Here is a 55647-nt window from a genome sequence, read left to right on the forward strand (position 1 = left end):
GCTTGTGCTCTTCCACGTCGCCTTTCAAACCGGATTTTGCGCTCTTGTTTCCCGCAATTTCATAAAGACAATCCCCTTCGAGCTGATCGAGACAGCCAGGCTCGATGGCGTCGGTGAAATCCAGATTTTCACGCGGATCATCCTCCCTTTGATAAAGCCGGCTTTGGCGGCAATGCTGATCCTGGTGTTCACTTTCGTCTGGAACGATTTCTTTTGGGCAACCGCCCTTACGCAAAGCAATGACACCCGTCCGATCACTGCGGCAATACAGTCCTTGAACGGTCAGTTCGTCAGCCGGCATCACCTTGTATCCGCAGCATCCCTGTTGGCAGCGATGCCTCCGGTGCTTCTGTTTTTCCTCATGCAGAAACAATTCATCGCCGGCATGACACTTGGCGCAAGCAAGGGCTGACGGGTGCGCCCCCTTTTGCGCTGCCCTGCCAAATCCCGGTGGCGCATCGCACTGCGGCTGCTATGCTCTGTTCCCGCAAATCAGTTCAGACTTTTGACGACGATTACGGCCAGTTAGGCGGGGAGAAACGGGCACACCATGACGCTTGAAAGTACAACGCTGCGAAAATTCCTGCTTCAGTTGCAAAAACAGGATGCCCTTGATCAGGACCTTGTCCTGTTGATCGAAGATGTCGCAACGTCCTGCCGCATCATCTCACATCAGATCCGCAACGGACCCTTTCTCGACATCCTCGGCGCGACGGAAACGTCCAATATCCAGGGCGAAACGCAGAAGCAGCTCGATGTCATCGCAAACGATGTCTTTCTCAGCCATTGCTCGAACTGCACGCGCGTTGCCGGCCTTGTGTCGGAAGAACTGGACGATGTCGTCTGGTTGAAAGACCATCCCAAAGCGGGTGACTACCTATTCTATTTCGATCCGCTCGACGGCTCTTCGAACCTCAATGTAAACCTCTCCGTGGGCTCCATCTTTTCGGTAGTGGAGCTCGAGGAGGATATTGAGACGCTTTCGAACGATGTGGTTCTGGTTAAGGGTACGAAACAGATTTTTGCCGGCTATTCGCTCTACGGTCCGTCGACATCGCTGGTGTTTTCAACCGGGCAAGGCGTCAACGGTTTCACGCACAAGATGGGCACCGGAGAGTTTCTCCTGACCTTTCCGAACATGCAGTTGCCGGAAACAACAGATGAATTCGCCATCAATGCGTCCCGCTGGCGTCAGTGGGATCCCGTCATCAGCCACTATGTGCAGGAATGTATCGATGGCGAAGACGGTCCGAGACAGAAAACCTTCAACATGAGATGGACTGCCTCGATGGTCGCCGAAGTACACAGGATCCTGACGCGCGGCGGTATTTTCCTATACCCTGCGGACAAGGAAAACGCGTCGCGGGGTGGAAAACTCAGGCTTCTTTACGAGGCAAACCCGATGAGCTTCATCGTCGAGCAGGCCAACGGGCGCGCCTCCACAGGAAGAGAGCGCATCCTTAGCGTTCAGCCGCAATCTCATCATCAAAGGATTGGCGTCATCCTCGGGTGTTCAGAGGAAGTCGAGCGAATCGAAGCCCACTATCGGGAGATGGGATAACAAAACCGATTGTTCCAAATTCAAGTTCGGCGTGTCGCCGATAAACCTTTTGTACACACGAAAACACCGGCCTCTCGACCGGTGTTTTTTCATTGAGCGTTACACAGACGATCAGTGCAAGGATGCCATTTCGAGTTCAGCCTCGAAGGCATTGGCAACAGCAGCTTCCCGGCTGTCTGCGAGCAGGATCGGCGTGCCATCCGCATTCTGAAGCGCGTAAAGCGTAACGTTGTCGTGCAGAGGCGGAACGTCCGGAAACATTTCCTTCAGATCACCTGCCTTGATCGGCTTGATATAGGCAACATCACCCGTACCAAGTTCCGTCAATTCGTCCGCCGACATGAATTCGGACAAAAGTGTAAGGTCTGCCCAGTCCGGGCTGTTGGGATCGTGCATCAGTCTTTCTCCGTTCTCTTTGCCAACGAGGGTCTATTCGCCGCTGGAGATTTCTATTTTTCTTATCACGCGTTCCGGTTCGGGGCGTGCCAGATCGATGGACAGCAAACCGTCTTTCAGATCGGCACCGAGGATCTCAATACCCTCTGCCAGAACGAATGCCCGCTGGAACTGCCGCGCGGCGATGCCGCGGTGCAAATACTCACGGGACTTGTCGTCCACCTGCCTGCCGCGTATCACCAACTGGCTTTCTTCCACCGAAACATCGAGTTGTTCTCTGGTGAAGCCGGCAACCGCCAGAGTGATCCGGATGACATCTCCCTGGCCTTCCACTTTCGGCAGACGTTCGATGTTATACGGCGGATAACCGTCATTGGCGGCCTTGGATACGCGATCGAGCACCCGCTCGATATCGTCGAACCCGAGCATAAACGGGCTGGAAAACGCTGACATGCGTGACATCCTCAAAGTCCTTGTTGAAGCGACCTTGCGCCCAGACCCATCAAGGCATCCGGACCGGAACCCGAAGGTTCCGTTCACGATTAAATATGGAGCCTAGTTAATTTTGATTCAAGGCAAGTGCGATTTTCACAAGTAAATCCCGTCAACAACATGGTGATCTTAGAATTCCGCTCGAAGATGCGGGTCTCTTTTCAATAACTTGGCGAGTGCCGCCAGTGCCTGGCGAACCGCAGGTTCGTGCCTTTCATCCTGGTGCATAACCAGCCATCTTTCCGTCTGTAGGTCGTCAATCGGCTCTGTCATCCGCTGAAGATCTCGAAAGGCTTCGCCGACAAACAACGGCAACAGCATTCGACCAGCGCCCTGACGCACGAGCGAAAGCGCATGGACCGCCTTGTTGACGGTTACCGTGATCTCGTCGCCGTGATGTTCCCTGATCCAGCTCCCCGTTGGAAAATGCGCCTCGTCCTCAACCACGCCGATCCAGCCGAAATCCGCTTCTTTAGTGGCCGATTTTGCCTGATAGACAGCGTATCTGACCGTACCGATTTTCCGGCCTGCCAGCCATTCCTGCTTCGGCCGCCGGCTTCTGACACCAATATCGATCTGGCGGCGGGCAACATCGCGATTGTGCGGGTCGGCCAGGAACTCGGGTACCCAGCTCGCCTCCGGTGACCAGAATTCACCGATATTGTCCATGAGCAGGCGCGCGGTCCAGTCGCCTGCGGAGATGCGGACACGGCGTTTGGTTCTACCGCTTTCCCGCCACCTTGAAATCGACTGCGCCACCTCGTCCATGCCCTCGAGCTGCAATACAAGCTCCCGGCCGGCCTGGGTCAGCACGTAGCCGCGCGCCTCGCGCTCGACCAGCCTGACATTCAGGCTCTTTTCCAGTGAAGAAACACGTCTTCCAAGGGTCGCCGCACTAACGCCGGTTTTTTCCGCTGCGCCCGCCAGCCCGCTTGCCTTTGCAACGGCAAGAAACAGCCGTAAATCTTCCCAATCCATAGTTTGTTTCATTTTTGAAACCTCAATTTCAATTCAAAAACATACAGATATCGCTCACTCGTGCGAAATTCTGCATCAATCCTGACATTGAAATCAAATATGAGAGGAAATTGCAGATGCCAGTCCCCTATTCTCTCTCGAACCTTCGCAAGCCTGATTGCGACGACCCGCTTGTATGGAACGATCCGCGCCGGGAGCTTTATCCTTACCACCAGGACCTCTGGCCGGAAGAGGTGCCAGAGCATGTCCGCTATGAAAGAGAGGCACTTGAACTTCGCCGGCAAAAACAGATCGCGCTGCTTCGCGCCTTCGTCCGGTTTCGCTGGATTCCGGTTTTATTGTCCTTCTTATTGAAACCGCGCCTGCCCCGCCCGATCCTTGAAGATCCAATGAAACCGGAACGGCAGCCCGATTGCCCTGATTGCTGCAAATAATGCCTGTGCAAATGCAGCCTTGCCGCGGAGGCCGCATTCTTTCGGATGCGGCCCGTATGGCAGTGTTATTTGCTTCCCATCAGATGGCTGCCGTGCGGGTTGTCGATGACCATTTTCCAGGACCCGTCCGGCTGGCGCCGCAGTACCGCGATCGACAGACCGTCACCGGTTACCGGATTTCCCTCAGGGTCCCGGCCGTTCATCCGCCAGGGAGCGATATGTATGGCCAAGTCGCCTTCAACGATCACCTCGTGTCCGGAATATGAGAACTTCGGAGAGACAGCCGCGAACTGTTCAAAGATTTGCCGTGCAGCGATGCCGTCCGACACGGCCTCGCCCGGCTGAAACATGATGGTCTGGTTGTTCTCGTAGGTTTTCATGACCTTGTCCAGATCGCCCGCTTCGAACGATCGCGTCATTGTCTGAACGAGTGCCAGAACGTCTTTTTCATCCTGTGTCATGTCTCCGGTTCCTTCTGCATGTATTGGAGTGGAAAGAGTTGAAAGGGCGATGGCAATTGCGATTGCCCCCATGCGGATTGGACGCTTCATCTCGTGTCTCCTTCGGTTTGTCAGGCAAAGCGGTGCCAGCCCCGCCTGTTGCCAAGCTGGTTGGAAAGTCAGATGTCTGGCGGAACGGGACTAAAGCGCGTGTGAAAGAATGCGGGTCAGCCGGCCGCGGATGTCTTCCGGGCACATCTGGCCGGGAACGGCCTGCTGCAGCTTGAACGATTTCAGGTCATCAACGACTGAGGCGATCTGCCGTTTCGCGGTGGCATAGTCGAGAGGCGATCCGGCAGAATTCGGGTAAGACCCGCTGCGAACCCTTCCCGATTTGATCGCGGCCGGTAGGCGTCGCGGACAACTGCACTTGGCCTGATTGCTGACCAACCCGCAGTGCTGACTGGTAAAGGCAATCACCTCGTTGCGAGCCCTCGACAAACGTTTCCTGTAAGTCGCCGGCGTCAGCTCCAGAATTTGTGATGCTTCGGTATGGCCCAATTCGAAAACATCACCAAGGACATAGGCCAGTCGCAGGTCCAGGGTCAGACACAGCAGCATCGCCATCGTGCAGGAGGTGCGTAGCTCATTGAGCAGCAGCGCCTGATCGGGTGCGGCGGGCGGATCGGCGACAAGCCCGGTTTCCAGATCGGCAGCGAACATTTCAAATGTCAGACCCAGGTCCCGGTCGCGCAGTTTCCTGGCATTGAGAATATGGCGAACGGCAATCTGGTAGGCCCAGGTTGACAGGGCGCTCTCGCCGCGAAACGTCGACAGCTTGGTCAGAATCTGGATCAGGATTTCCTGGGTCGCCTCGCCTGCGTCGTCCGGATTGACCAGGACCCGCATTGCCAGGGCATAGATCCTGTCCTGAAGCCCCGCCAGCACGTCCTCAAGGGCCTGCCGGTCACCGGCCTGGGCTGCTGTCACCGTCTCAAGGGAAACGTCACCGCTTGTCATCGCATGGTCCTGTTAGCTGTTGCTCTATAGTGTTAGAGGGGATGAGCGGGAAATGTGTGACATATTTTTTTGATTACGTGGCGGCTTGCACGATAGGGCATGAAACGTCACTCTGCGCTCCCGTCCTCCACGTGCTGTTCAGACACGAGTTTCAAATGACCCGCGACGAATTCGACGCCTTTTGCAGTGAATTGACTGCCACCACCCATGTCATCCAGTGGGGCAATGCCTCCGTCTGGAAAGTCGGCGGCAAGATTTTCGCGATCTGCTCCCGCTGGGGCGATGGCGATCATCAGCGCATCGGCTTCAAGTGTTCGGACCTTTCCTATTCGCTGCTGATCCAGCAGGAGGGCATGATCCCCGCGCCTTATCTTGCCCGGGCAAAGTGGGTGCAGATGGAACAGGAAGGCGCTCTTTCCGACGAGGACCTGAAGGCCTATATCGTCGCCGCGCACAAGATTATCGCGGGCAAACTCACCAAAAAAGTCCGGAAAGAGCTTGGCCTTGGCGCGTGAATTTCAAGGAAAGTGGCGCTCGCTGTCACTCCTGATGATTGCCGAGGTTGCCGGCATGAGCCTGTGGTTCATGTCTGCTGCCATTCTGCCGGACCTCACGCGGGAATTTCAGATTTCCGAAATGCGCCAGGCGGCCCTATCAAGCGCCGTCCAGATCGGGTTCGTGGTCGGTGCGCTTGCGTCTGCATTGCTCGGTCTTGCGGACCGGATCGATCCGCGCAAGCTCTTTGCCTTTTGCGCCATCGCCGCGGCGCTTTTCAACGCCAGCCTTCTGGTTGTCGAGCCGGGCGGAAGCCTTTCCATATTTGCGCGCTTCGCAACGGGCGCATTGCTTGCCGGTGTCTATCCGGTCGGCATGAAGATCGCCGTCGGCTGGGGACAGAAGGATCGGGGTTTTCTGGTCGGTACGCTTGTCGGCGCTCTCACCCTTGGTTCTGCCGCGCCGCACTTGCTGGCACTGCTGGGTGGTGCAGACTGGCGCTGGAGCCTGATCGTTGCCTCCATCGCATCCGCTGCCGGCGGGGCCCTCTGCCTCTTTGCAGCGCTCGGACCGTTTCATGCCAAGGCCCCGCGCATGAAAGTCGAGGCGATCTTTACTGCCTGGACCGATCGGAAAATCCGCTACGCTTATGCCGGATATCTCGGGCACATGTGGGAGCTCTATGCCATGTGGGCCTGGATCGGCGTTGCGCTGACGCTTTCTTTTTCCGCTCATCTTCCGGAAAGCGAGGCCGTATCCCTGTCGCGCCTGATCGCCTTTCTGACGATTGCTGCCGGGGGCGTTGCCAGCGTCATCGCCGGCATCGTTGCCGACCGGGTTGGCAAGGCAAACATCGCAATCCTCGCCATGGTCGTCAGCGGATCTGCCGCCATCGCATCAGCCATCACATTCGGCGGTCCGGTGTGGCTGACGATCCTGTGCGTTTTGATCTGGGGCGCGGCGATCCTGCCGGATTCTGCCCAGTTCTCCGCGCTCGTTGCCGACTACGCCCCGCCCGAACAGGCCGGCAGCCTGATGAGCTTCCAGACCGCCCTCGGCTTTGCGCTGACGTTTTTCACTGTCCAGCTCACACCGCTTGGCGCGGAGCTGATCGGCTGGCCCGGCATGTTCGCCCTGATGGCGATTGGTCCTGCCTTCGGGATCGCGGGGATGTTGCGGCTGAAGCGGATCAGTTGAAGTGAAAAAAACGAACCACAAAGCGGCAGCAGTGCTTTATGTTATTCTAGTCGCCGCATACTTTATTTTCATCAATCAAGAAATTGAATCCAGATATACTGCTAAATTGGGTTTTTGTTTATTGTTGATACCCCTTTACTATTTTTTTGTTTACTTCAATAATAAAAGAAAACGAGGCAATCACTCTTATATTTCAGAGACTATTGCCTGTGCTGTTGGCTGGCTCGTTTATTTTTTGCTGTTAAACCTGTTTCCAACGCAAAGATTTTTAACGTTTGCCTTCGGTTTTCAAGTTTTGTTTTCCGCTTATTTGAGCCTGGTTTTTCTTGCGAAGATTATGCTCAAGATCACGGGCGAAGATGATCGGTTCTAAGTCTCTTATGTGGCGAGTTTCAGCCATTAGATGTCCTTTTAAAAGGTGTTTCCGCAGCTAACGGTTCTAAGAATGTTTCAGCTGATTGAAATTAGCTAGTGTCGAGTGAAACCAGTCACGCAACCTCATCCTGAGGAAGCGCGAGAGCGCTGTCTCGAAGGATGGGCGGCAGGCTCAGTGCCGCGTGGTCCATCCTTCGAGACGGCCCGTCCGGGCCTCCTCAGGATGAGGTTCTTTCCCTACAGTCGGGCGGCAGCGGCGCAGTGAAATAGGCCGGGCCACTCCAAGGTTGTCATCCCGGTTTGCCGCACAAGCGGCAAGACCGGGATCCAGTGATCCGTATTGGCAGCAAATGAAATAGACGATCAGACAAGCGGTTACTGGATCCCTGCCTGCGCAGGGATGACAAGGGAAAGACAGAGCCCTATCGCGTGAGATCTCAGAGCTTTTGCCTCTCACTTGTTCAGGGAGACAATTGAGAGAATGACGACGCCGGATAGGTAGCCCAAACGTGCTGCCAAACCCGGAAGCAACCGGCGAAATCACCCTCATCCTGAGGAAGCGCGAGAGCGCTGTCTCGAAGGATGGGCGGCAGGCTCAGTGCTGTGTGGTCCATCCTTCGAGACGGCCCGTCCGGGCCTCCTCAGGATGAGGTTCTTTTCCCTGCGGTCGGGCGGCAGCGGCGCAGTGAAATAGGACGGGCCATTCCAAGGTTGTCGTCCCGGTTTGCCGCACAAGCGGCAAGACCGGGATCCAGTGATCCGTATTGGCGGCAAATGAAAAAGACGATCAGACAAGCGGTTACTGGATCCCAGCCTGCGCAGGGATGACAAGGAAATAGACAGAGCCCTATCGCGTGAGATCTCAGAGCTTTTGCCTCTCACTTGTTCAGGGAGACAATTGAGAGAATGACGACGCCGGATAGGTAGCCCAAACGTGCTGCCAAACCCGGAAGCAACCGGCGAAATCGCCCTCATCCTGAGGAAGCGCGAGAGCGCTGTCTCGAAGGATGGGCGGCAGGCTCAGTGCCGCGTGGTCCATCCTTCGAGACGGCCCGTCCGGGCCTCCTCAGGATGAGGTTCTTTCCCTACAGTCGGGCGGCAGCGGCGCAGTGAAATATGACGGGCCACTCCAAGGTTGTCGTCCCGATTTGCCGCACAAGCGGCAAGACCGGGATCCAGTGATCCGTATTGGCGGCAACTGAAAAAGACGATCAGACAAGCGGTAACAGGATCCTTGCCCGCGCAGGGATGACAAGGGAAAGGAAGAGATCCCGGATCACGTTCCGGGTATCAGGGACGACAATTATTGAGCTTATGTGGCTTCAGGTCGCCAGCACACTTCCGTCAATCAGTCCTGCGAACGCGGAATTCCGGCGAACGTCGGCTTAGCGAATGTCCATGAGGCTATGGCGCACCGATCCCGGATCTCCGCTTTGCTGCGTCCGGGATGACGTTGGATGGGGTATCTTGGATCAAACGCTATTATCGATGTCTACTGCTTCCTGTGACTTGGCCTTCGTCACCCCGGACGAACTTGAGTGAGATCCGGGGCCGGGGAGCAACGGCGCGTGCATCTGTGTTCAGTAGAGCTTTTGCCGCCTTGGTCACAGCTCACGCTGCGCTCGACAAGGACGACGTGCAGGGCGAATTCTCAGACTTCATGAGGCCGGCGGCTGTCTTTTGCGTTGTCATCCCTGCGCAGGCAGGGATCCAGTACCCTCTAGCCTGACCGTCTTTGTCATTTGCCATCCACACGGATTACTGGTTCCCGGTCTTGCCGCGTGCGCGGCAAACCGGGACGACAACCTGCAAGGTTCCCATCATATCCCACCGCATCACCACGGCTCTGCTTTTGGAAGTCCGGTCTCGTCTCGAGGCAGTGACAGCGCTGTCTCGAAGGACGGGCGGCAGTCTCAGTGTTGCGTGGCCCACCCTTCGAGACAGACCTTCCAGTCCTCCTCAGGATGAGGTTTTTTTCCCAATAGTCTGGCGGCAGCGGCGCAGTAAAATAGGACGGGCACGGCGAGATCCGGGATCTTGAAAAACAAACCCAGGATCGATGAGAAAACGGGTCCCGGATCTGCGCGTTCGCTTGTCCGGGACGACGAGACGGTTTTCAGTTTAGGTCCCGTCCATCACCAGCTCGAATTGCGAAAACCCGAAATCCTTGCCGTTGATCCTGAGGCCGATGGCTTGCGTCCCGCCATAGTAGACGCGGGTGGTGATCGGCCGGATCGCGTGATCACGGGACAAAGATACCGTCTCGCCCGGCTCAAGTTTCACTTTCGTCCACTTGAAGACCTTCGGCGCCAGCGTCCCGTTCGCCTTCATGAAGTGGACGAGATAGTCGATCACGAGATCCTGTGCTGTCCGGCCTGACGAACGCAGCTCAATGCCGAATGACACAGCGCCGCCGTAGGTTACCCTGGGCGTTTTGATGTTCGGACCACTCACCGTGATTTCAGGTGGCTTGAGGCCGAAGGCGGTCAGCGTTGCGGCATGTCCCTGTTTGATGAGCGAGCGGCAGGCGTGACGCACCAGCTTTTGCCGGTTCCTGTCAGCGCCCTGCAGCCAGCGTGTGGCGATATCCGCGACAAGGTCCGGATGGTCCTTGGCAATATCATTCAGATGATTGGCGACGGAACGGCGGACATATTCCTCCGGATCGTCCTTCAAGGCTTCCAGAAGCGGCAGGGTCGGAGACGGGTCTTCAACGAGCTTGTTCAGCCGCATGCCCCAGGGCAGGCGCGGGCGGGTGCCTTCGGACACGAGGCGGCGGACATGGACGCTATCATCCTTGACCCATGGCGTCATGATGGTCAGCGCGCGCTCCTGGTCCTTGTCGAGGAATGGGCGCACCTCGAACTCCGCCGTCGCGCGCTTGGTCATATCCTTCAGGAGCGCGAAGGATTTTTCAAAGTCGTCCAGGCCGTGATCGGTCACGACCATGCCGAGCGGCATCATGCCCCAACCCCGGATTCCTTCGCAGTTGCTTGCCCGGTCGACACCCTCGTTTTCAAGCGGGTGGAGGATCGATCTCAGAACGTGAAACTTCGCGTCGAGTGTATCAGGCAGGATCTTGCCGGTCTCGTCGGCAATAAGCCGGGCCCGCTGTTTCAGTTCGAGCTTGTCCAGTTCGGCCAGGATGGCAGCTTCATAGGACGCGCGGTCGAACCCTTGAAGATGCCGTTCGATGTGCAATCCGAGACATTTTACCAGGTCCGGTGAAATCTTGTTTTTGAATGGTTCCATCGTCGGTCCTTGCAGGTGGCGGTTTGTTCGCACCCTCTTTGCCAGAAGTGAAGATCCCGTCCCAGCCTCTTCCTGCCACTCTCCTGACAAGCACCGTCAGGATGAAACCAAAAGGCCACCCCGGTTGCCCGGAGCGGCCTTTTCGAGACGGACAACACCCTCGTTCGCCGTCCGTCCCAAGCCTGATGATTTTCCGTAGATCCGGCGGCCAACTGGTCACCTTTTCCTACTTTCACGCCGATCACTGCCGTAAACGAATACCGTCTTTAGCGAAAACCATCTCGTCTTTCGCCTCCCAGGCGAGACCGCAGCTTTCGCCCTCGGAGGGGATCGGCAGAGCGCCTTCCTGGCGCACTGTAACGTCTTCACCATCAAGAAGTTTCAGGTGAATCAGCGTCTCTGCACCGAGTGGTTCGGAATAGACGACCTTGCCGGCATAGTCGGTTTCGCTTTGAGCCACAGTTCGGATGTGTTCGGGGCGAATGCCGACTTTTGCACCACCTTCAACGCGCCGCCCGAGTCGGCCTGCATCCAGGAAATTAGTTGACGGCGATCCAATGAAACCGGCAACAAATTCCGTTGCGGGATCCGCATAGACTTCCAAAGGCTTACCGATCTGATCAGCCACCCCGCCGTTCATCACGATCATCCGGTCGGCAAGCGTCATTGCCTCGACCTGATCATGGGTCACGTAAAGCGATGTCACACCAAGATCGCGCTGGAGCGCCTTGATCTCGAGACGCATCTGGACGCGTAATTTGGCATCCAGATTGGAGAGTGGCTCGTCAAACAGGAAGACAGCCGGTTTGCGAACAATCGCTCGGCCCATGGCAACACGCTGGCGCTGTCCACCGGACAATTCGCGTGGCTTTCGCGTGAGATAAGGCACCAACTGCAGGATCTCCGCTGCATTCGCCACGCGCTTTGCAATTTCATCCTTCGGCACCTTCGCGATCTTCAGGCCATAGGCCATGTTGTCAAAGACGCTCATATGCGGATAAAGCGCATAGTTCTGAAACACCATTGCGATATCGCGGTCCATCGGCTCAACCGAGTTGACGTTGCGGCCACCGATCAGAATGTCACCGGAGGTGACGGTCTCAAGGCCGGCAACCATCCGCAGCAAGGTTGATTTCCCGCACCCTGAAGGTCCGACAATCACGATGAATTCTCCATCGGCGATATCGATGTCAACACCATGGATGACCTCTGTATTGCCGTAGGACTTCCGGAGGTTTTCAAGGGTAACAGTCGCCATTTACTTTTCACTTTCCACTAGACCGCGCACGAACAGCCTCTGCATTCCGATCACCACAAGCACCGGAGGTATCATAGCCAGGATCGACGTTGCCATGATGACCGGCCAATCGGCGGTGTCGTCACCGGAAGGGAACATCTGCTTGATGCCCATCACGATCGTGTTCATGGAGGGGTCGGTGGTGATGAGGAGCGGCCAGAGATACTGGTTCCATCCATAGATGAAGAGAATAACGAAGAGCGCGGCGATATTCGTCCGGCTCATCGGCAGAAGGATGTCGAAGAAGAACCGCATCGGCTTAGCACCGTCCACGCGTGCGGCTTCAGCAAGCTCGTCCGGAACTGTCATGAAAAACTGCCGAAACAGGAAAGTCGCGGTCGCGGACGCAATCAAAGGGAGGATAAGACCCGAATAACTGTTCAGCATTCCGAAATTGGCGATCACTTCGTAGGTCGGCACGATCCGCACTTCGACCGGTAGCATGAGCGTCAGGAAGATCAGCCAGAAGAACAAGTGCCGTCCCGGAAAGCGGAAATAGACGATCGCAAAAGCCGATAGCAGCGAGATCGCAATCTTCCCGAGTGCGATTCCAAGTGCCATGACCATCGAATTCACGAGCATAATGCCGACAGGAGCGTTAACGCCCGAGGTCAATGCCCGGGCGTAATTCTCGAAGAATTTGTCTCCCGGCAGGAGTGGCATCGGTGGCCGGACGATTGCCTGCTGATCGACTGTCGAGGCAACGAACGCCAGCCAGATCGGGAAGAAGATGAAAGCGACGCCGACAATCATGCCCAAATGCGTGAGCCAAAGGCCGCTGCTGCGCTTTTCGACCATGCCGTTTTGTTGCGCCATCAGTAGTGGACCCTGCGTTCGATGTATTTGAACTGAACCACGGTCAGGATCGAAACGATGAGCAGAAGGATCACGGATTGTGCTGCCGAGGATCCAAGATCCTGACCGACAAACCCGTCGGAATAAACCTTGTAAACAAGGATCGTGGTAGCCTGTTGCGGCCCACCGCTGGTAATCGTGTGAATGACGCCGAAGGTCTCGAAAAAAGCGTAGATGATGTTGACCACCAAGAGAAAAAATGTTGTCGGCGACAGGAGCGGGAAAACAATCGTGCGAAAGCGCGTCCAGAAACGCGCGCCATCAATTGCGGCCGCCTCGATCACCGATTTCGGGATTGCCTGAAGACCGGCAAGGAAGAAGAGGAAGTTGTAGCTGATGCGTCCCCAGGCACTGGCAACCACAACAAGACCCATCGCCTCGCTGTCATTCAACACGTGGTTCCAGTCGTAGCCAAGAAGCCCCAGATACCAGGTCACCACACCGACTCGCGTGTTGAACATAAAGAGCCAGAGGACTCCGGCGACCGCGGGCGCAACAGCATAAGGCCAGATGAGCAACGTCCTGTATGTGCCCGACCCCTTGATCAACCGGTCGGCCAGAACTGCCAGATAGAGAGCAACCCCCATCGAGACGACAGTGACCAGGGTCGAAAAGATCGCCGTCGTCACAAAGGACGCCCGGTAAAAGGAATCCTTCAGCAGGAACTCAAAATTGCCGAGCCCCACCCATTTCATGGACAGTCCGAACGGGTCCGGAATGAAAAGCGACTGCCAGATCGCCTGGCCCGCTGGATAGAAAAAGAAGACTGCCGTTATGACAATCTGTGGGGCAATGAGCAGCAGCGGCAGCCACATGCCTTTGAAAGTGACGCGTTTTTCCATGGCAAGACCGTGTGCCACCCCAGAAACCGGGGCGGCACGTCGTCATGATGTCACTGTGCGGACTGTTCAAAGCGTCGCAGCAGGGCGTTGCCGCGTTCCACTGCAGAGTCGAGCGCTTCCTGTGCGGATTTGTCGCCCGACCACACGCCTTCGAGTTCTTCATCAATGATGCCGCGGATCTGGTCAAACGAACCAAGCCGAAGTCCTTTGGAGTTCGCTGTCGGTTCTTTCGCGGTCATTTGAATGACGGCGATGTCCGTTCCGGGGTTCTGCTCATAAAAACCCTGTGAGCGGGTCAGGTCACCGGCCTCAGCCGTGATCGGAAGATATCCGGTGTCCTGGTGCCACTTGGCCTGGATCTCAGAGCTGGAGAGGAAGTCCATGAAAGCTGCTACGCCTTCGTACTCATCAGCTTCATGGCCCTCGAGCACCCAAAGAGAAGCACCGCCGATGATCGTGTTTTGCGGCTCACTGGCCACCGCAGACCAGTAAGGCAGTGGACGCACTTCGAAATCAAACTCGGCTTCCGATTTGATACCGGCATAACCTGCAGAAGATTCTGTAAAAAGAGCGCATTCACCTGCACGGAAGTTTGCGCCACCTTCGTTCCGGCGGCCCGCATAGATGAATTTGCCGTCCTTCGCCCAATCACCCATTGCCGAGATATGAGCAACTTGCGCCGGACTGTTGAACGCCAGCTCGGTATCGGTCCCGGCAAAGCCGTTGTCCTTGGTGGCAAATGGCGTGTCGTGGTAGGCGGATAAGTTCTCGAGGTGGATCCAACTCTGCCAGGCGGTCGTCATCGGGCACTCGACACCGGCTGCTTTCAGCTGATCGAGGACTTCACTGACCTGCTCCCAGGTCGACATATCGGTATCAGGATCAATACCTGCCTCAGAAAGCTTGTCGCGGTTGACCCAGAGGACCGGCGTCGAGGAGTTGAAAGGAAGCGAAAGCATGTTCCCGTCGGGGGAGGTGTAGTAGCCCTTGACCGAGCCGATATATTTCGACTGATCGAAGCCATCACCCATGACCTCGTAGACCGGTTTGATTGCGCCCTTAGCGCCCATCATGGTCGCCGTGCCGACCTCGAACACCATCAGAATGTGGGGCTGCTCACCGGCACGGAAAGCGGCAATGCCAGCGTTCAGTGTCTCGGAGTAATTGCCCTTGTGGCTGGCAACGATTTTATAGTCGGACTGAGACCCGTTGAAGGTGTCTACCTGCTCGGCAACCAATTCTCCCAACCGGCCTGTAAAGGCATGCCAGAAATCGATCTCGGTTTGCGCAAATGCGGTGGAAGTACCCAGAAGGGCAGCCGCTGCAACGAGGCTGGCGACGGTCTTACGATAAGCCATATTCATTTGCTCCCATGTCAAAGGGCATTATGCCCCGGTCAGCAGTTGGTTTTTCCGGTACCGAAATGGCTTCGCCGGCACCTGAAACGATAACGCCTGCGTTTCGTATTGTTTTCATATGAACGTTGTATGACGCTCATATGAACATTTAAACACGCCTTAACTGCGTCCGCAAACAGGAACGAATTTATTGTTTCACGCGCCCGTCAGATCCTAGGAAATCGGCGCTTCTTTTTACATCGCTTCAACGGACAAATAGCTGTAACAACTGCTGGCCAAGAACCTTGCAACCAGCATCTCCCCCCCTTGCCGGCGCCTGAACTCACGAAAGATTAGTCGGCTCACATGAAAGTTCGGCGGCGTTCATATGAAAGAATAGTGACAGGTCGCGGGTGGTTTTCCAAGGGCACCGGCAGTATCTTTTTGCATCGAGCGAGCGCCAAAATTCGACGATTTTCCGGCCTTCAATAACGCTCTTGTTGCTCTATGTTGGAAAACACTGTTCTTTGAAGCAGATCCTTATTTCAGCAGAGAAACCCTATTTCGTTCCATGTCCTTGCCTTTTTCTTCCGTTTATCCGCTCAAGAGGGCCCGCGCCCATGAAGTGTGCGGTGAAGGCGGGTTGGTGTTCGCTGCGATCACCGCGGGCCTGGCCTCCGGCTCGGTTGTCTGGGTTTCGGAACGCTGGCGGCCCGTGGTCAATCCGGAAGGTCTTGCGCCCTATTGCGACCCTGGAAAACTACTGCTGACCCGTGCAGATACACCGCTGAATGTTCTTGCCAGTGCGGAAACGGCACTGCGCTCCGGAGCAGTCGGCCTTGTCGTTGCCGAACTCAACGCTCCGATCGGCCTGACGGAGGGCAGGCGGCTGCAGCTGGCCGCGGAAACCGGCGGAACCACCGCTCTGCTCCTGATCCCGGAGGGCGGCGGCAGCAATGCCACAGAGACCCGATGGCACTGCACGGGCATGCCGGCATTTGAGACTGCCCGTCAAAACAGCCCCGTCTCGAGCGGCCCCACCTCGAACAGCCCTCGTCAAAACGACCATGACTCGACTCCCTGGCGGTGGTCGCTTATAAAGAACAAAATAGGAACATTGTCAGATTGGGTAGTGCGTTGGGATGCAGCGGCGCATCGTGTCATTGTGGTTTCCGAGACTGGCGGCTGAGCGTTCGCTCCGCGCCAACCCCATTGACGCGCCCTTTGCCCTGACCCTTTTCGACCGCAATTCGGAACGCGTCTATGATCTGTGCCCGCGCGCGGAAGCTGCCGGGCTCAACCGGGGCATGACGCTGGTTCATGCCAGAAGCTTCTGCCCGGGTCTTCTCACCCGGCCTGCCGACCCGAAGGCCGACCAGCGGTTCCTGCGTCTTCTGGCCCGGTGGGCAACCCGCTATTGCCCCTGGGTCGGGTTCGACGGGCTCAACGGCCTCTTTCTCGACATCACCGGTTCGGCGCATCTTCTGGGCGGGGAAGAACCGCTTCTCGATGATATCCGCGCCCGGCTTGCCCGGGCCGGTCTCAGCGCCCGGCTGGGCCTGGCATCAACGCCGGGCGCGGCCTGGGCGCTCGCCCGCTTTGCCGAAGGCATCGCCCAGCCGGGCGAGATCCTTGCCCGCATCGGCCCCCTGCCGCTGCCGGCGCTGCGTCTTGCCGACCAGACCTGCACCAGCCTGGAGCGGCTCGGCATTGCCACCGTTTCCGACCTTTACAATCTGCCACGGGCAAATGTTGCAAGACGCTACGACCCGGAAGTCCTGCGCCGCCTCGATCAGGCGCTTGGCGCCATTCCCGAGCAGATCTCGCCCCTGAAGGAAGATCTCAGCTTCGCCGTACGCATGACGCTGCCCGAGCCGATCGGGCTCCTCGACGACGTGATGGCCGGGGCGGAGCGGCTGATCGGCCATCTGTGCGAGCAGCTGGATACGGCCCAGAAGGGCGCGCGCAGCCTGAAACTGACCTTCCGGCGGGTAGACCAGGAAAACCAGGCGGTCGAGTTGCGCCTGGCCCGGCCGATGCGCGACGGCGACCGGATCCTCGCTCTTTTCGAGCGTGGGGTCAGTGCGGTCGATTCAGGCTACGGCATCGACATGATCCGCCTGGAAGCCACTCAGGTGGAAGAGCTCGGCCCCCGCCAGCTGACCCCGTCGCAGGCGCTGGAAAAGGACAGCCTTGCCGATCTCATCACCCAGCTCGGCAACCGGATCGGACTTGAGAACATCCTGCGCTTTGCTCCGGTCGACAGCCATATCCCGGAGCGCAGTTTCAAGCTGGTGCCGGCGGCCTACAGCATGCCGGTCCGTGCCTGGCCCGCCCGGCGCACGCGCCCGTTGCGCCTGTTCCCCCCCGAGCCGATCACCGGTTCGGGCGCCACGCCGCCCGGCCGCTTCCGCTGGCGCGGCCGGGCGTTGACGACACTCAAGGCCGAAGGGCCGGAGCGGATCACGCCTGCGTGGTGGGAGGGCGACGACGACTGGACACGGGGCCTGCGCGACTACTGGCGCGTTGCCACCGGCCAGGGCCAACGGCTTTGGCTGTTCCATACACCGCAGAACCCGGGCTGGTATGTGCAAGGGGAGTTCGGCTGATGACCTCTTCCGCTGACCTCACCCCACCTTCCCGCCGTCATCCCGGCCAAGCGCAGCGCGCGCCGGGATCAGGGAGGCACGGGCGCTCCGGTTTTTCCTCTATGCCGGCCGGCAGCCCCCGGTTCTCCGATCCCGGATCTCCGCTGCGCTGCGTCCGGGATGACGAGGGAGAGATGGAGGCGCTTCGGATAATGCCTGCCCAGACGCCCGGCCGAACCTGGAAGCTGTTCCGCAAAACCGGCCTCATCCTGAGGAAGCGCGCAGCGCTGTCTCGAAGGATGGGCGGCATATTCAGAGCCGGGTGGCCCATCCTTCGAGACGAACCGGAAGGTTCTCCTCAGGATGAGGTCTCGGGGGCAGAAGGCGGCATGTCCGTGGCACAGCCTTCCTTCGTCATCCCGGCCAAGCACAGCGCGCGCCGGGATCGAGAAGGCACCGGCGCTCTGGTTCGTCCTCTGCCCCGACCGGTAGCTCCCGGTTCCCCGGTCCCGGATCTCCGCTGCGCTGCGTCCGGGATGACGAAAAGAGAGCGAGGGGCATTCGGATAATGCCTGCCCAGACGCCCGGTCGAACCTGGAAGCTGTTCCGCAAAACCGGCCTCATCCTGAGGAAGCGCGCAGCGCTGTCTCGAAGGATGGGCGGCATATTCAGAGCCGGGTGGCCCATCCTTCGAGACGAACCGGAAAGTTCTCCTCAGGATGAGGTCTCGGGGACAGAAGGCGGCATGTCCGTGGCACAGCCTTTCTTCGTCATCCCGGCCAAGCACAGCGCGCGCCGGGATCGAGAAGGCACCGGCGCTCTGGTTCTTCTTCTGTCCCGACCGGTAGTCCCCGGCTCCCCGGTCCCGGATCTCCGCTGTGCTGCGTCCGGGATGACGATGGAGAAGTGGAGGCGGTTTGGCGGGTCTCTATTGAGGTTTCAGATGCACAATACCGTCCCGGCCTTGAGCCGGGACCTCCACACCGCCTGCCTGCGGGACGCCCCGGCTCAAGGCCGGGGCAGCCAAGCGGATGCGTCTCCCTTCTGCACCCGTACTCCCCGATTAAGTCAGGGAGGGCTGCCGTGAGAAAAAGGGACATCCGATGACCTCTCATGTCTTGCCGGAGAGCCTGCACTGGGATGTTCCGCGTCATGCGGAGCTGGCCGCGACCTCCAACTTCACCTTCCTGCGCGGGGCCTCTCATCCGGAGGAGCTGGTGACCCGGGCCGCCGAGCTCGGGTTGGAGGCGATTGCGATCACCGACTGGAATTCTCTCGCCGGGGTCGTCCGGGCCTATTCGGCGCTGAAGGAAATCAGGCGTGCGGCCAATGAGGACGGCGTGAAGATACGCTCTCATTCCCAGATCGATTCCTCGTCCCGGCAGCAGACGAACGAGATCCCGCCCCTCCCCGTGCCGGAGACCCTCAAGCTGCCGCGGCTGATCGTCGGTGCGCGGCTGGTGCTTGCCGACAGCCCGGTCGACTTTGTTGCCCTGCCGACCAACCGGGCGGCCTATGAACGGCTCAGCCAACTCCTGACCCTCGGCAAGAGGCGCGCGGAAAAGGGCGATTGCCATCTGGACTTTCAGGATGTCGTGAAATTTTCCGAAGGCCTGATCTTCATCGCCCTGCCCCACGGCGATCATGCACCGGACGCCTTTTCTGAGGCGGCTAAGAACCATATCCGGACGCTCCGCCAGGAAGTGCCCGGCCATGTTTTTCTGGGCGCCGCACCACGCTATGACGGCACCGACCAGAACTGGTTCCGGACTTGCGCGAAAGCCGCCCATTCGCTTGCCACCCCCATGGTCGCGGCCGGTGACGTCATGATGCATCATGCCGGGCGGCGGCGGCTTGCCGACGTGCTGACCTGCATGCGCGAGGGCTGCACCATCGACGAGATCGGCACGCGGGCACTGGCAAATGGCGAGCGGCGGCTGAAATCGGCATCCGACATGGCCCGGCTCTACCGGCATCATCCGGCAGCGCTCAGGCGCACCGTCGAGATCGCCACCCGCTGCAGCTTCGACCTGTCCGAACTCTCTTACGAATATCCGGACGAGATCACCGATGGAGAGAACCCGCAGGAACGGCTGGAGCGGCTGACCTTCGAAGGCCTTGAGATGCGCTACCCCGCCGGAGTACCGGAACATGCGCACCAGCTGGCGCAGAAGGAGCTCAGACTGATCCGCAAGCTCAACTTCGCGGCCTATTTCCTGACCGTCCACGACATCATCCGCTTTGCCCGCAGCCGGCATATCCTGTGCCAGGGGCGCGGCTCGGCGGCCAATTCCATCATCTGCTACGCGCTCGGCATTACCGATGTCGGTCCGGAAACGATCACCATGGTGTCAGAACGCTTCATCTCCGAACACCGGGGCGAGCCGCCGGATATCGATGTCGATTTCGAACATGAACGGCGCGAGGAGGTAATCCAGTATGTCTATGAGAAATACGGCCGCCACCGGGCCGGGCTCTGCGCGACCGTGATCCATTTCCGCACCCGTGCGGCAATCCGCGAGGTCGGCAAAGTCATGGGTTTGAACGCAGATGTCACGGCGGCCCTCTCCGGCCAGATCTGGGGCAGCTCCAACAGCGGGCCGGACGATGCACGCATGAAGGAACTGGGGCTCGATCTTGCCAACCGGCGGGTTGCCCAGACCGTCGACCTCATCCGTGAGATTATCGGCTTTCCCCGCCATCTCAGTCAGCATGTCGGCGGGTTCGTGATCACGCAAGGAAGGCTGGACGCGCTCTGCCCGATCGAGAATGCCGCTATGGAAAACCGGACTGTGATCGAGTGGGACAAGGACGACATCGACGCGCTTGGCATCCTCAAGGTCGACATGCTCAGCCTCGGCATGCTGACCTGCATCCGCAAGTCCTTCGACCTGATCGACACCCATCACGGGCAGGAGTTCACTCTCGGCACCGTGCCTCAGAGTGATACTGCGACCTACGATATGCTGTGCAAGGCCGATGCGATCGGCGTCTTCCAGGTGGAAAGCCGGGCACAGATGAACTTTCTGCCGCGCATGCTTCCGCGCGAATTCTACGATCTCGTCATCGAGGTGGCGATCGTCCGCCCCGGCCCGATCCAGGGCGGCATGGTGCATCCCTACATCAACCGCCGCCAGGGCAAGGAGGCGATCTCCTTTCCCTCAAAGGAACTGGAGGAGGTGCTCGGCAAGACGCTTGGTGTGCCGCTGTTCCAGGAACAGGCAATGCAGATCGCCGTCGTTGCCGCCGGGTTCACCCCGTCGGAAGCCGACAAGCTGCGCCGCTCCATGGCGACCTTCCGGCGCATGGGCACGATCGGCCAGCTCCGGGAGAAATTCATCTCCGGCATGCTAAAGCGCGGCTATGAGCTGGAGTTCGCCCAGAACTGTTTCGGCCAGATCGAGGGCTTCGGCGAATACGGGTTTCCCGAAAGCCACGCGGCCGCCTTTGCCATGCTTGCCTATGTTTCGGCCTATCTCAAATGCCACTTCCCGGCCGAGTTCGCCTGCGCGCTTTTGAACTCCCAGCCGATGGGGTTCTATGCCCCGGCGCAGATCGTACGCGACGCGCGCGAGCATCAGGTCGAGGTCCGGCCTATCTGCGTCAATACCAGCCTTTGGGACAACACGCTGGAACGGCGCAGCGACGGCGCGCTGGCGCTCAGGCTCGGCTTCCGGCAGATCAAGGGCATGCGCGAGGAGGACGCCGACTGGATCGTCGCGGCACGCGGCAACGGCTATCCGGACACCGAGACCCTGTGGCTCCGCACCGGCGTGCCGCCGGCAACCCTGGAACGGCTGGCGGAGGCCGACGCCTTTGCCGGCATGGGGCTCAGCCGCCGGGACGCGCTGTGGCAGGTGAAGACCATCCGCAGCCCGAAACCGCTGCCGCTCTTCAACGACCCGATCGACGGGGAGGCGATCTTCGAACCGGATGTCCTGCTGCCCGCCATGCATCTCGGGCAGGAGGTGGTGGAGGATTATCTCTCCACCCGCCTGACCCTGCGCGCGCATCCGATGGAATTGCTGCGCCCGCATATTCCGAATCTGACGCCGCACGACCGGCTGGCGCGGCTTACCCCGTACGAAGCGCGGCGCGTTTCCGTTGCCGGCCTTGTCATCACCCGCCAGCGCCCCGGCACGGCCTCGGGCGTCATCTTCATCACTTTGGAGGACGAAACCGGGGTCTCCAACGTGGTCGTCTGGCCGAAGATGTACGAAAAGTACCGCGCCGCTGTCATCGGCGGACGGCTTTTGAAAGTCACCGGACGGCTGGAACGCGAAGGCATCGTCGTCCACCTGATCGCCGACCATATCGAGGACTATTCCAACCGCCTCGCCCTGCTCGGTCATCCCAATGACGACATTCTGGTCGAAATGACCACGCGTGCGGAAGAGGTGCCCGTCCATCTCAAATCAGACGCCCCGAAACCACGCGCCATGCACCCGCGCGAGCAGGCAAAGAAGCTGTTTCCGAGCCGGGACTTTCATTGACCTGCACCTAAGCTTTTGCCTATCGACCGCGTTCAAGTCCAAGAGGAGCATCGAACACGACTGTAGACGTCACGTACCATTGGCCCGGATTGAAATCGTAATTCGTCGAAATCCGGCACCACGCGCCGCCGCAAGGCGACATCATGGTGATCACATTGGCCGGATCGAGCGGATAGAACCCTGCAAAAGCAGGTTCGGTGATGATTCCAAAAAAAATCTGAGGAACACCGACATACAGAAACCGGACAACAGACGCCCGCTTCGCGTCGTCTTCGGCGCCTTCCTTTTTCAATGTAGGCGAGCCAAGCTCTACTCCACAGGAGTGAAGGCCGCCCTCATCATTGTATCTCACATACCAGAATGGATGACCGCCGGCAGCATCCAGCTCACTGTCGCCGGTCTTGGTGATGGCGAACCAGTTGCCATTCCATCCCGGTCTTTCACGACCCAATGTGTGAATGTCGTCGCCCGCGATTACAAAACCCTTGGGCGCCGCTTCAACAAGGCTCTTCTCGCCACGGTAAAGTGAGCGGCACATAACCTGCGTTACCCGAAAAATCGTCCAAAGACCGAAAAGGTCCTCTTCAGGTGTCACGAGCGAAAAAGAGTTGAGATACAACGAATAGTCACCTCGGCCTTCAGCGCCGAGAACATCGGGATCGGGTTGCCTCGAATTCTTCACTGCGCCAAAGCCGTGTGGCTCGAGCAGCTGGAACTGGTCATCGGCATCGAAGATAAATTCATCCTGCGCCGCAGCTTCAGAAAAGCCAGTGAACAAGATGACGAGAAGTACCTGGATCGTTGCGGACCAGGGGACCCGCCTGTTCATCAGGAAACTTAGCCGTTTTGGATCACTTGTATTCGCGACTGACATCTGCGGCTCCTCTGCATCTTAGACGGGCGTGAAGTTTCAAATCCGTCCGTCACTCATTCGCGTGCAGGTCAGATTACCGCATTGTTCGTTGAAAAAGTCATTGACGCTGCGACGGCCACTGAACCTCTGAGCAACCCCGATACAACCGGTTCGCCCCACGTTATCGGACGCAGTTCGCGCCCTCGTTGTCTACTCCATGCGCTTCCTCAAGGGGGCAATCGATGCTCACCCCTTGAAGCAGCCGCTTGGCAAATACGCTCAGCTCCCCTCCACGAAAACCGGTCCAAAGGCACCGGACGCCATTTCAAGTGACCTTAGGTAAAAATTTTTGCATTCGTATGCAAACATGTTACCCTAGCCTTGGACAATGCGGTCAACGCACGATCCAGGGGAGGAGATTGAGCAATGAAAAGAAGGACATTTCTTGCGGCGATTGCGGCCGCGAGCCTGGCAACCACTGCGCTTCAGGCAGTTGCCGAGGACTTGCCGTACGGCCTGACCGCCGGGAAACCCTATGAAGGCACCAAGCTGAACATCCTGAGCGTCGTCACGCCGCAATTCGACGGACTGATGCTGCGCGACGGCGAGTTTACCGAGCTGACCGGCATTGAAACCGAATGGACCTTCATTCCCTTCGGCAGCCTGCAGGAAAAGATCAACGCCGAAGGCATCGCTGCCAACGGCACGTTCGATGTCGTCAACTATCTCGACAGCTGGGGCCCGCCTAATTCTCACTGGCTGATGCCCATCGACGACCTGATGGACCGTGACGGGATCTCGATGGACCGTTACCCCGCTGCCTTCGCACGCTCCGCACAATTTGAAGGCAAGACGCTCGGCTTTCCGCTGCGCGCGCACCCGCAGCTGATGTTTTATCGCAAGGACCTCGTTCCAGAGCCGCCCACTACGTGGGAAGACGTGGTTCGCATCGGCAAGGAGTTGAAAGAAAGCCATCCGGATGTCGCACCGCTCGCGCTTTATTTCAACAATGACGGCAACCGGCAGAACCTCTTCATCTGGCTCAACTTCCTGTGGGCCGCCGGCGGGGACGTTTTCAATGACGACTGCACGCCGGCCTGGACCAGCGAAGAAGCCCTCAAGGCAACCGAGGATTACATCGCCCTGCACACCGTGCACGGCGTGACCAATCCGAATTCCGTGGCCTTCGTCGAACAGGATGCCCGCCAGTCCTTCATGCAGGGCAACTCCGCGATGATCCCCGTGTGGTGGTGGGCCTATTCGGGTTTCTACAATCCCGATTCCAGCACCCTGACCAAGGATCAGGTCGCGTTTACGGGCATGCCCTCTTACCAGGGCACCACAAAGACCTACGCGATCTCCATGCCGTTTTCGATTTCGGACTATTCGCAAAACAAGGACGCGGCATGGGAGTTCATGAAGTGGCTGTCGAACCCGGACATGGACAAGGCCAACGCGGTTGAGCGCGAGGTTGCCGGCAAGCCTATCGTCAACAACGTGGTCACGCACATCTCCTCCTTGCAGGATGCAGATGTGAACGCCGCCAATGACGGTATCCAGGCGGCGGCGTGGGAGTCCTTGAAGGAGTCAGACATCATGCCCCAGATCGCCGAGTGGCCCGAGGTTGGCGATCTGCTATCAGCAGCCATTGCGGAAGCCGCTGCCGGCGGGGACGTACGCGAGCTGATGACCGGCGCCGCCGAACAGGCAACACGCGTTCTGCGCCGCTCCGGCTGCATCCAGTAAGGTCACCGGGCCCTTCCCTCTCACAGGGGAAGGGCTCGTTCTCCAATGCGCGACAACACACTCAAATACGTGCTGGTGCTTCCGGCCGTCCTGGTGGTCTTTGCCACCGCAATCTGGCCGCTTATGGAAAGCGCCCGGCTGTCGGCCACTGTCGGCCGGCTGAACCGGCCCGGTTCACTCGATCAGTATATCGGGCTGGAGAACTACACCTGGGCCTTTTTCGAGGAACCGTCGTTCTGGAATTCGGTCTGGGTAACGGGTGTCTACACCCTGCTCACGGTGGGACTGACAACGCTTCTCGCCCTCGGACTTGCGCTTCTATTGGCACCAGGCGGACGCCTCCGCTCAGGCGTGCAGACGCTGCTGATCCTGCCGTTCGCCATGTCACCGGCACTGATCGGCGTCTCGTTCCGGTTCATGTTCAATCCGGAGTTCGGCCTGTTCGACGCCTTCTTTGGCGTGGTGATGCCACCGCTTGCCGACGTGAGTTGGCTGGCCGACCCGACACTTGCATTTGCCGTCTGCGTCATGGCCGACGTCTGGGGCTGGATACCCTTCCTGACGCTCGTGCTCATTGGCGGGCTTGCCTCGATCCCGCAAGATACGATCGAGGCCGCACAGGTCGACGGTGCCTCCGGGTGGCGGGTCTTCAGGGACATCACCTTGCCGCAACTCGGACCGGTTCTTGCCGTGGTGATCATTTTGAAGTCGATCTTCTCGCTCAAGACATTCGACCAGATCTTCATGCTGACAAACGGCGGCCCCGGCACAGCGACGCAAACGCTCAGCCACTACATCTATTTCAACGGGATGAAGTACGGGCAGATCGGGTATGCGGCCTCCGTCGCCTGGCTGATGGTCATTCCGATGATCCTCCTGACGTATCTCTACGCCAAATACGTGTTCCGGAAAAACTGAGATGACGGGAAAACAACGCAAACAGGTCTGGAACGCGGTTCAGCTGACGCTCATCATGATCGCCACCTTCATCATGCTGGTCCCGATCGTCTGGATCTTTCTGGCAGCCTTCAAGACGCACGTGGATGTCTACCAGCTGAAGCTTTTCTTCACGCCGACGCTGGAGAATTTCAGCACAGTGTTCGATGATCCATACCGGCTTGGCGAAAAGCTCTTCAACTCCACGATTGTCGCACTGGTCACCGTGATCTTCGCGATTCCGATCGCAACCTGTGCGGCCTATTCCTTCAGCCGGTTCCGCTTGCGCGGTGAAACCACAATGCTGGTCATGATCCTGGCCACGCAATTCGTGCCGGCAGTCGTGATCATCCTGCCGTTTTTCGTAATGTTCCGCGATGTCGGGCTGCTGGACACGAGGCTGGGACTGATCCTCGTAAACCTTGCGATCGTCATGCCCTTCGCGATCTGGATGATCAAGGGCTTCATCGACGGCATCCCGATGGACACGGAAGAAGCGGCCATGGTGGACGGGTCTTCGCGGCTTCAGGTGATCTGGAACATTGTCCTTCCAATGGCCGCTCCGGGGCTTCTGACCGCAGCGATCTTCTGCTTCATCATCGCCTGGAACGAATTCCTGTTTGCACTGATCCTGACCAACAAGAACGCCGTGACGCTGCCCATCGGGCTGGCTCTGTTCAAGGGTGAGGAAGGCGATCTTTGGAACCTGCTTTCGGCTGCGGGGATCATCATCATGGCGCCGATGTTCGTGCTGGCGCTGCTCATCCGAAAATACTTCGTACAGGGCATGACCATGGGAGCCGTACGCTAGATGGCAGAAGTCATTCTCAAGAACCTGAGCAAGCGCTGGGGCGACTTTGTCGGTGTCGACAACCAGTCGCTGGACATTCACGACAAGGAATTTCTGGTGCTGCTCGGGCCGTCCGGCTGCGGCAAGACAACGACCATGCGGATGATCGCAGGTCTGGAAGAACCGACTTCCGGCGAAATCTGGATCGGGGAGCGGCAGGTCAACGACGATCTGCCGAAGGATCGCGATGTCGCCATGGTGTTTCAGAACTACGGCCTTTACCCGCACATGACGATCTTTGACAACATCGCCTACCCGCTGAAGGTGCGCGGCACGCCAAAGGCGGAGATCCGTCCGCGTGTCGAACGGGCGGCCGCGCAGGTGGAGCTGACCCAGTTCCTGGATCGCAAGCCAAAGGCGCTTTCAGGCGGGCAGCGTCAGCGTGTGGCCCTTGCGAGAGCTATCGTTCGCACGCCCAAGGTCTTTCTGATGGACGAGCCGCTTTCGAACCTCGACGCCAAGCTTCGTGTCACGATGCGGGCGGAGCTCAAGCACCTCAGCCGCGAGCTCAAGGTCACGACCGTCTATGTGACCCATGACCAGATCGAAGCCATGACGCTCGCCGACCGGGTTGCGGTGATGAAGCACGGGATCATTCAGCAACTCGGCACGCCGGATGAAATCTACAACGACCCGGCCAACCTTTTTGTGGCGGGCTTCATCGGCTCTCCGGCGATGAACCTCGTGCGTGGCAGGATCGAAGGCGGGCAGTTTCTGACCGAAGATGGCGTCAAGCTTTCGCCGATCGCGTCCGAAGACCGTTCCGAGGTCGTTCTGGGTGTGCGCGCCGACGATATCAATGTTCACGAGGCTGGCGAGGGAGACATCGATGCGCCGATCTATGCCTTTGAAAACACCGGTGAAGCGTCTTTTCTGACCGTCGAATGGGGCGACCAGCGGGTGATCGCACGCGGCGACCGTCACCTTCGCAAAGACCAGGACGACGTCGTCGGCCTGAGCCTCAATCCGGACCACCTTTATCTCTTTGACCCAAACACCGAAAAGCGTATTCGGCTTTGAGAGGTGTTTTTCGCGGAAAGGCCGGTATTTACAACTTTACGCCGTCATGCCGGGGATCCGACGAAATCCGGTTTCAAGCGCCTCTATGAAAGCAGAGAGGCGACGCGGTTGCCGGCGGGCCGGCAGGTAGGCAAGGTTTACATCGAGCGTCGCGGCGCGCCAGTTCGGCAGCAAGTCAACCAGAGCGCCATTCTCAAGCTCCTCCGCAACAAACCAGAGTGGCAGGACGGCGGCCCCGACGCCGGATTGAACAGCGTGTTTGAGCGACATGATGTTGTTTGTCGCGAGACTTGAGTTGACCGAGAGTTCGAAGCGCTCACCGTCAGAATGCTTAAGCCCGATCTTCGCTCCTTCGAACGGGGTCAGCGTGACAAATGGAAGCCTGGACGCAGCCTCTGGTGTGCACGCTTCCAACCGGTCTGCGATTGACGGCGTTCCAACAATCAGTCGTTCGACTTGTCCGAGACGCCGGACGATCAGGCTTTCATCGGGAACCGGCCCCACCTTGATCCAGCAATCGCACCCGACTTCGGCAAACCGTATTACCTCGTCTTCCAGACGCCAGTTCAACATGATATTCGGATGCGCCACCTGAAACGCAATGGCGATATCGGCAAGGTGAAGCTGACCCAATGCAACGGGTGCCACGACCCTGAGCGGACCTTTCAGTATGTCGGTATCGCCCGCATGCCTTTCCTCCAACGTGTCCCATCGGGAGATCAGCGAACGCGCGTCGGACAAGACGTCCAGGCCAGCTTCGGTCAACGCGAGGGAGTGGGTGGTTCGGCGGATCAGTTGAATACCAAGGCGGTCCTCCAGCTCCTTGAGCTGCCGGCTTGCCGAGCCTTGCGACATTCCAAGATCGCGCGCTGCACCGCTTATGGTTCCCCGCTCGGCGATGCGGACGAAGGTTTCCAGAAGACCGAGACGATCGAGAGGTTTGCTCATGCGTAATACAAATAACAAATAGCTTTATAAACTGTCTACAGAATATTCTCCACTACGGCCATCTTGATCCCGACAGCAACAGTCAAATCAGGAGATTGAGAATGACCGACATGACATACGCCATCGGCAAAGAGTTGAACGTAAACCGCCTCGGTTACGGAGCGATGCGCCTGACCGGGCAACCGGGCAATTTCGGTCCCTTTGAAAACTGGGATGAAGGCCTAGCGCTGCTGAGGCGTGCCGCTGATCTCGGCGTCACTTTCTTCGACAGCGCCTGGGCCTACGGACCGGAATTCGCCGACAAGATCGTTGGCGAAGCGCTCGAAGGCCGCAAGGTCACCTTGGCCACAAAGGGCGGAGTGGACAAACCTGAACCTGGCCGCATCGTGGTCGACGGCAGCCGCGATGCGCTCATGTGGCAGATTGATCGTGCGCTTATCAATCTACGCCGCGACCGGATTGATCTCTTTCAGTTGCACCGGGTGGATCCGCAAACACCGATTGAAGTGTCGGTTGCCGCGCTTACCGAAGCGCAAGCTGATGGCCGCATCGGTCATATCGGCCTTTCCAATGTAACGCGCGCGCAATTGGAAAGCGCTCTCGCGGTCGCACCAATTGCAAGCGTTCAAAACCGGTTCAACATGCAGGAAACTGAGGCTGAGGACCTGGTCGACTTTACCGCAGAGAAGGAGATCGCCTTCATTCCCTACGGTCCGCTTGGCGCAAATCCGATGCAGCAAGGGGCCAAACTCGCTCCGCGCGAGGCAATCGCCTGGCTGCTTGCCCGTTCACCCAACATCGTCGTCATCCCCGGCACCACCTCAATCAAGCATCTTGAGGAGAATTGGAGCGCCTGGGACCTCGTTTGAAGCATTTGATGAAAGGACTAAAACCATGAGCACTATCCTTGGGTCCGCAACCGTCGAGCATATCATGATCGGCACTGGAAACTACGATGCGACACTCGCCTGGTGGACCGAAAAGCTTGGCTTCGAAGTCGAGATGGAATGGACGGTTCCTGAATTCTCGGGCCTCCAGCTCGCCTATCTGACAAAAAACGGATTTCGCCTTGAAATCGTCGGCAATCCGGCACGCTTCCAGGAAAGACCGGCGCCCATGGCGATAGATCAGCATCTTGCGGACAGTGGTTTCAGCCACCTCGCCTTCAAGGTAGAAGACGTGGATGCTGTCATGGCCGAGCTTTCTGAGAAGGGCGTTCCAACCTTTCTGCCGGCAACAAGTTTTGCGGACGTTGGCCGCCGGGTTGCATTCGTTCAGGACAATCAGGGAAACGTCATCGAGTTTGCCGCCGACCTTCCCCGCGAGGCTGCCTGACATGGCGACGCCCAACAAAAACAAGATGGCTATCCTCACCTGGCTTGTCGTCTACCCGCTGATCACGGCACTCCTTGCGGTCCTGGAGCCGCTCCTTTCCGGAATACCCATGCCGCTCAGATCGTTTGTTCTGACGGTCATCATGGTTCCGGCAATGGTCTATCTTATAATGCCGACAGTGACATCGAAGATGAGTGCGTGGCTCAACTCGAACTAGTCCAGTAACACTGCGGTACACAGGTGTTTCCTCAAGAATCCCGGTCAGGACCATGGTTCCGAGCCGGGATTTTGATTGCGGACACATTCTCGAAGTTTCAATTCACTCCGCTATACTTGTCCCTCATGGGGCAGATTACGGCATTGTTTGTTCAAAAAGTCATCGACGTGGCCACGTCCGTGGACCCAACGGGCGGCGATCGGCGTCGTGACCTTTTCCGCTCGGTTGGGATCGACAGCGATGCGCCGGTCGACCCCAAACAAATGGTGTCAGACAAAGACTATTATGCGCTGTGCGAACGGGTGACCCGGGAAGACCCGCACGGGGCGTCGGTGCCGATCCGCGTCGGCTCTTCCATGCGTTGCGACGACTACGGCGCTTTCGGTCTTGCCTGGAAATCGGCCATTGATCTGCGCGGCTCTTATCAGCGTTCCGAACGCTATGCCCGGGTGCTGACGAGCGTTTCGACCTATGAGTTTGTTGAGGAAAACGGCGCTTTCTTCATGGCCCTCAACCGGGCAGGCGAGCGCCATCTCGGGATGCGCCTGTCCAACGAACAGTCGATCGTCGCCGTCACACAGATCAGCCGCGAAGTATCACAGCAGCCGTTTTCGCCGGACGCGGTCTATTTCAAACATTCCGGCCCGGAGGATCTTTCCGCGCATGAAAGCTATTTCGGTTGCCCGGTGCACTACAACGCCGACCGTGACGCCATCCGGGTATCGAAGGATCATCTCATAGCGCCAAACAAACTGGGTGACCCGAGCATTTCCGCCTTCTTCGATTCCCATATGGAAAAGGAAATCGCGGAGCTGCCTGAGGCACAGGAACTGGATGGCCGCGTGCGCAACCTTGTGTTACGTGCCTTGAGTGAAGGGGTGCCAAATGTCGCCGACGTCGCCGCCCGTCTGGGCTTGAGTGCGCGCACGTTACAGCGGCGGTTAGCGGCTCAGGGCCACGCTTTCCAGGACCTTGTCGACGAAGCGCGTCAGGACCTGGCCATCCGGCTCCTCAGACGCACAGACTACGCCCTTGCCGAGGTTGCGTTCCTGACCGGCTTTGCCGAGCAGAGCGCGTTCACACGCGCCTTCAAGCGCTGGCGCGGTGAAACACCGGCCTCCTTCCGGCGCACCGTCCAACACGCCTGAGGCTGGTCTAGGTCAGATTGGCACGGCGGGTCAAAACAGTGGCACGCGCAGTCAATACCGGTGACAGCATCTTCCCTATTCCTTGGTTATCGTTTCAACCAAGGAGAAGATCCCATGCAGACCAGACCAACTCTCGTGATCGGTGCCACCGGCAAGACCGGTTCTCGCGTTGCCAACATCCTTGACCAAAAAGGCGTGCCCGTCCGGCGCGGTTCGCGCGGCGCTGCCATTCCGTTCGACTGGGACAAGCCGGAGACCTGGGCCGCGGCCCTCGACAGTGTGAGCCGGGCTTACGTCACTTACTTCCCAGACATTGCAGTGCCGGGCGCTGTTGACAAAGTCGAGGCGCTTGCTGCTTCGGCAAAATCGGCTGGTGTCGAGCGGCTAGTTATGCTGACCGGCCGCGGCGAGCATCATGCCCGATCGGGAGAAGAGGCCGTCCGCGCTTCCGGCGTCGACTACACGCTGGTTCGCTCTGCCTGGTTCGCCCAGAATTTTTCCGAAGGCTATCTGCGCGATCCCGTCCTGGAGGGCGTTTTACCCATGCCAGGCGGTAACGTGTTGGAACCGATCATCGACATCGATGACATTGCGGATGTTGCCGCCGCAGCATTGACGGAAGACGGCCATTCGAGTGAGCTCTATGAAGTGACTGGTCCACGCCTGATGACCTTTACGCAGATGGCAGAGGAACTCGGAAGAGCCATCGGACGGCCAATCCAGCACATCCCGATCAGTTTCGAAGACTTCAGGGCCGGTGTCGCACAAGCAGCCGGACCGGACATCGCCGATGTCTTTGAAGCCATCGCGCGCGAGACGCTGGACGGCCGAAATGCGCACCTGACCGACGGCGTCGAGCGTGCTCTCGGCCGCAAGCCCCGCGACTTCGCCGAATTTGCAGCGAAGGCGGCCCGGGCCGGTGCGTGGTCTCGCGCGGCCTGAGCCTCAAATCACGAGGACATCGATATGAAGACATTCATCTCAAGACTGACACTCGGCATTGCGGGCGCGCTCGCAATTGGTATCGGCGGAGCAATTACGCTTGTTCCCGACGCGTTCTTTGCGTCCTACGGGATCGTGCTGCCGGAGAGTATTGACCTTTACAGCGAGATACGGGCGCCGGGTGCCAACCTTGCCGTCCTTGGGGCTCTGATTTTTGTCGGAGCTTTCAAGCCTGACTGGAGACGCTTTTCAGCGGCACTCGGTGCAACGCTCTTCCTTGCCTATGCCGCCGGGCGGTTGGTTAGCATCGCAATGGATGGGACGCCTTCCAGTGCGATCCTCCTTGCCCTTGTGATCGAACTGGCGGTCGGTGCTTCCTGTGCCCTCGCGCTGAGGCAGGCAAGGGACCAGGCAGTCCATACCAAACATCCGCAACTGGCGTGACTTTTGTTAAAAACAGCCGCAGCCTCGAAGCGGAGCGTGCACGCGCGCGCCGCTTCGGCTCATTTACGACCTTGTCCCAACCGATCGCTCTGCACTATGAAGCATCCGGCAGCGTGTCCAGCCAGTCCAGGCCGTGGCCGACCCATTCACCTGGAATGGAATGCCCGCCCTCATGCAGGCAGAGTTCTAGAACGCGCCCGCTCCGGCTCTTGTCCCAACGCTCGCAGGCAAGGCGCGCGTCGTTGCTCTCAACCGGGCGGCTTTCTGCCGAAACGCCATTGAGATGCGAGAGAATGTCGAACCCTTCCGTAATCGGCATGGAATTGTAGATACCGATCTCGTCGTAGGCGACGACACCATCTGAGAGCCCATGGATATGCCGCAAGTTCACAGGACCGGTCGGACACACTTCTGGATTGGAACGCCAGAAGCCTCCGGCAATGGGCGCATATCCCCTGAACTCATGCCCGAGGTAACAGGCAACGTTCCAGACGGTCGAGGCTCCGCGCGAGAAGCCGGACGCCAGTGTCCGGCCCTCGTCGACCGGCCAGCGGCGGCGCACGTCTTCCAAGACTGCGCTGATGAAATCCGCTTCGTCGCGGCCGGGTTCGGCGCGCCCCTCGCCGATCTGGCGCCAGTATCCTCTTTCGGCAAAGGGAGCGATGAAAAGCGCATTTCGGCTGGTCACTCCGTTGATCATCGCCTTGTTCCGGAAGGTTGCTTCCGGTGAACTGTTCCAGCCGTGGAAATATACAACGAGGCCCAATGGGGTCTTGCCGTCCCAACCCTCGGGAACGGCCGCCAGATAGTAACCACCCGGCACCTCACAATGTTTTTCCGCGCCACATGCCATCACTTGGGACGGCAGCAAAAAGAGAAAGAGCGACAGGAAAAACGCGCGCATTCAGAAAACCTCACTTTGGAACGCGGCGATCATTGGCCTGAAGGCTGACACCTGCAAGCAACATGTGCGTGAGCCCTTTGACGCTTATCTGTCAGCGTCATCACCGGAGCAACCTGGGCCGCTTGCGCCATCAAGACGCAAGAAAAACGCTCCTGTAACCTGGATCACAGACTTTTTCAGGCACCTTACCCTAGGTCATCTCATCAAATATCGAAGGAGATTGAGATGACCGAGATCACGATGAACTACACCAAGATCGAATGGACATACGATCGCCAAAGTGACAGCAACAACGACACGTTCAATTTCAAGAACCTATTCACGGGCAACCAGGAAGACGACACCGAGCAGTCGATGCTTGATTTTGCTGCCGTTGAAAATGCCGGCAAGAAGGGCACGGACATCGGCGTAGAGGAAGTGATCATCGCCCATGAACACCTCGAGCGCGATCACAGCATCGAACTGCCAACCTTCGACGACCTGATCGGGTAAGGTGCTACTTCTTTAATCTCAGACCAGCATCTTGCAGCGATTGGCGTTGCAAAAAATCTGATTTAAGCAATTTGAGGACTACCCGGGGCCTGACGAGGTCCCACATTATTTCAATCAAACCAGCTGATAGCCAGGTCTGGATTGTTCCGGCTCGGTTAGATGGCATGAGGACGCAGCCGTTGGACTTCATCGCGGTATGGCGTTGCACCTTTCGGCAGCTCGGGAATGATGACGGCATCAGCGTAGCGAAGCTGTTTGACGAGAACGGGCACCAGCTTTTTGAAGGCGGCAAAAATCGACGGGTCCGGAGCTGGAACGTCGTGCTTGATCAGTTCGTGCAGTTTCGGCAGATGGTAGTAAGGCACCATCGTGAACATGTGATGTTCCAGATGGTAATTCATGTTGAGATAGATGAAGCGGCTGACCGGGTTCATCAGCACGGTTCTGGTGTTCAGGCGATGATCTGAAACATTTTCCGCAAGACCCAGATGCTGCAGCAGGCCGGTCATCACGTGATGCCAGGCACCGTAGAACCTAGGCAGGCCGATCACCATGAGCGGCAGGATTGACCCGGACCAGACACTCAGTCCGATTGTGACAAGATAGATCGCAAGCCAGATGCGCGCGACAAGGAACACTTTCGAAACCTCGCTCTCGCTCACGAAGGTCTTTTCTTCAGGATGCAGGTTGCCTGAGGCATGGAGAAACATGCGCTTTACCAGTTGGATCGTATCGACAATTCCAAACAGATTAAGCACCACTTTCAGAAGATCCGGCGGGCGCATTGCAACGATTTCGGGATCCCTGCCGACGATGATCGTGTCGGTATGGTGCCGGACATGGCTCGCCCGCCAGACGACCGGATTGCGGATCAGCATGAAACTGGCGATCTGATAGACAACGGCGTTCATCCAGGCCGTCTTGAACGCTGTCTTGTGCCCGCACTCGTGCCATCGCGAGTCCGAGGCGGATCCGTATAGAACACCATAGACAAACCAGAATGGGGCCGACCACCAGGAGGGCCAGAGCCAAATGGCAATCGCGCAGGAAAATGCCATCAACCCAAGCCACACCGCGGTGTCTCTCAACGGAATTGCATCGGATTTCTCCCGCAGGCGTCGAATTTCGTCAGGGGCAATTTTCGGGCGGAACCAGGCCGGATTGGCAACACCATCCCTGACCGCGGCCTGTGCTGTTTCGGACGTGAGCGAATAGTCTTTCGTCATCTTGAAACGCTAGGGTATGGACCCAAAAATGAAGTTGATTTGGTTTGGATCGTTTTGGCTAGCTGTGAGGAGCGAAAGCGCAGGAAATGTGGTTCATTTTCAAGCCTTTCGCGACGCAGCAGATTGCCAAAACGGTCAAATCCAAAGGACGGCAAAATGGCTTCACCTCGCAGCGTCAACGTTCTTGACCGGGCACAAAGCCCGCTCTTCGCACGTTTCCTCGCGAGAATTCGCCATTTCTGCCGCCAAATCAGCTTCATTTGTGGGTCCGTACCCTAGATCAACTTGGCGAAGACGTCTACTTCAACCACTTGATTGATAACTTGTTATGGTGCGGTTCCGGGCGCGTTCAAGTCGGGCGTGACGCAAGCCCCCGCTACAAACACAGGGAAACCGACATGAACCGCAGAGCCCTCATCCCGGACGGAACGCAAGCCGCCGTAAATGATCTGAAAATCTCACCAGGCATCCTCTCCCATGACCACGTCTTCGTGACGGGCATGACCGGGAGCCGCCCTGACGGATCCATGCCGGAAAATCTTGAGGAACAGTTCCACCTGGCTTTTGAAAGATCGTCTCGGTCCTAGAGGAAGGCGGGCTGGACTTCGGCGCCGTTGTGGAGATGACCAGCTACCACGTCGATCTGCGCGCGCACTTCGAAACCTTCCGTGCTGTCCGTTCTGAATATGTCAGAGAACCCTACCCGGCTTGGACCGCCATCGAGGTCGCCGGTCTTCGGCGCGAAGGTGCTGTTGTTGAAATCAGGGTCGTTGCTACGACCGGCAATGATTGAGCTGCCGGAGAAATGACCGCGCTCAGCTTCAAGCTTGCCGGATGCCCTTGTGCTCCTATCTGGTAGTGTCGAGTGGCGGCGTGAAGACAACAGTGCCATCCACTCCGTTCATGCCGCGGCCGTCCCTGACTTGCAGAGCTCAATGACTTGCCGGGTTCAATCACAAAAGACGGTTCGGATCCTTGAGTATTTTCGATCAGCCCGAAGCACAGGATCTTGGTCCCTATCTTCGTGTTGCCGACCGCAAGCTGAACATTCTTTCCGTCTTTGACGACCTTAAATATGACCGTTCAGATGCGGATCTTCTGTCACCGGCGATGAGACAGCATGTGGTGAAGGTTCTTTCAAAACTCGATTTCAAGCAGACGTCGGGAACCGTGTTGAAACACAAGACTGCCGATCTGCACTGTATCATGCCGAAATTCCACGCCTTGGGTGCATCCCCGTTCGACATCACAAGATATGCGGACAAGCGCCCGCAGGACTTTTACATTTTGACACCCACGCAGACCGCTTGCCAGTTCATAGACAATTATGCCCTCGAAGAGGCTGTTGAGCTAATCAAGACCCTCATTGAGCGTCAGCCGATCAATCTCTTTCGGCTCATGGATTTTCTGGAAAGAAAGCCCTCGCATGAGGCATTTCGCGCCGCAATCGGGCATCTGAAATACGTTCAACGCGTGGCTTTACAACAAGAACCTTTGCGCAGCATGCGTGCCCTTGGTTAGCCGCCTAAGCCACACTCTCGCCGCGCTGCTCCGCTGAAGAGAGGCAAGCAGCCAGCCCTTGCATTTACGTCTTGCAGTCCGGCTGTGCCGCATCAGCACACCTCGCTAAAATCGTTTCAACTCACGCTCATTTGGGTGATATCGTTCGGCAAAGGCCGCAATGAAACGGAGCGACTATGCCGGTTCGAAGACGACGCCCGCCGTTCAGGTTTCTGGAACGCTTGAGGCAGATGCAGGAGGAAGAACGGCAGCAGGCCACTTCAAATCCGTTTCTGGCGCAAGCCCTGGAAAAAGAGAAGATGGAGGGACACCGGCTCGCTGTCATCGCCCGAACGATCGCGCTCGGTCTGGTGGGCCTTCTCCTGCCGTTCCTCAACTTCAGCCTGAACGTGCTTTACTACGAAGCCATGCTGCTCGTGTTCATCGGCCTTGGCTGGCTTCAATTGCGCATGGCAAGCGTCGGCTATTCAAAGTCGGAACTCGCTCTGATCTTTGTCGATGTCAGCCTTCTGACAATCCTGTTCATCACGCCGAACCCGTTCTTCAGTCAGGACATTCCGACGGCGTTCATGTACCGGTTCGACAATTTCATCTATTTCTTCATTTTCCTCGCGGTCGGCACGCTTGCCTATTCCTGGCGAACCGTCTGGGCGATGGGCACCTGGGTGGCCGTTCTCTGGCTGATCGGCTTTGCAGTTGTTTCCCTGTTCGGGCACACAATCCCGGAACTCACTCAAGCGGCATCGAACGCCTTTCAGGGTCATCCGCTGGTAGATGAAGAACTCGACCCCAACAGCACGCGGCCCGGCGTACGTGTCCAGGAAATTGTCGTTTTTCTGATCGTCGCAGGCATCCTTGCGGTAAAGGGCTGGCGGTCGAACCAGCTTTTGATGCGCCAGGCAAATATTGCGGCAGAGCGCGCAAACCTGTCACGCTACTTTCCGTCCAGTCTCGTGGATGTTCTTGCCGCCACAGATCGGGACATCGGCGCTGTCAGAACGCAGGATGTGGCCGTTCTTTTCACTGACATAGTCGGCTTTACCAAATATGCCGAGCAACATTCGCCGGAAGAGGTGATGGACCTTCTTCGGCACTACCACGCCTTTGTGGAGCGCTCGATTTTTCAAAACGGTGGAACGCTCGACAAGTATCTCGGTGACGGTGTGATGGCGACCTTCGGCACACCGGAAACCGGGCCTGGCGACGCCGCCAATGCCCTGAAAGCCGCTACGCAACTTATTGAGGAAACCGACCGCTTCAACCAGGACCGCGAGGCCGAAGGTCTTGCACCCATCAATGTTTCGATCGGCGTTCATTTCGGACCCGTCATCCTGGGCGACATCGGCCCGTCACGACGTCTGGAATTCGCCGTCGTCGGTGACACTGTGAATGTCGCCAGCCGGCTCGAAGCCTCCACGAGGGAGCTCGGCTGCAAGTGCGTCGTCAGTGAGGCTTTGATGCAACGGGCAAAACAGGCCGAAGCCGAAGACCCCCCTCCCAACGCATTCACGCCGCGAGACCCGATCAAACTGCGCGGGCGGCAAAACGAGATTGATGTGTGGACGGTGTGAGCCGGGACCGCCTGAGATCAGTCACTATCGGCGTCCGGCAATGCGAAGCGCTTCAGCCCGCCCGCTTCGACGGATTGCAAAAGCTTGCCATCGTCGGCCCGCAGGCAGATGTCCGTTTTCCAGTCGCAGGAGATCCAACGCTCTTGCCGATCCATCAGGAACAGTTTGCGCCTGCCTTCAAACAGGTCCCAGCTCTCCAAAAGACCGGCCTCATCGCCAGTCAGCAAAACCGACCCGTCGGCTCCCCAGTCCAGGCCGTTGAAGATGCGCAGGTCACGATTGAATTCGCGCACCCACCATCCGTGCCTCGTCCCGTGGACCCGCGCCGGGGCATATTGAGAACCAGCGGCGATGAAGTCGCCATCGGGTGACCAGACAATGAATTGCGGGTAATAGGCAAAATCAGTCTCCGTTGTCAGGATCTCGCCGGACTTCCGGTCCCAGACCACAACGCGGGCGTTCATAGACGTCGCGAGCCGAGAGCCGTCCGGCGACCAGGCAATATGCGACGTCAGATCGACACTGCAGCAAAACACCTTTTCGACCTTCCCGTTCGATGCGTCCCAGACCCTTACCGTCCGGTCGTCCGCTGCGCTCGCCAGCAACGTACCGTCCTGCGACCAGGAGATATTTTCCACATCGTCTTCATGATCCTCGTACCGGTCGAGAACATTGCCCGTCACGGCATCGAAAATGCGCACAACATCTTCGTCTCCGCCAGTTGCAATCATGGAGCCGTCAGGCGACCAGGCAACCGCACGCACGCTGTCTGCATGGCCTTCAAGCAGTTTTTCCTGAGCACCGGTTAGCGCATTCCAGACCCTTGCGGTCCCATCCCACGATCCACTTACAAGCCGTGTGCTGTCCGGTGACCAGGACACAGTGAGAATATCGTTGGTGTGCCCTTGAAGGGACGCAATGAGATCTCCGGTTCTCGTGTCCCACAGATTGTTCACTTCGCTGTCGTCTGCAGACGCCAACAACGTTCCGTCTGGCGACCAGGACAGAACGCGGATTTCCGCTTTGTGACCGTTGAGAACATGCCGCACCTTTCCGGTCTGTTCGTCCCAGATCGTGATCCGTCCTTGCGTGTCGGCGATCGCGGCCAGCTGCGCAATAGGCGACCATGCCACGTGACCGATGGCGTGCACGCCACCCTCAGCTCTCATCAGGGTTTTCTGCGCTTCAAGATCCCATATCCTGAGAGCATCGTCCGAAGAACCAATGGCAAGACGTGTTCCGTCCGGGGACCAGGCGAGCGCTTCAATCCAATAATCTTCATGGTCACTTTGATGCATCACCACATGGGTGCGCGCATCCCAAAGGCGTAAACTGCCATCGTCATCGGCGGCAGCAAGAACGTTGCCATCCGGCGACCAGACAATATTGACGCACACGTTTCCCGGTTCTCCGCAGGAAAGATCCGCAACCGGTTCACCCGTTTTCGCATCAAGCATCCGCGCCGCATTTCCCTCGAGCAGGACCGCCACCTGCCGATCGTCCGGCGCCCAGGCGATCCCCTTGACCGCGTCATCTTCATAGTCCGCGATCTGAACCACAGCTTCATCCGTGTCGAGGTCCCAAATCCGGGCACTCCCGTCCCTTGATCCGCTGGACAATCTGTTTCCGGAATTCGACCAGGTCAGGAAGATGACTTCGTCTTCCAGACCGGTGAGTGATTTGGCGACCTTGCCTGCCTCCACGTCGACGAGCAAAATGTCGTAGCCTGTCACATCAGCTGTGTAGTCTGTCGCCGCGATCGCGAGATACGTGCCGTCCGGCGACCACGCGAGCGCCTGAGCCGTTGAGTAGGCGGCTTCGATCAGTGCCGCGCTTTGTTCGCTCACCGACCAGATGACGAGGCCGCCCGGGATCGTTGCTGCGATGCGGCCGCCGTCCGGTGCCCATGCAACGGCCGAGGTCTCCGGAATGCCCCCATCAAAGACCAACAGCATTTCACCGGTTCGCGCATCCCAGAGCCTGGCTGGTTCACCCTCTGCAGCCGTCGCCAGATAGGCGCCGTCCGGCGACCAGGCCAGATCGATAACTTCACGCGTATGGCCATGAAGAACCGCGCTCGCCTCCCCTGTTTTCGCGTCCCGGATTGTAACGAACGAGCCCCACGGGGCCGTCGCCACCTGTGTTCCGTCCGGCGACCAGGCGATATATTCCACCGGCGCGGCCCAGTGGCCGGACAGTCCGGCAACGAAACCATCGGACAACTCGACCGGCTGCGGAACAGGGTCTTTTGCTGTTGCCTTCTCCTGCGCAGAAAGATCTTTAGACGCCATGACGAGACAGAGGACGGGCAGAACGCACAAGCGCCATGAACAAGTCAGAAAAGAAAGCGCACTTCCGGGCCTCATAAGCCTGTCCTCCAAAGATCACTCAATGCATTTTACAGTGACATCAGCTCCGGGTTCTTCCAAGTGTTGCTGCAACTGCGTTCCGCATCCTGAAAAGCGCGACTCAGCCTTGAGCATTGCCTGATGAGCCCGCTCCGAGCCTGTTTCTCCCAGAGACTTGTGACTGGGTGAGCTGATTGACGCGCGCATTGCGGGTCACGACGCCCCTCCCTCATGAGCAGGTTGCAAATATACTATCAATATTCAGCAAAACTGCCTGAACAATCCAACGAGATGTAAAAATACTTGCCAGAAATACGGATAGTTGAAAATCAATCTCCGTTTTTATAGCTGCGTTGAACCTTATTTATTTTTATCTAACCCTGCTGTTTTACACTCAAATACTGAGTTGTGAGGCAATATGGATGTATCGGCGCTAAAGAATGACTTCATGGACCTCACGGCAGATGCCGTTGCGGTCGGGCATCTTGCGCCTGGGTCAAACACAGCCATTCTTGTCTATGTGAACAGGGCTTTTTCAGAGCAGTTCGGCTACGAGCCCGACGCGAGTTTGGGCCGAGAGATGAGCAGCCTGCATTTCGCCAATGCTTCTCAGCCGTATGATCGTATCGGACGTCACAAGCCGGAGGACAGCCCCTGCTCGTTTGCCGCAGATCAGGTGGAATGCCTGAGGTCCGACGGATCGGTGATGCTGGCGAGTCTTTCCGTCGTTGTTGTCGAGAACACGGCAGGCGATGGACACCTCGTATGCGCCACCTATCGCCAGATCAATCCGCACACGCAAGAAGAGGATCGCGTTGCTGAAAGTGCGTTTGAGCGGGGAAAGAGCGAAACAGCACCATCCCGAGACGGTCAAGGGGCAATGTCGGACAAGCGCTTGAGACAGGCACTGAACGCATATGCCGAACCTATCGCGGTCTATGACGCCGACAAGCGCCTCGTTTTCTGGAACGATGCTTACGCCATTTCGATGACCGACGAACCTCAGGAGATCAGAACCGGGCTGAGCATTGAAGAGGTTCTGAGAATCGGGCTTAAAAACAACAGGTTCCCTGAATCGCGTGGCCGCGAAGAAGTCTGGCTGAAAGAGCAGGTGACGCATGCAATGAAGTGCGAACCTGTCACCGACGTGGAAGTTGCCGATGACATTCACCACCAGGTTCAGCGCAGTCGCGTCCCGAACGGCGACATGCTTGTCATTCGCTTCGACACGACAGAAATTGTTCGCGAACGCAAGGCAGCCGACCGCACACATGCGCGGCTCGTGGCTGCGTTGAATGCCTATCCCGATCCGATCGTTATCTACGACAAGGATCTGAACCTTGTGTGCTGGAACACGGGATACGCGTCTTCCATGACAGACAATGCCGAAGAACTTTTCGAAGGAATGCATCTTCGCGATGTCCTTCGAAACGCGATTCGCCATGGACGCTATCCGGATGCCATGGGTCAGGAAGACGCCTGGGTTGAAAACATCATGGCTCCGGACACGCTCGACAGCGACTGGCAGGATGTCGAGTTGGATGGAGACATTCACCACCGTCTGCTGCGCTCCCGGTCGTCGAACGGTGACTATGTGGTGATCCGGCTCAATTCAACGGAGTTCGTAAGGCAGAAACGCACTGCGGAAGCGGCGGAGGCAAGGCTTCTGGCTGCGTTGAACGCCTATCCGGCCCCCTTTGTCATCTACGATTCGGATGACCGGCTGGTGGCCTGCAACGATGCCTATCGGAGTTCGATGTCAAACCACTCGGAAGACCTGCAAACCGGCATGCACCGGACCGAGGTGGCGCGCATCGCCATCAGGGCGGGCAAGATCGCGAATGCGATTGGCCGGGAAGAAGAGTGGATGTCCGACGCACACCAGCATGGCGACGTCAGCAAACCTGTTCAGGATCTCGAACTGCCCGGCGATGTTCACCACAGGCTCCTCAGATCCCGTGTCGAGAACGGTGACCTGGTCATACTCCGGATCGACACGACGGAGCTCGTGCGTCAACGACGGGCACTTGAGGAAACGCAGGACCGGCTCTTTTCCGCCATCAAGGCGTACCCGGATCCGTTTGCCATCTACGACGAGGCGCACAATCTCGTCATCTGGAATCCCGCCTACGCAGACTCCATGTCAGACCGCCCGGCAGAGATCAGTGCCGGCACAAGCCTGAAGGAACTGCTCCGATACGCAGCGAAGTGCGGAAAAATCCCGGCTGCCATCGGGCGGGAAGATGAATGGGTCGATGAGTATTATTCGCCGGACCTTCTCGCACCTGGCATCGAGGACTTCGAATTCGCCGGTGACCAGCACCATCGCATGGTCCGCTCCCGCACGGAAAAGGGTGAATACGTCGTACTTCGCCTCAACATCACGGAAGTTGTGCGCCAACGCCGTGCCCTCGAGCAGTATTCGAAAAGGCTCGAAACCGCGAACCAGGAAATCACCTATAAAGCGCTGCATGATGATCTGACAGGCCTGGGCAACCGACGGTTTCTGACCTTGAGATTCGACGAGCTCGTCGAGCGCCGCCAGGAAATCGGCGGGGAGCTTGCGGTCCTTCATATCGATCTCGATCGGTTCAAACAGATCAATGACACGATGGGGCACGACGCAGGTGACAAAGTGCTTCTGGGCATCTCCGAACGCATTCGCGACAACGCCGAGCCGACGGATGTGATCGCACGGATCGGAGGTGATGAATTCGTCGTCCTTCTCCATGTCGACGGCGACGACGACCGTCCTGAAAGACTCGCGAAGTGTCTTATTGGAGAACTGTCGCGCCCAATGCGTTACGAGGGAAAGATTTGCAGGTTCGGTGCCTCAATCGGGCTTGCCCGTACGCCTCTTGCCCGCGTCGATCAGCTGCTGACGAACTCCGACGTTGCCCTTTACAAAGCCAAGAGGCGTGGGCGCGGCCAGTTGGGTATTTTCGACCGGTCCGATCTGGAAGAGGTGCATCGCACGAAGGAAGTGGCGGATGATCTGCTTCGCGCGATTGAAAGCAATGAGTTCGAACCCTTCTACCAGCCGCAGGTGGACGCGGCGTCCCGCGATGTCGTGGGTATCGAAGTCCTGGCCCGCTGGCGCCACCCTGAAAAAGGCGTTGTTGCTCCCGCAGCCTTCCTCTCGGTTGCGACAGATCTGAATGTCGCGGCCGAAATCGATCGCATGATCTTCGAACGTGCGATTTCAGAGTGCCAAAGTGCTTTTGGGAAGATGGCAAATCCACCTTCCTTGTCATTCAATGTCAGCGAGAACCGTGTCAACGACAGTGAAATCGACGCGATCCGTACGCACGTTCAATCCTATTCAGGTCCGGTAAGCTTTGAGCTTCTGGAAACAATCTTTCTGGAAGAGCAGGACGACGATTTCCTGTCCCGGCTCAACGAACTGCGCAGTCTGGGAATCGGCATCGAGGTGGACGACTTCGGCAGTGGCCGTGCATCCGTCGTCGCCCTGCAACGGATCAATCCGGACCGATTGAAAATCGACCGGCGTCTCGTCTCGCTGGTGTCGGAAGGCAGCGGCGGGCTGCGCCTTCTTCGGTCGATTATCGAGATTGGCCAGGCGCTCGAGCTGGGCGTAACCGCTGAAGGTGTCGAAACGCGTGAGCAGGCGGAGATCCTGACGAAGCTCGGATGCGACCGGCTGCAGGGCTATTACTTCGCCAGACCAAAAGCTTTCCCGGACCTGCTTGCCTTTCTTCAAAGCCCGGATGGTTTTGTCACGGAAGCAAAATAGAACACCGACTGTGCGCTCCGGGCAGCTGGTCTTAACTCAGCCATAATCTGGTTGTGTATCGGAAATCATCAACCCTAAGACAGACCCGTCGCAGGGGTGATCATCACCGCGATGCACACGCTTGTTCACTTTACGAAACCGATAGAAGTCATGCCGCTTGCCGTCCACCGCCGTCTCCTGCCTGATTGGGGGACCACTTATGGTCCTGCGGACGAAGGCCCGCATCCTGCCGTGCTTGTGTTGCACGGGTCTGAAGGCGGCCTTTCCGGATGGTCGCACCGGACCGCTGCCATTCTCGCAGCCTCCGGTTTTCTGGCCTATCCGCATGCCTATTCGAAAGGCGGCAATGCATGGAACGCCGGTTCGATCGAAACTATCGAACTGTCCCGCACAGTGGAGGCACTTCAGAGCCTGCGTTCCTTTGCGCCCTGCAATGGCCGTGTGGCACTTTACGGAGTTTCCCGCGGCGCGGAGCATGCCCTTCTTGTTGCAACGCTGATGGCACAGGAGAAGCTCGATGGCGCGGCAGATGCCGTTGCCTGCCTTGCCGCTCCGGATGTCGTCTGCGGCGCATTCGATGCGCGCAGTTTTCGGGATGCCGGCGATCCGGGCTGGCAGGCCTGGGACCCTGCCCGGCGCGCCTGGACGTGGCATGGCCGAAACGACACCTTGTTGCCAACGACGCCGATTGCGGTTGAAGACTTTGAAAGTCCGCTGTTTCTGGCTGCCGGTCTGAAGGACCAGACCTGGTCTCCTGATATGACCAAACGGCTCGAGGCGCGGCGGCGAAATCATAGGCTTGATGTCGAGGCGCATTACTACACGGGCGAGGGGCACGTTCCGGGCAGCGAGGGAGAGAACCATCACCATCGCCTGCTCATCGATTTTCTCGAACGGACCTTGTTGGATTGAGGGCAATCCGGAGTCAATCGCTGCGAACGACTTTCGAGGACCTGCTCAGTGTCTTGACGCTCTTTGCATCGCAAGCCGTTCCCGGTTGAGCGTATAAATGCCTGTCGCGACGATGATCATGGCGCCGAACCATGTCCAGGCATCGGGAAACTGACCGAATACGACAAAGCCATAAAACGTCCCCCAGATCAGCAGCGAGTATTGCAAAGGTGCGACGACGACCGCCTGCGCTGCGTCCAGCGCCATGATGACCAGTGTCTCGCCGCACGCGGCAAGGACCGCCATGGCCACAAGAAGGACGATCTCGGTGGTGCTCGAAGGAGTTTCCCAGACAAACAGCATCGGGACCGTCAGCAAGGCGCAGGAGACAATGGCAGTGTAGGCAACGGTCGTGCCGGCACTGTCGCCACCAGCCAGAACGCGCGACAGGATTTGCCGAAGTGCAAATGCGGAAGCCGCGATCACCAGGAGCCCAGCTGCGGGGTGAAGTACACCGAGACCGGGCCGGATCACGATCAGAGTGCCGACAAAGCCGATGAGAACAGCACTCCATCTCCGTATTCCGACCGGCTCTCGCAGGATCAGTGCCCCCAAGACCGTCACCATGAAGGGAGCAACGAACGTAATGGCGACTGCGTCTGCGAGCGGCACGAACTTGACGCCGACAATGAAAAGCGTCGCCGAGACCGCTGCAAGGGTCCCACGTGCGATCTGGAGCTTCGGATTGGCGGAAACGAGTACGGATTTTCCCCTCAGGCTGATCAAGAGGAAGACACCGATCAACAGACCCAGCTGACGGCACCACACAATCTGGAACGGATGGATCGTGTCGGTAAGAAACTTCGCCATCGTATCCACGGCGGAAAACATGAACATGCCCGTCGCCATGAGCGCGATGCCGCGCATGGTGTCAGAATGCCGTCCTCCCGATGGGGATAGTTGCCCGTTTGACGTTGCGATCTTGCGCCTCCATTGACCGGTCCGATCAATGGAGCCGTGACAGAGTGTTATCCTTCAAAGACACAGACGTCCAATGCTACCTGCATGCCGGCCCGCCGGAAGTCCGCTCAAGACGTCTCGGGATGATCCTGGAATTGCTGCGCGCTGTCGCAGATCTCGTACCAGTCAGGCTTTTCCGACACAAATTCATGGAAGGAGTTGCGGACGACCGGATCGTCGTCCAGACAGTGTGCGTTGATCGGAAAGGACGCATCATCGGAAAGCGGTTCGCCGAGGGATGTTCCGCAGCGGCGGCAGAAGGAGCGAACGTATTTGTAGGGCGCTTCCGGCACAACGCACTGAATATCGGCCTCTCCGGCCAACAGCTCAAATTGTTCCCGTTTGACGAACACGAAAGGTGTCGCGCCGAGTTTTCGGCACCTGGAACAATGGCATGTACCCATCATGCCCGGTGCGCCCTTGATGATAAAACGCACGGCGCCGCAACAACAACTTCCTGAAATTTTCACAATAATCTCCTCGTGCGGGTGGTGTCGGCTTCCCAATAGCAGCACCATGCTGACACCGTATTGGCAGCATGGTGTCAGCAGGAAGTTTGCGAGGATTGGATGAGACGCGGCGATCGCTTGTTCGAACTTATCGAAATACTAAGGCAAGCAAGACAGCCGATTTCGGCATCTTCAATCGCTGAACGCCTGGAAGTTTCAAAGAGGACAGTCTACCGCGACATCGGGGCACTGATGGCACAGCGTGTACCGATCCGCGGCGAGGCAGGTGTCGGTTACGTTCTTGAAGCCGGGTTTCACATGCCGCCGCTCATGCTCACAAGTGACGAAATCGAAGCGGCCATCCTGGGTGCGCAATGGGTGCAGACACGGGGAGATCCCGGCCTCAGTCGCGCGGCTGAAAGTCTTGTTGCAAAAATCGAAGCTGTCGCGCCGCAAGACCTGCACAGTTTTTTCACGGACCACGCGACGAGCGTTGCCCCGATTGACATTCCCGACGAGGTTTTCAGCGCGTCCGAGTTTCGCGCTGCCATCCGCCAACGACGGAAACTCCGGCTGCGCTACCGGGACGAGGCGGGAGCCATTACAGATCGCATCGTCTGGCCATTCCTGATCGGTTATCGGGACCAGGGCCGGATTGTTGCAGCCTGGTGCGAGTTGAGAGAGGGCTACCGGTATTTTCGAACCGAACGGATCATCCAGGCGAGCGTTCTTGATGCAATCATTCCCAAACGCCTGGACCGATTGCGTGCCGACTGGAAAAAGGCGATGGATGCGGAGCGGGACCAATATGTGCTGCCGGCGAACAAGAGCGATGAAAACAGCGTTCCGGCAGTGACCAAAGATGAATGAAATTGCCGCACACGAGCGTTCGTCGCGTGCGGCAAGGTCCATATGAAGGGTCCCTACCCCCGCAGCCGGTGATGCAGGATGATGGGGACGGCGAGTTCCTCCTCGTCGGAGAGGTGGCGGTCGAGAAACGCTTCGATCGTTCCGGCCAGACCATGAAGCTGACCGGCCTCTTCGCGGGCCTGGTGTTCGTCCAGCTGGATCAGCTTGATCGCACGATTGGCCGTTTCGGTGAACCGGTCCAGCACGAGATCCAGCTCCTGGTGATCCTTTTCCAGGATTTCCAGACCTGCATCAAACCGCGGGTCCGCTGCGGAGAGTTCCGGAAAGTAGTTGGTGTCTTCCCAGGTGTGGTGTCCGTGCAGGTTCGCGACCAATGCGTTGCCGTAGTAGGAAAGCCGGGCAGCGTAGTCGTCCGGTTCCCTCGACCTGTCCAGGTAGAGCTCCGTTTCCGCGCGCACCAGTTCACCCAGTTTTCGGAACATCTGGTGTGCGCCAAGCCAGTGTCTGGTTTTTTCCTTGAAACCCGGATGCGCTTCCCAACTGTCACGAGGATAGTCGCTGAGAAGAACGCGCATGGGTTCGGGCATGTCGTGGGTACGGATGTCGAATTCCTGTGTCATCGCCATCTCCTTTCCGCGCATATGTCGGATGGGACGGCATCCGTTACCAGTCGCCTAAGCGCATTGCCGTTATGCATCAGGAGGTTAGCGGCAATTTGACCACCGCAACCACGCACCATTCAGTTCATCCCTCACGCCGTGGTTTCCCGGTCACCAGAAAGATTGCGACCAGGATAACCGCGAGGGCCGCCAGCTGATGCGTCATGATCGTCTCCGAAAGCACCGTCACGCCTATCAGCGCCCCGCCGACCGGCACAGCAAAGTTGACTTGCGACATGCGTGTTGCCCCAAGGCGCGGCACGAGTTGGAAATAGATGAGGGTCGCAAGTGCTGTTGAGAACAGCCCGAGATAGACAACGGTTCCGACAGAGCTGGCATTCAGTTCAATCGTTGCCGGATCGGGTCCGGAGAAGACTGCCATCGCAGTAATCGCGCCTGCCGCGACAATAGTCGAGCCGGCGGCCATTTCCAGCGGCGCTCTTTTGACGAAGCGTCTCACGTAGATGGTGGTCGCGGCGTAGCATAGAGCGGCGGCAAGGATCGATAGTTGCGCCGGAAGGTCACCACCCAGTTGTGCAAGCGAATCCGGTCCGACGAGCAGGACAATACCGGCGATGCCACAAATCAGCCCCAGGACGATACGGCGGGTCAACTGTTCGTCCGCAAAGACGAACGACGCCATGAACACGGTGGTGACGGGCGCTATGCCCATCAATATGGATGCCAGCGCGCTGTCGACCGTCTGCTCGCCGTAGGAGATCAGAAGAAACGGAATGGCGCTGCCCAGGAGACCGCTGACGGCATAATGCATCCAGTCTTCCAGCCTGCCGGACAGATGCATACGGCTCATCTTCAGCGCACCGTAGAGACAAACCGCACCGATCAGCAAACGACCGGCGACAAGAAGCACCGGATCGAGGGATTGAACCCCGATTTTGATAGCCGTGTATGAAGAACTCCAAAGAGCTGCAAGAATCAGCCAGAGGACGATATCGCCGTGGCTCGCATTTTCTTTCACCTGTGGCTCCTTTCTTTGCTACTATATTCGTAGCATACTTTGCTACGTTTTTCGTAGCAAGCAAAAAGGAGCAGGCATGGCAGACAAGTCGTCGAAACCGGATGTCCCGCAACCGGGCAAACCCGTGCGGGGCTCAAAGACGGGGCAGCCGATCATGGTGCTTTTCGATCTGATCGGCCGGCGCTGGTCGATGGGTATCCTGTGGAATCTCAGTGACGGAAATCGCACTTTCCGCGACCTTCAGGAAAGATGCGGGTCCGCATCTCCGAGCGTCCTGAACACACGCCTGAAGGAGTTGCGCGCTGCTGGTTTGATCTACAACGCGGAGAACGGCTATGCACTTACGGAAGACGGCCGTGAACTTTTCGTCCGGCTGGAGCCACTTGGAGACTGGGCCATGGACTGGGTCGAAAAGCTTCGGTGAACAGTATGAATTTTAAGACAGGCCGCTCGCTGCGTTAGACGTTTCCAGGCTTTTCAATTTTCAAGTAGACAAAAGCAAAGATCATGCTTGGCAGAATAAAACGTGAATTTCATATTATTTGCGATCGAGTTCGCGCTGCGAAAAGTAATAAATAAAAAAAATTTGAGAATGTTTCAGAAATGCCTTGTTCTGGACACTGTTTCAGATTAACGGGACAGCATCGATTTTGCATGACGAACTTTGTGACCGCGCTGCGATATGCGCTCTGAACGATCTTCCCTATCAACGTCGACCTAACCGCTGCAACTTGCCATGAGCACGTTGCGCACCTCTACTGACCGATTGAAAGGAAGTCGCAATGACCATCGGCACCGTTAAATTCTTCAATACAACCAAAGGCTTCGGCTTTATCCAGCCTGAAGACGGTTCAGCGGACGTGTTCGTCCATATTTCCGCAGTTGAACGCGCCGGCATTCGTTCGCTCGTCGAAGGCCAGAAGGTCAGCTTTGATGTTGTCCAGGATCGCCGTTCCGGCAAGTCTGCTGCTGACAACCTGCAGGAAGTCTAAAAACGTCTGGTTATCTCAATCACTTTGCGCAAGTGGTTTGGGATAGCAGTCATTCGGGCAAAGGCCGGGAGCATTTCCCGGCCTTTCTTTTTTAGCCGCCACGAAAGGGACATGCATGTCTTCCGATAAATCCATTCGGCCCAGACGAGAAACAGCCGAAAGCAAAGCAGAAACATCGAAGCGCATTTCACAGGAAATCACGATGGCGGAGACAGAAGTGCGCGATGCGAAGACCGCACGATTGCGGGCGGCCCGGCTTGCAATGCAGACAGGTCAGCCTGGCAAGACGCATTCCGGGTAATCGAAACGGAAATTCAATTCCCGACGATAGTCATATCTCGTTTCTCAGGAAGCATAATAATCCGCAACTTCGGATTCTCAACGCGGTCATCAGTCCTCTAGAATGACGTGCGGAACGAAACGGGACAGATCCTGGGTGACGGGGTGGCGATCCTCGCGGATGCATATTCCCGACGCGAGACCGCCGATAATCCATGACCCGATCATTGAGTAGTCTTCTCCGATTTTCGGCGGCTCCTGGTATGCCTGAAGAATGTGCCCCTCCTGGCCGTAGTGACCCGGTGTCGACAACTCATTTCCTTCGACGCCGCGAACCGTAATGTTAGCACCTTCCCGGCTGAAGAAGGGTTTGCGCACATGCGGCTCCTTCAATATGTCCGCGTTCGCATCCTCTTCGAAACAGGCCGGAAGGAGATTCGGATGTCCCGGAAACATCTCCCAAAGCAACGGCAGGATCGCCTTGTTTGACAGGACCGCTTTCCAAGGGGGCTCAATCAGCCGCAAAGGCGCACCGGGCAGAAAGGGTCCGTATTCCTCGCGGAACATGTCCTCATAGGGGTAAAGCTTAAAAAGAGCGTCGATAACGAATTCGTCGTTGTCCGCGAAACGCCCCTGAGCGTCGGCACCAATCTCTTCTACTGCGACAAAATGCGGGTTGAGCCCGGCCTGTCTTGCACAGTCTTCCAGATACCTGACCGTAGCCCGGTCTTCATCCTGATCCTTGGATGAGGCGAAGTGAATGTGATAGCCGGGCGCAAACATGGCGGCGAAACGTTCGATCAGCCGATCCTGCACGGAATTGAACTGATCTGCTTCTTTCGGCAGGACACCGGCTGCAATCTGCTCTTCCAGCCACATCCATTGAAAGAACCCGGTCTCATAGAGAGCCGTCGGGGTGTCGGCGTTGAACTCCAAGAGCTTCGCAGGGCCCGTTCCGTCATAGAAGAAGTCAAACCGGCCGTAGAGCGAAGGCTCGGAGTTCACCCAGGAGCTGCGGATCCAATCGTGATATTGTGCGGGAATGGCCATTCTGCCGAGCAACCCGGTATCGTGGACGACGCGCTCGACCAGGTCGAGACACATGCGATAGAGATCCTGGGACGGATCCTCCAGATCCCGTTCGATTTCCTCCAGCGAAAACACGTACGCCCGGCTCTCGTCCCAATAGGGCGCGCCATACATGGTATGAAAGCCGAAACCGAGTTTTTCGGCCTGTTCTTTCCATCCTGGTCGTTCCGGAACCGATATCCGTTTCATCTGCAGGCGATCAGATCTTCAGAGTTTTTCAAGAAGCGCGGCGACGTCACTTCTGCCCGGGTTTTCGAGCGCCTTTATCTTGGCTTCCAGATCTGCACCACTTTCCAGCCGTGCCTCTTCATCGGCGGCCTCAAGCATGGCTTGCTGCTCGGCCTGCCGCTGCTCAAGGCGAGCCAGACTGTCAACCGCGCTGGCAAGCTTGCCGTCTGACGCCGACGTGTTGGTGGAGGCCGCCTTTTGAGCTTTGATCAACGCCTCATTGGCCTTGGCGCTCTCCATCTTGCGCTGGAGCGTTTCGATCTTGTTTTCCGACTGACGGATCGTGCTGTTCATCCGTTCCTCGGTCGCCTGGTACTGGTCGAACAGTTGCTGATCGGCCTCAACCTTGTCACGCAGTTTGAGGACGCTCTTGATGATCTCGATGGCAAGCGGCTCATCGCCTTGTTGCTTGGCCGTTCTGGCGGCCTCGGTCCTGCGTTCGATCTCGCCCATCACTTCGGCGATGGATTTTTCCTTAAGCTTGCGATTGGCGGACATGCGCGCCTTCTCGTCCTTGGCGGCGGCGATTGCCTTCCTGGCTTCGCGCACTTCCTGCTCAAGTATCGTCATGAGATTGGCGTCCTGAACGGCTTCCCCGGCCTTGTTGGCGTGGCCCTTGAACGCGGTAATCAACTTGCCCCAAACACTCATGTCTCTGTTTTCCCGTTTCAATCCTTAGGCAGGCTTCAGGCCGCGTTCGTGCGCGGGCCGACATCCGCGGCCAATTCAAGCGCACAGTTGGCGATCGTGCGCACCTCGGTCTCGACCGATTCCAGTGTGGAACGAACTGACATGGCGCCGAAAAGCTCGTAATATTCCTCGCCGTCGACATCATCGATCGACAGGGCGCAAAGCGGCAACAGCTTTTTGTGGTTTCGAAGCATCATCGCTTCGAATGCTGCCGGATCGTCCTGCATGGCACGTGGCCACAAGACGACCGAGGTGAGGATCTGCGTCTCGCCAAGGGTCATATAGAGGGTGATTTCGCCGGCCGACTGAAGCTGTACCTCAAGAACGTCGGACTGAACTTCGTTGACCGTGCAGCGGATCTCGTTTTCGCCGAATGAAGCGGACTTCTCGAGTGCCTCCTTCAGCTCATGTAATGACCAAGGGGTTTGACGCGCGCTCATTCATTGGCCTCCAGTTGACGGCCGGGCCCAGAACCCAGCATCGAACAAGTAGAAGTGAAGCGTTACCGTTTCAAGCGATTTTTGGCATGCTACCGCGATTTGACAAGCTCGCCTGCTCTCGCCACATTACTCCGGCGATTCAACGGGGGAAGAATCCGTCCGTGCCAATTATACAATTACTCATTTCGCGGGTTTATCAGCACGTTATCGAGCTTAAGCTTTGGCTTCTTGCGACGCTGATCTGTGCCTATCTGTTCATCTCTTGGGTTCTGTTCATACTCGCAGGCGAGACCGGACTGACATCGAACCCGCTCACGTTCATCTATTTTGCCGCCACAACGGCCTCAACCGTCGGATACGGCGATCTGTCACCGGAAACCGATGCAGGCCGCATGGTTGCAGCCTTCTGGTTTTTTCCCGGCGCACTGTTGATTTTCTCAGCCGTTCTTGGCCGCCTGACCGGCGTACTGGTGGAAGGAGTTAGGCGTATGGCCGACGGAAACGGAAACTACGAACGCGTGCAAAACGCGACTGTCATTGTCGGGTACCACCGGGACAAAACCCCGCTCATGGTGGAGAATCTGATCGCGGGACAAGATGGCGACGACAAGATTATTCTGCTCGCGACATCCAAGAACGTCGACCTTCCTGAAGGCATCCGCCTGATCCGTGCGGACCGGCTCGACGCATTGCAATCTCTCAAACGCGCCGCGATTTCAGGAGCACAGAAGGTTCTGGTTTATGCCGGGACCGATGCCGAGACGTTCAACACTTGTCTCGCCATTCGGGAACTGAACACAGACGTTCACATTGCCGCCTATTTCGAAGACCGGGACACGGCCCGGCGCGCCGGCAAGCTGGCGAACGTAGAGCCCGTCGTTTCGAACGCGTGTGAGTCGCTTGTCCGCGCGGCGCAGGATCCCGGCGCCGGCCAGATCCTCATGGCCTTGTCGACTGCAGGGTTCGGGGCGACAATCTACTCGGCGATCGTCGAAGCCGACGGCACAACAGGAACCGCATCGATCGAGGCTTCGTTGAGCAGGTCCAACGGCACCCTGATCGCGGTCAGGGTACCCGGCAACAAGGACTTTCTGTTCCGCCCCTTCCCGAACGAGCTGGCTTCAGGTGGGTCCATATATTATCTTAGCAACGAGCGACTGAGCGCGAGTGACATCTCCAATGGTCTGGAGGGGGCAAATGTTCGGATCACTGTTTAAGCGTTCAAAGGAATGGCAACCGCCTGAAATCCTCGGACTGACGATCGGACGTGGCATCACTTTCGACCCGATTGCGTTGCGCTTGCTTCCTGCCGAAAGCCTGTTGGAAAGACCGGACACCACACTGATGATCACCGCGCAGGGTCATTGTGACCTAGGCGAACAATCCCATATGCACCGGTTTTATCCGGACGATGACCGGTTTCTCGTACAAATCCAGGGGGGCGATGGCGAAGCGGACACGCGTGTCGATGAGGTGATGCTCTGGTATTTTTTCGATGTTCAGTATCCCACCAGCGACACCGAGTGGAACAGGCTCAAGGACGCAATTCGCCAGACGACCTACACCGTGCCTCATGAAGGCACGGACTATCGTTTCGAACGCGCCTGGTTCGACACCTCTTCCACGCCGGAAGACCCGATGACATACTGGGAAGAAATCTGCGACGACCGCTCCGGAGGCGGACGGCGGCGTATCTTTCAAACTGCGATGCTTTTTGCCCGGCCGCTTCAGGAAGGCCGGGATGAAATGCTTCTTGTCAATCTGGAAGAACCCGACAATGCGGAACGCAGTATCGCCTACATGATCGGTTTTCCGCTCGAACAACATAATTTTTCTGTCTAAGTCCATTACCGGAGATCAACAATGGCTGACCTACAGGCATCCCTAGCCGGCATTATTCCCTTCATTGCCTATTTCGTTGCGGCAATTGCCATGTTGCTGATTTTCATGAAAATTTACACCGTCATGACACCCCATGACGAAATGGCCCTGATCAAGGAAAACAACGTTGCGGCTTCGCTCGTTTTCAGCGCGGCGTTTTTCGGGTTTTCGTTGCCGTTGGCAAGCGCTGCCGCGAATTCGGTCAACATCATCGATTTTATTGTCTGGGGCATCATTGCCTGCGTCGCGCAATTGATTGCCTACCAGGTCTTCCGGCGTTTTTACCCGAAGATCACCTCGCGTATCGAGCAAGGTGAGATTGCCATCAGCACGAAGCTTGCCGCAATCTCCGTGACGGTTGGACTGCTCAACGCCGCCTGCATCACCTACTGACCGATTTCGAATTGGCTAACCCATGGACAATCCCATCGGTTCCTGAACTTTCCAATTTCATCAGACCGCACCTACGGTCGGGAGAATTTTCATGAAGCGTTCCAAGTCAATCAAACTGGTGGTCATGGCAACGACATCCGTCACACTCGCCGGGTGCTCGCAGGAGCCTGACGTTGAAGGACGCGTTTACAAAAGCGAAACCGAATGTGTCGCCGACAGCTATGTCGCCGATGAAGTCTGCGCAACGGCTCTCGCAGCCGGTGCCGACATACACAAGGCCTCCGGGCCGCGATACGCCTCGCCGACGCTTTGCAGTGAACAACATGGCAACAATGTCTGTGTCAGCGAATCGACGAACCAGGGCACCTACTACACACCGCGCCCATCCGGATATTTCCTGGCTGGAGCACTTACAGGCGCGTTGACCAATGAACTTCTGCGTTCGAACGTTCGGCCCGTTTATCCTGAGCGCGGAAGCAG

Annotated in this window: 56 protein-coding genes (2 of these 56 cut by a window edge); 34 read left to right on the forward strand and 22 right to left on the reverse strand. The window is 57.8% G+C overall.

Annotation, left to right across the window (positions count from 1 at the left end):
• Nucleotides 1-412, forward strand: partial view of a carbohydrate ABC transporter permease gene (locus Q0915_RS17085; RefSeq protein WP_299475998.1) — the end only. It extends 440 nt beyond the left edge of the window; 412 of the gene's 852 nt are visible here — the last part of the coding sequence; its start codon lies beyond the left edge, outside the window; the stop codon is at nt 410-412.
• 138 nt (nt 413-550) lie between these two features.
• Nucleotides 551-1561: a class 1 fructose-bisphosphatase gene (locus Q0915_RS17090; RefSeq protein ID WP_299476001.1), complete on the forward strand. Its 1011-nt coding sequence runs from the start codon at nt 551-553 to the stop codon at nt 1559-1561.
• A gap of 111 nt (nt 1562-1672) precedes the next feature.
• On the opposite strand, the gene Q0915_RS17095 is transcribed toward Q0915_RS17090, so the two are convergent.
• From Q0915_RS17095 to Q0915_RS17105, 3 genes are all read right to left on the reverse strand, one after another.
• Nucleotides 1673-1957, reverse strand: coding sequence for a DUF1150 domain-containing protein (locus Q0915_RS17095; protein ID WP_299476004.1), 285 nt, complete (start codon nt 1955-1957; stop codon nt 1673-1675).
• Between the two features lie 33 nt (nt 1958-1990).
• Nucleotides 1991-2419: an Hsp20 family protein gene (locus Q0915_RS17100; protein ID WP_299476006.1), complete on the reverse strand. Its 429-nt coding sequence runs from the start codon at nt 2417-2419 to the stop codon at nt 1991-1993.
• Nucleotides 2420-2578: 159 nt separating this feature from the next.
• Nucleotides 2579-3427: a LysR family transcriptional regulator gene (locus Q0915_RS17105; protein WP_299476009.1), complete on the reverse strand. Its 849-nt coding sequence runs from the start codon at nt 3425-3427 to the stop codon at nt 2579-2581.
• A gap of 116 nt (nt 3428-3543) precedes the next feature.
• Here Q0915_RS17105 and Q0915_RS17110 point away from each other — a divergent pair, with 116 nt between their 5' ends.
• Entirely contained in the window at nt 3544-3861 is a 318-nt protein-coding gene (locus Q0915_RS17110; RefSeq protein WP_299476011.1) for a hypothetical protein, read from the forward strand.
• Nucleotides 3862-3926: 65 nt separating this feature from the next.
• Here the strand turns inward: Q0915_RS17110 and Q0915_RS17115 are convergent, their stop codons facing one another.
• Both Q0915_RS17115 and Q0915_RS17120 read right to left on the reverse strand, forming a co-directional pair.
• A complete protein-coding gene (locus Q0915_RS17115) occupies nt 3927-4412 on the reverse strand; it encodes a DUF4440 domain-containing protein (RefSeq protein WP_299476013.1) in 486 nt (161 codons plus the stop codon).
• Nucleotides 4413-4502: 90 nt separating this feature from the next.
• Nucleotides 4503-5321 (reverse strand): RNA polymerase sigma factor, encoded by an 819-nt coding sequence (locus Q0915_RS17120; protein ID WP_299476015.1) that lies wholly within the window; start codon nt 5319-5321, stop codon nt 4503-4505.
• Nucleotides 5322-5476: 155 nt separating this feature from the next.
• Here Q0915_RS17120 and Q0915_RS17125 point away from each other — a divergent pair, with 155 nt between their 5' ends.
• The 3 genes from Q0915_RS17125 to Q0915_RS17135 are packed head-to-tail and all read left to right on the forward strand — an operon-like array spanning nt 5477 to nt 7386.
• Entirely contained in the window at nt 5477-5836 is a 360-nt protein-coding gene (locus Q0915_RS17125) for an MmcQ/YjbR family DNA-binding protein (RefSeq protein ID WP_299476018.1), read from the forward strand.
• A complete protein-coding gene (locus tag Q0915_RS17130; RefSeq protein WP_299476021.1) occupies nt 5826-7013 on the forward strand; it encodes an MFS transporter in 1188 nt (395 codons plus the stop codon). Before Q0915_RS17125 ends, Q0915_RS17130 begins: the two co-directional genes overlap by 11 nt.
• Before the next feature lies 1 nt (nt 7014).
• Nucleotides 7015-7386, forward strand: a complete 372-nt coding sequence (locus Q0915_RS17135) for a hypothetical protein (protein ID WP_299544352.1) — start codon at nt 7015-7017, stop codon at nt 7384-7386.
• Nucleotides 7387-9509: 2123 nt separating this feature from the next.
• Here the strand turns inward: Q0915_RS17135 and Q0915_RS17140 are convergent.
• The 5 genes from Q0915_RS17140 to ugpB form a co-directional block, all read right to left on the reverse strand.
• A complete protein-coding gene (locus Q0915_RS17140; protein ID WP_299476024.1) occupies nt 9510-10640 on the reverse strand; it encodes a DNA alkylation repair protein in 1131 nt (376 codons plus the stop codon).
• 241 nt (nt 10641-10881) lie between these two features.
• Nucleotides 10882-11898 (reverse strand): sn-glycerol-3-phosphate ABC transporter ATP-binding protein UgpC, encoded by a 1017-nt coding sequence (gene ugpC / locus Q0915_RS17145; RefSeq protein ID WP_299476027.1) that lies wholly within the window; start codon nt 11896-11898, stop codon nt 10882-10884.
• The gene (gene ugpE, locus Q0915_RS17150; RefSeq protein ID WP_299477065.1) at nt 11899-12735 is read right to left on the reverse strand and encodes a sn-glycerol-3-phosphate ABC transporter permease UgpE; all 837 of its coding nucleotides are present in this window, start codon (nt 12733-12735) and stop codon (nt 11899-11901) included.
• A gap of 17 nt (nt 12736-12752) precedes the next feature.
• Nucleotides 12753-13634: a sn-glycerol-3-phosphate ABC transporter permease UgpA gene (gene ugpA, locus Q0915_RS17155; RefSeq protein ID WP_299477067.1), complete on the reverse strand. Its 882-nt coding sequence runs from the start codon at nt 13632-13634 to the stop codon at nt 12753-12755.
• Between the two features lie 50 nt (nt 13635-13684).
• Nucleotides 13685-14992: a sn-glycerol-3-phosphate ABC transporter substrate-binding protein UgpB gene (ugpB, locus tag Q0915_RS17160; RefSeq protein WP_299476031.1), complete on the reverse strand. Its 1308-nt coding sequence runs from the start codon at nt 14990-14992 to the stop codon at nt 13685-13687.
• Between the two features lie 550 nt (nt 14993-15542).
• Between ugpB and Q0915_RS17165 the strand changes: the two genes are divergently transcribed.
• The 4 genes from Q0915_RS17165 (at nt 15543) to Q0915_RS17180 (ending at nt 22052) form a co-directional block, all read left to right on the forward strand.
• Complete coding sequence (locus tag Q0915_RS17165; RefSeq protein ID WP_299476034.1) at nt 15543-16160, forward strand: hypothetical protein; 618 nt, start codon at nt 15543-15545, stop codon at nt 16158-16160.
• Nucleotides 16114-17580 carry a DNA polymerase Y family protein gene (locus Q0915_RS17170; protein WP_299476037.1) on the forward strand — a complete coding sequence of 489 codons (1467 nt, stop codon included), beginning with the start codon at nt 16114-16116 and terminating at the stop codon, nt 17578-17580. The genes Q0915_RS17165 and Q0915_RS17170 overlap by 47 nt, the downstream gene beginning before the upstream one ends.
• Nucleotides 17580-18128: a hypothetical protein gene (locus tag Q0915_RS17175; RefSeq protein ID WP_299544355.1), complete on the forward strand. Its 549-nt coding sequence runs from the start codon at nt 17580-17582 to the stop codon at nt 18126-18128. The genes Q0915_RS17170 and Q0915_RS17175 overlap by 1 nt, the downstream gene beginning before the upstream one ends.
• Before the next feature lie 534 nt (nt 18129-18662).
• On the forward strand, nt 18663-22052 hold the full coding sequence (locus tag Q0915_RS17180; RefSeq protein ID WP_299476040.1) for an error-prone DNA polymerase: 3390 nt from the start codon (nt 18663-18665) through the stop codon (nt 22050-22052).
• 19 nt (nt 22053-22071) lie between these two features.
• Here the strand turns inward: Q0915_RS17180 and Q0915_RS17185 are convergent, their stop codons facing one another.
• Nucleotides 22072-22926 (reverse strand): hypothetical protein, encoded by an 855-nt coding sequence (locus Q0915_RS17185; RefSeq protein ID WP_299476043.1) that lies wholly within the window; start codon nt 22924-22926, stop codon nt 22072-22074.
• 405 nt (nt 22927-23331) lie between these two features.
• On the opposite strand from Q0915_RS17185, the gene Q0915_RS17190 reads away from it, so the two are divergent.
• The 4 genes from Q0915_RS17190 to ugpC (Q0915_RS17205) are packed head-to-tail and all read left to right on the forward strand — an operon-like array spanning nt 23332 to nt 27457.
• On the forward strand, nt 23332-24651 hold the full coding sequence (locus Q0915_RS17190; protein ID WP_299476046.1) for a sugar ABC transporter substrate-binding protein: 1320 nt from the start codon (nt 23332-23334) through the stop codon (nt 24649-24651).
• Nucleotides 24652-24696: 45 nt separating this feature from the next.
• Nucleotides 24697-25569 (forward strand): sugar ABC transporter permease, encoded by an 873-nt coding sequence (locus tag Q0915_RS17195; protein WP_299476049.1) that lies wholly within the window; start codon nt 24697-24699, stop codon nt 25567-25569.
• 1 nt (nt 25570) lies between these two features.
• Nucleotides 25571-26398: a carbohydrate ABC transporter permease gene (locus tag Q0915_RS17200; protein ID WP_299476052.1), complete on the forward strand. Its 828-nt coding sequence runs from the start codon at nt 25571-25573 to the stop codon at nt 26396-26398.
• The gene (gene ugpC, locus Q0915_RS17205) at nt 26399-27457 is read left to right on the forward strand and encodes a sn-glycerol-3-phosphate ABC transporter ATP-binding protein UgpC (protein ID WP_299476055.1); all 1059 of its coding nucleotides are present in this window, start codon (nt 26399-26401) and stop codon (nt 27455-27457) included.
• 36 nt (nt 27458-27493) lie between these two features.
• Here the strand turns inward: ugpC (Q0915_RS17205) and Q0915_RS17210 are convergent, their stop codons facing one another.
• Complete coding sequence (locus Q0915_RS17210; protein WP_299476058.1) at nt 27494-28405, reverse strand: LysR family transcriptional regulator; 912 nt, start codon at nt 28403-28405, stop codon at nt 27494-27496.
• 101 nt (nt 28406-28506) lie between these two features.
• Here Q0915_RS17210 and Q0915_RS17215 point away from each other — a divergent pair, with 101 nt between their 5' ends.
• The 6 genes from Q0915_RS17215 to Q0915_RS17240 all read left to right on the forward strand — a co-directional run bounded on the left by Q0915_RS17215 (nt 28507) and on the right by Q0915_RS17240 (nt 32491).
• On the forward strand, nt 28507-29274 hold the full coding sequence (locus Q0915_RS17215) for an aldo/keto reductase (protein ID WP_299476061.1): 768 nt from the start codon (nt 28507-28509) through the stop codon (nt 29272-29274).
• A 25-nt stretch (nt 29275-29299) separates the two neighbouring features.
• Nucleotides 29300-29740 carry a VOC family protein gene (locus Q0915_RS17220; protein WP_299476064.1) on the forward strand — a complete coding sequence of 147 codons (441 nt, stop codon included), beginning with the start codon at nt 29300-29302 and terminating at the stop codon, nt 29738-29740.
• 1 nt (nt 29741) lies between these two features.
• Nucleotides 29742-29957, forward strand: a complete 216-nt coding sequence (locus Q0915_RS17225; RefSeq protein WP_299476068.1) for a hypothetical protein — start codon at nt 29742-29744, stop codon at nt 29955-29957.
• A 143-nt stretch (nt 29958-30100) separates the two neighbouring features.
• The gene (locus Q0915_RS17230) at nt 30101-31105 is read left to right on the forward strand and encodes an AraC family transcriptional regulator (RefSeq protein WP_299476071.1); all 1005 of its coding nucleotides are present in this window, start codon (nt 30101-30103) and stop codon (nt 31103-31105) included.
• Nucleotides 31106-31219: 114 nt separating this feature from the next.
• Entirely contained in the window at nt 31220-32047 is an 828-nt protein-coding gene (locus Q0915_RS17235; RefSeq protein ID WP_299476074.1) for an NmrA family NAD(P)-binding protein, read from the forward strand.
• 24 nt (nt 32048-32071) lie between these two features.
• Nucleotides 32072-32491 (forward strand): DUF4345 domain-containing protein, encoded by a 420-nt coding sequence (locus Q0915_RS17240; protein ID WP_299476077.1) that lies wholly within the window; start codon nt 32072-32074, stop codon nt 32489-32491.
• Between the two features lie 94 nt (nt 32492-32585).
• On the opposite strand, the gene Q0915_RS17245 is transcribed toward Q0915_RS17240, so the two are convergent.
• Nucleotides 32586-33395 carry a hypothetical protein gene (locus tag Q0915_RS17245; protein WP_299476080.1) on the reverse strand — a complete coding sequence of 270 codons (810 nt, stop codon included), beginning with the start codon at nt 33393-33395 and terminating at the stop codon, nt 32586-32588.
• A gap of 225 nt (nt 33396-33620) precedes the next feature.
• On the opposite strand from Q0915_RS17245, the gene Q0915_RS17250 reads away from it, so the two are divergent.
• Nucleotides 33621-33887, forward strand: a complete 267-nt coding sequence (locus tag Q0915_RS17250) for a hypothetical protein (RefSeq protein WP_299476083.1) — start codon at nt 33621-33623, stop codon at nt 33885-33887.
• 155 nt (nt 33888-34042) lie between these two features.
• Here the strand turns inward: Q0915_RS17250 and Q0915_RS17255 are convergent, their stop codons facing one another.
• Nucleotides 34043-35113: a fatty acid desaturase family protein gene (locus tag Q0915_RS17255; protein WP_299476086.1), complete on the reverse strand. Its 1071-nt coding sequence runs from the start codon at nt 35111-35113 to the stop codon at nt 34043-34045.
• A gap of 398 nt (nt 35114-35511) precedes the next feature.
• Here Q0915_RS17255 and Q0915_RS17260 point away from each other — a divergent pair, with 398 nt between their 5' ends.
• The 4 genes from Q0915_RS17260 to Q0915_RS17275 all read left to right on the forward strand — a co-directional run bounded on the left by Q0915_RS17260 (nt 35512) and on the right by Q0915_RS17275 (nt 38205).
• Nucleotides 35512-35700, forward strand: a complete 189-nt coding sequence (locus Q0915_RS17260; RefSeq protein WP_299476089.1) for a hypothetical protein — start codon at nt 35512-35514, stop codon at nt 35698-35700.
• Between the two features lie 35 nt (nt 35701-35735).
• A complete protein-coding gene (locus Q0915_RS17265; protein WP_299476092.1) occupies nt 35736-35906 on the forward strand; it encodes a Rid family hydrolase in 171 nt (56 codons plus the stop codon).
• A 182-nt stretch (nt 35907-36088) separates the two neighbouring features.
• Complete coding sequence (locus tag Q0915_RS17270) at nt 36089-36634, forward strand: hypothetical protein (RefSeq protein WP_299476095.1); 546 nt, start codon at nt 36089-36091, stop codon at nt 36632-36634.
• Between the two features lie 176 nt (nt 36635-36810).
• Nucleotides 36811-38205: an adenylate/guanylate cyclase domain-containing protein gene (locus Q0915_RS17275; protein ID WP_299476098.1), complete on the forward strand. Its 1395-nt coding sequence runs from the start codon at nt 36811-36813 to the stop codon at nt 38203-38205.
• Between the two features lie 17 nt (nt 38206-38222).
• Here the strand turns inward: Q0915_RS17275 and Q0915_RS17280 are convergent, their stop codons facing one another.
• Nucleotides 38223-40496: a WD40 repeat domain-containing protein gene (locus Q0915_RS17280; RefSeq protein ID WP_299476101.1), complete on the reverse strand. Its 2274-nt coding sequence runs from the start codon at nt 40494-40496 to the stop codon at nt 38223-38225.
• Nucleotides 40497-41001: 505 nt separating this feature from the next.
• On the opposite strand from Q0915_RS17280, the gene Q0915_RS17285 reads away from it, so the two are divergent.
• Together Q0915_RS17285 and Q0915_RS17290 are read left to right on the forward strand one after the other, a co-directional pair.
• A complete protein-coding gene (locus Q0915_RS17285) occupies nt 41002-44307 on the forward strand; it encodes an EAL domain-containing protein (RefSeq protein WP_299476104.1) in 3306 nt (1101 codons plus the stop codon).
• 111 nt (nt 44308-44418) lie between these two features.
• Nucleotides 44419-45219: an acyl-CoA thioester hydrolase/BAAT C-terminal domain-containing protein gene (locus Q0915_RS17290; protein WP_299476107.1), complete on the forward strand. Its 801-nt coding sequence runs from the start codon at nt 44419-44421 to the stop codon at nt 45217-45219.
• A 45-nt stretch (nt 45220-45264) separates the two neighbouring features.
• On the opposite strand, the gene Q0915_RS17295 is transcribed toward Q0915_RS17290, so the two are convergent.
• The gene (locus tag Q0915_RS17295) at nt 45265-46125 is read right to left on the reverse strand and encodes a DMT family transporter (RefSeq protein WP_299476110.1); all 861 of its coding nucleotides are present in this window, start codon (nt 46123-46125) and stop codon (nt 45265-45267) included.
• Nucleotides 46126-46286: 161 nt separating this feature from the next.
• A complete protein-coding gene (locus tag Q0915_RS17300) occupies nt 46287-46655 on the reverse strand; it encodes a GFA family protein (protein ID WP_299476112.1) in 369 nt (122 codons plus the stop codon).
• A 132-nt stretch (nt 46656-46787) separates the two neighbouring features.
• Here Q0915_RS17300 and Q0915_RS17305 point away from each other — a divergent pair, with 132 nt between their 5' ends.
• Nucleotides 46788-47537 (forward strand): YafY family protein, encoded by a 750-nt coding sequence (locus Q0915_RS17305; RefSeq protein ID WP_299476114.1) that lies wholly within the window; start codon nt 46788-46790, stop codon nt 47535-47537.
• 53 nt (nt 47538-47590) lie between these two features.
• On the opposite strand, the gene Q0915_RS17310 is transcribed toward Q0915_RS17305, so the two are convergent.
• Nucleotides 47591-48157 carry a hemerythrin domain-containing protein gene (locus Q0915_RS17310; protein ID WP_299476116.1) on the reverse strand — a complete coding sequence of 189 codons (567 nt, stop codon included), beginning with the start codon at nt 48155-48157 and terminating at the stop codon, nt 47591-47593.
• Between the two features lie 124 nt (nt 48158-48281).
• A complete protein-coding gene (locus Q0915_RS17315) occupies nt 48282-49175 on the reverse strand; it encodes a DMT family transporter (RefSeq protein WP_299476118.1) in 894 nt (297 codons plus the stop codon).
• A gap of 76 nt (nt 49176-49251) precedes the next feature.
• Here Q0915_RS17315 and Q0915_RS17320 point away from each other — a divergent pair, with 76 nt between their 5' ends.
• Nucleotides 49252-49599: a helix-turn-helix domain-containing protein gene (locus tag Q0915_RS17320; RefSeq protein ID WP_299476122.1), complete on the forward strand. Its 348-nt coding sequence runs from the start codon at nt 49252-49254 to the stop codon at nt 49597-49599.
• A 358-nt stretch (nt 49600-49957) separates the two neighbouring features.
• A complete protein-coding gene (locus Q0915_RS17325; protein WP_299476125.1) occupies nt 49958-50167 on the forward strand; it encodes a cold-shock protein in 210 nt (69 codons plus the stop codon).
• A 390-nt stretch (nt 50168-50557) separates the two neighbouring features.
• Here the strand turns inward: Q0915_RS17325 and Q0915_RS17330 are convergent, their stop codons facing one another.
• From Q0915_RS17330 to Q0915_RS17340, 3 genes are read right to left on the reverse strand one after another with little or no spacing between them, the layout of a single operon-like run.
• Nucleotides 50558-51724: a glutathionylspermidine synthase family protein gene (locus tag Q0915_RS17330; protein ID WP_299476127.1), complete on the reverse strand. Its 1167-nt coding sequence runs from the start codon at nt 51722-51724 to the stop codon at nt 50558-50560.
• An 18-nt stretch (nt 51725-51742) separates the two neighbouring features.
• Complete coding sequence (locus Q0915_RS17335; RefSeq protein ID WP_299476129.1) at nt 51743-52414, reverse strand: PspA/IM30 family protein; 672 nt, start codon at nt 52412-52414, stop codon at nt 51743-51745.
• 35 nt (nt 52415-52449) lie between these two features.
• Nucleotides 52450-52893 carry a DUF2170 family protein gene (locus Q0915_RS17340; RefSeq protein ID WP_299476132.1) on the reverse strand — a complete coding sequence of 148 codons (444 nt, stop codon included), beginning with the start codon at nt 52891-52893 and terminating at the stop codon, nt 52450-52452.
• Nucleotides 52894-53054: 161 nt separating this feature from the next.
• Here Q0915_RS17340 and Q0915_RS17345 point away from each other — a divergent pair, with 161 nt between their 5' ends.
• The 4 genes from Q0915_RS17345 to Q0915_RS17360 all read left to right on the forward strand — a co-directional run.
• On the forward strand, nt 53055-54110 hold the full coding sequence (locus Q0915_RS17345; protein WP_299476135.1) for an ion channel: 1056 nt from the start codon (nt 53055-53057) through the stop codon (nt 54108-54110).
• Nucleotides 54091-54735 carry a DUF2491 family protein gene (locus tag Q0915_RS17350; protein ID WP_299476140.1) on the forward strand — a complete coding sequence of 215 codons (645 nt, stop codon included), beginning with the start codon at nt 54091-54093 and terminating at the stop codon, nt 54733-54735. Before Q0915_RS17345 ends, Q0915_RS17350 begins: the two co-directional genes overlap by 20 nt.
• 21 nt (nt 54736-54756) lie before the next feature.
• Nucleotides 54757-55167 carry a DUF350 domain-containing protein gene (locus Q0915_RS17355; protein ID WP_299476143.1) on the forward strand — a complete coding sequence of 137 codons (411 nt, stop codon included), beginning with the start codon at nt 54757-54759 and terminating at the stop codon, nt 55165-55167.
• A gap of 91 nt (nt 55168-55258) precedes the next feature.
• On the forward strand, nt 55259-55647 hold the 5' portion of the coding sequence (locus Q0915_RS17360) for a DUF1190 domain-containing protein (RefSeq protein ID WP_299476146.1). 175 nt of this gene lie beyond the right edge of the window; 389 of the gene's 564 nt are visible here — the first part of the coding sequence; the start codon lies at nt 55259-55261; its stop codon lies off the right edge, out of view.

The organism is uncultured Roseibium sp. (assembly GCF_947494555.1).
Lineage (GTDB): Bacteria > Pseudomonadota > Alphaproteobacteria > Rhizobiales > Stappiaceae > Roseibium.

What these genes read in the sequence shown, in the direction of transcription:
- Q0915_RS17100 (WP_299476006.1), bottom strand. Translation starts at nt 2,419, where the DNA reads ATGTCACGCATGTCAGCGTTTTCCAGCCCGTTTATGCTCGGGTTCGAC.
- ugpC (WP_299476027.1), bottom strand. Translation starts at nt 11,898, where the DNA reads ATGGCGACTGTTACCCTTGAAAACCTCCGGAAGTCCTACGGCAATACA.
- Q0915_RS17105 (WP_299476009.1), bottom strand. Translation starts at nt 3,427, where the DNA reads ATGGATTGGGAAGATTTACGGCTGTTTCTTGCCGTTGCAAAGGCAAGC.
- Q0915_RS17305 (WP_299476114.1), top strand. Translation starts at nt 46,788, where the DNA reads ATGAGACGCGGCGATCGCTTGTTCGAACTTATCGAAATACTAAGGCAA.
- Q0915_RS17090 (WP_299476001.1), top strand. Translation starts at nt 551, where the DNA reads ATGACGCTTGAAAGTACAACGCTGCGAAAATTCCTGCTTCAGTTGCAA.
- Q0915_RS17290 (WP_299476107.1), top strand. Translation starts at nt 44,419, where the DNA reads ATGCACACGCTTGTTCACTTTACGAAACCGATAGAAGTCATGCCGCTT.
- Q0915_RS17165 (WP_299476034.1), top strand. Translation starts at nt 15,543, where the DNA reads ATGTCCTTGCCTTTTTCTTCCGTTTATCCGCTCAAGAGGGCCCGCGCC.
- Q0915_RS17310 (WP_299476116.1), bottom strand. Translation starts at nt 48,157, where the DNA reads ATGACACAGGAATTCGACATCCGTACCCACGACATGCCCGAACCCATG.
- ugpE (WP_299477065.1), bottom strand. Translation starts at nt 12,735, where the DNA reads ATGGTCGAAAAGCGCAGCAGCGGCCTTTGGCTCACGCATTTGGGCATG.
- Q0915_RS17180 (WP_299476040.1), top strand. Translation starts at nt 18,663, where the DNA reads ATGACCTCTCATGTCTTGCCGGAGAGCCTGCACTGGGATGTTCCGCGT.
- Q0915_RS17265 (WP_299476092.1), top strand. Translation starts at nt 35,736, where the DNA reads ATGACCAGCTACCACGTCGATCTGCGCGCGCACTTCGAAACCTTCCGT.
- Q0915_RS17245 (WP_299476080.1), bottom strand. Translation starts at nt 33,395, where the DNA reads ATGCGCGCGTTTTTCCTGTCGCTCTTTCTCTTTTTGCTGCCGTCCCAA.
- Q0915_RS17190 (WP_299476046.1), top strand. Translation starts at nt 23,332, where the DNA reads ATGAAAAGAAGGACATTTCTTGCGGCGATTGCGGCCGCGAGCCTGGCA.
- Q0915_RS17325 (WP_299476125.1), top strand. Translation starts at nt 49,958, where the DNA reads ATGACCATCGGCACCGTTAAATTCTTCAATACAACCAAAGGCTTCGGC.
- Q0915_RS17110 (WP_299476011.1), top strand. Translation starts at nt 3,544, where the DNA reads ATGCCAGTCCCCTATTCTCTCTCGAACCTTCGCAAGCCTGATTGCGAC.
- Q0915_RS17340 (WP_299476132.1), bottom strand. Translation starts at nt 52,893, where the DNA reads ATGAGCGCGCGTCAAACCCCTTGGTCATTACATGAGCTGAAGGAGGCA.
- Q0915_RS17120 (WP_299476015.1), bottom strand. Translation starts at nt 5,321, where the DNA reads ATGACAAGCGGTGACGTTTCCCTTGAGACGGTGACAGCAGCCCAGGCC.
- Q0915_RS17330 (WP_299476127.1), bottom strand. Translation starts at nt 51,724, where the DNA reads ATGAAACGGATATCGGTTCCGGAACGACCAGGATGGAAAGAACAGGCC.
- Q0915_RS17195 (WP_299476049.1), top strand. Translation starts at nt 24,697, where the DNA reads ATGCGCGACAACACACTCAAATACGTGCTGGTGCTTCCGGCCGTCCTG.
- Q0915_RS17185 (WP_299476043.1), bottom strand. Translation starts at nt 22,926, where the DNA reads ATGTCAGTCGCGAATACAAGTGATCCAAAACGGCTAAGTTTCCTGATG.
- Q0915_RS17250 (WP_299476083.1), top strand. Translation starts at nt 33,621, where the DNA reads ATGACCGAGATCACGATGAACTACACCAAGATCGAATGGACATACGAT.
- Q0915_RS17140 (WP_299476024.1), bottom strand. Translation starts at nt 10,640, where the DNA reads ATGGAACCATTCAAAAACAAGATTTCACCGGACCTGGTAAAATGTCTC.
- Q0915_RS17295 (WP_299476110.1), bottom strand. Translation starts at nt 46,125, where the DNA reads ATGCGCGGCATCGCGCTCATGGCGACGGGCATGTTCATGTTTTCCGCC.
- Q0915_RS17355 (WP_299476143.1), top strand. Translation starts at nt 54,757, where the DNA reads ATGGCTGACCTACAGGCATCCCTAGCCGGCATTATTCCCTTCATTGCC.
- Q0915_RS17125 (WP_299476018.1), top strand. Translation starts at nt 5,477, where the DNA reads ATGACCCGCGACGAATTCGACGCCTTTTGCAGTGAATTGACTGCCACC.
- Q0915_RS17260 (WP_299476089.1), top strand. Translation starts at nt 35,512, where the DNA reads ATGAACCGCAGAGCCCTCATCCCGGACGGAACGCAAGCCGCCGTAAAT.
- Q0915_RS17235 (WP_299476074.1), top strand. Translation starts at nt 31,220, where the DNA reads ATGCAGACCAGACCAACTCTCGTGATCGGTGCCACCGGCAAGACCGGT.
- Q0915_RS17350 (WP_299476140.1), top strand. Translation starts at nt 54,091, where the DNA reads ATGTTCGGATCACTGTTTAAGCGTTCAAAGGAATGGCAACCGCCTGAA.
- Q0915_RS17225 (WP_299476068.1), top strand. Translation starts at nt 29,742, where the DNA reads ATGGCGACGCCCAACAAAAACAAGATGGCTATCCTCACCTGGCTTGTC.
- Q0915_RS17280 (WP_299476101.1), bottom strand. Translation starts at nt 40,496, where the DNA reads ATGGCGTCTAAAGATCTTTCTGCGCAGGAGAAGGCAACAGCAAAAGAC.
- ugpA (WP_299477067.1), bottom strand. Translation starts at nt 13,634, where the DNA reads ATGGAAAAACGCGTCACTTTCAAAGGCATGTGGCTGCCGCTGCTGCTC.
- Q0915_RS17220 (WP_299476064.1), top strand. Translation starts at nt 29,300, where the DNA reads ATGAGCACTATCCTTGGGTCCGCAACCGTCGAGCATATCATGATCGGC.
- ugpC (WP_299476055.1), top strand. Translation starts at nt 26,399, where the DNA reads ATGGCAGAAGTCATTCTCAAGAACCTGAGCAAGCGCTGGGGCGACTTT.
- Q0915_RS17095 (WP_299476004.1), bottom strand. Translation starts at nt 1,957, where the DNA reads ATGCACGATCCCAACAGCCCGGACTGGGCAGACCTTACACTTTTGTCC.
- ugpB (WP_299476031.1), bottom strand. Translation starts at nt 14,992, where the DNA reads ATGGCTTATCGTAAGACCGTCGCCAGCCTCGTTGCAGCGGCTGCCCTT.
- Q0915_RS17115 (WP_299476013.1), bottom strand. Translation starts at nt 4,412, where the DNA reads ATGAAGCGTCCAATCCGCATGGGGGCAATCGCAATTGCCATCGCCCTT.
- Q0915_RS17255 (WP_299476086.1), bottom strand. Translation starts at nt 35,113, where the DNA reads ATGACGAAAGACTATTCGCTCACGTCCGAAACAGCACAGGCCGCGGTC.
- Q0915_RS17320 (WP_299476122.1), top strand. Translation starts at nt 49,252, where the DNA reads ATGGCAGACAAGTCGTCGAAACCGGATGTCCCGCAACCGGGCAAACCC.
- Q0915_RS17275 (WP_299476098.1), top strand. Translation starts at nt 36,811, where the DNA reads ATGCCGGTTCGAAGACGACGCCCGCCGTTCAGGTTTCTGGAACGCTTG.
- Q0915_RS17200 (WP_299476052.1), top strand. Translation starts at nt 25,571, where the DNA reads ATGACGGGAAAACAACGCAAACAGGTCTGGAACGCGGTTCAGCTGACG.
- Q0915_RS17335 (WP_299476129.1), bottom strand. Translation starts at nt 52,414, where the DNA reads ATGAGTGTTTGGGGCAAGTTGATTACCGCGTTCAAGGGCCACGCCAAC.
- Q0915_RS17175 (WP_299544355.1), top strand. Translation starts at nt 17,580, where the DNA reads ATGACCTCTTCCGCTGACCTCACCCCACCTTCCCGCCGTCATCCCGGC.
- Q0915_RS17170 (WP_299476037.1), top strand. Translation starts at nt 16,114, where the DNA reads ATGCAGCGGCGCATCGTGTCATTGTGGTTTCCGAGACTGGCGGCTGAG.
- Q0915_RS17285 (WP_299476104.1), top strand. Translation starts at nt 41,002, where the DNA reads ATGGACCTCACGGCAGATGCCGTTGCGGTCGGGCATCTTGCGCCTGGG.
- Q0915_RS17240 (WP_299476077.1), top strand. Translation starts at nt 32,072, where the DNA reads ATGAAGACATTCATCTCAAGACTGACACTCGGCATTGCGGGCGCGCTC.
- Q0915_RS17210 (WP_299476058.1), bottom strand. Translation starts at nt 28,405, where the DNA reads ATGAGCAAACCTCTCGATCGTCTCGGTCTTCTGGAAACCTTCGTCCGC.
- Q0915_RS17215 (WP_299476061.1), top strand. Translation starts at nt 28,507, where the DNA reads ATGACCGACATGACATACGCCATCGGCAAAGAGTTGAACGTAAACCGC.